Annotated in this window: 40 protein-coding genes and 1 pseudogene (1 of these 41 cut by a window edge); 27 read left to right on the forward strand and 14 right to left on the reverse strand. The window is 42.7% G+C overall.

Features of this window, described 5'->3' with window-relative positions; all coding sequences use genetic code 11:
- Positions 1 to 566, reverse strand: partial view of a response regulator transcription factor gene (locus V7K31_RS26170; RefSeq protein WP_335098172.1) — the 5' portion only. It extends 103 nt beyond the left edge of the window; 566 of the gene's 669 nt are visible here — the first part of the coding sequence; its start codon is at positions 564 to 566; the stop codon falls past the left edge of the window.
- Between the two features lie 262 nt (positions 567 to 828).
- Between V7K31_RS26170 and V7K31_RS26175 the strand changes: the two genes are divergently transcribed.
- From V7K31_RS26175 to V7K31_RS26205, 7 genes are all read left to right on the forward strand, one after another.
- Complete coding sequence (locus tag V7K31_RS26175) at positions 829 to 3,936, forward strand: two-partner secretion domain-containing protein (protein ID WP_335098175.1); 3,108 nt, start codon at positions 829 to 831, stop codon at positions 3,934 to 3,936.
- Between the two features lie 537 nt (positions 3,937 to 4,473).
- On the forward strand, positions 4,474 to 4,806 hold the full coding sequence (locus V7K31_RS26180; RefSeq protein ID WP_335098177.1) for a hypothetical protein: 333 nt from the start codon (positions 4,474 to 4,476) through the stop codon (positions 4,804 to 4,806).
- A gap of 350 nt (positions 4,807 to 5,156) precedes the next feature.
- Positions 5,157 to 5,501 (forward strand): beta/gamma crystallin-related protein, encoded by a 345-nt coding sequence (locus tag V7K31_RS26185; protein WP_335098180.1) that lies wholly within the window; start codon positions 5,157 to 5,159, stop codon positions 5,499 to 5,501.
- A gap of 318 nt (positions 5,502 to 5,819) precedes the next feature.
- Entirely contained in the window at positions 5,820 to 8,039 is a 2,220-nt protein-coding gene (locus V7K31_RS26190) for a peptidase domain-containing ABC transporter (protein WP_335098183.1), read from the forward strand.
- A 41-nt stretch (positions 8,040 to 8,080) separates the two neighbouring features.
- Positions 8,081 to 9,454, forward strand: coding sequence for an HlyD family secretion protein (locus tag V7K31_RS26195; protein WP_335098185.1), 1,374 nt, complete (start codon positions 8,081 to 8,083; stop codon positions 9,452 to 9,454).
- A gap of 292 nt (positions 9,455 to 9,746) precedes the next feature.
- On the forward strand, positions 9,747 to 15,083 hold the full coding sequence (locus tag V7K31_RS26200; protein WP_335098187.1) for a trifunctional serine/threonine-protein kinase/ATP-binding protein/sensor histidine kinase: 5,337 nt from the start codon (positions 9,747 to 9,749) through the stop codon (positions 15,081 to 15,083).
- A gap of 34 nt (positions 15,084 to 15,117) precedes the next feature.
- Positions 15,118 to 16,572, forward strand: a complete 1,455-nt coding sequence (locus tag V7K31_RS26205; protein ID WP_335098189.1) for a hybrid sensor histidine kinase/response regulator — start codon at positions 15,118 to 15,120, stop codon at positions 16,570 to 16,572.
- A gap of 75 nt (positions 16,573 to 16,647) precedes the next feature.
- On the opposite strand, the gene V7K31_RS26210 is transcribed toward V7K31_RS26205, so the two are convergent.
- Positions 16,648 to 16,944 carry a DUF3288 family protein gene (locus V7K31_RS26210; protein WP_335098191.1) on the reverse strand — a complete coding sequence of 99 codons (297 nt, stop codon included), beginning with the start codon at positions 16,942 to 16,944 and terminating at the stop codon, positions 16,648 to 16,650.
- A gap of 384 nt (positions 16,945 to 17,328) precedes the next feature.
- Here V7K31_RS26210 and V7K31_RS26215 point away from each other — a divergent pair, with 384 nt between their 5' ends.
- A complete protein-coding gene (locus V7K31_RS26215; protein WP_335098315.1) occupies positions 17,329 to 19,782 on the forward strand; it encodes an ATP-dependent Clp protease ATP-binding subunit in 2,454 nt (817 codons plus the stop codon).
- A gap of 156 nt (positions 19,783 to 19,938) precedes the next feature.
- Here the strand turns inward: V7K31_RS26215 and V7K31_RS26220 are convergent, their stop codons facing one another.
- The 3 genes from V7K31_RS26220 to V7K31_RS26230 all read right to left on the reverse strand — a co-directional run bounded on the left by V7K31_RS26220 (position 19,939) and on the right by V7K31_RS26230 (position 23,322).
- The gene (locus V7K31_RS26220) at positions 19,939 to 21,039 is read right to left on the reverse strand and encodes an AI-2E family transporter (protein ID WP_335098194.1); all 1,101 of its coding nucleotides are present in this window, start codon (positions 21,037 to 21,039) and stop codon (positions 19,939 to 19,941) included.
- 113 nt (positions 21,040 to 21,152) lie between these two features.
- Positions 21,153 to 22,586 (reverse strand): bifunctional orotidine-5'-phosphate decarboxylase/orotate phosphoribosyltransferase, encoded by a 1,434-nt coding sequence (locus V7K31_RS26225; RefSeq protein ID WP_335098196.1) that lies wholly within the window; start codon positions 22,584 to 22,586, stop codon positions 21,153 to 21,155.
- A gap of 136 nt (positions 22,587 to 22,722) precedes the next feature.
- Positions 22,723 to 23,322 (reverse strand): cytochrome b/b6 domain-containing protein, encoded by a 600-nt coding sequence (locus tag V7K31_RS26230; protein ID WP_335098198.1) that lies wholly within the window; start codon positions 23,320 to 23,322, stop codon positions 22,723 to 22,725.
- Between the two features lie 454 nt (positions 23,323 to 23,776).
- Between V7K31_RS26230 and V7K31_RS26235 the strand changes: the two genes are divergently transcribed.
- From V7K31_RS26235 to V7K31_RS26270, 8 genes and pseudogenes are all read left to right on the forward strand, one after another.
- On the forward strand, positions 23,777 to 25,135 hold the full coding sequence (locus tag V7K31_RS26235) for a pentapeptide repeat-containing protein (RefSeq protein WP_335098201.1): 1,359 nt from the start codon (positions 23,777 to 23,779) through the stop codon (positions 25,133 to 25,135).
- Between the two features lie 293 nt (positions 25,136 to 25,428).
- Complete coding sequence (gene purN, locus V7K31_RS26240; protein WP_335098203.1) at positions 25,429 to 26,091, forward strand: phosphoribosylglycinamide formyltransferase; 663 nt, start codon at positions 25,429 to 25,431, stop codon at positions 26,089 to 26,091.
- Positions 26,092 to 26,348: 257 nt separating this feature from the next.
- Positions 26,349 to 27,692, forward strand: a complete 1,344-nt coding sequence (locus V7K31_RS26245) for an adenylosuccinate synthase (protein ID WP_335098205.1) — start codon at positions 26,349 to 26,351, stop codon at positions 27,690 to 27,692.
- Positions 27,693 to 27,792: 100 nt separating this feature from the next.
- Positions 27,793 to 28,392 carry a 50S ribosomal protein L25/general stress protein Ctc gene (locus V7K31_RS26250; protein ID WP_335098207.1) on the forward strand — a complete coding sequence of 200 codons (600 nt, stop codon included), beginning with the start codon at positions 27,793 to 27,795 and terminating at the stop codon, positions 28,390 to 28,392.
- An 82-nt stretch (positions 28,393 to 28,474) separates the two neighbouring features.
- The gene (locus V7K31_RS26255; RefSeq protein WP_335098209.1) at positions 28,475 to 30,004 is read left to right on the forward strand and encodes a bifunctional aminoglycoside phosphotransferase/ATP-binding protein; all 1,530 of its coding nucleotides are present in this window, start codon (positions 28,475 to 28,477) and stop codon (positions 30,002 to 30,004) included.
- 85 nt (positions 30,005 to 30,089) lie between these two features.
- Positions 30,090 to 30,596: a hypothetical protein gene (locus V7K31_RS26260; protein WP_335098211.1), complete on the forward strand. Its 507-nt coding sequence runs from the start codon at positions 30,090 to 30,092 to the stop codon at positions 30,594 to 30,596.
- 113 nt (positions 30,597 to 30,709) lie between these two features.
- Positions 30,710 to 31,522: pseudogene (locus V7K31_RS26265) on the forward strand (YdcF family protein).
- 53 nt (positions 31,523 to 31,575) lie between these two features.
- Positions 31,576 to 31,797, forward strand: coding sequence for a hypothetical protein (locus V7K31_RS26270; RefSeq protein ID WP_335098213.1), 222 nt, complete (start codon positions 31,576 to 31,578; stop codon positions 31,795 to 31,797).
- Between the two features lie 5 nt (positions 31,798 to 31,802).
- Here the strand turns inward: V7K31_RS26270 and V7K31_RS26275 are convergent, their stop codons facing one another.
- Entirely contained in the window at positions 31,803 to 32,024 is a 222-nt protein-coding gene (locus V7K31_RS26275) for a ferredoxin-thioredoxin reductase variable chain (protein WP_442941385.1), read from the reverse strand.
- A gap of 805 nt (positions 32,025 to 32,829) precedes the next feature.
- Positions 32,830 to 34,644: a hypothetical protein gene (locus V7K31_RS26280; protein ID WP_335098215.1), complete on the reverse strand. Its 1,815-nt coding sequence runs from the start codon at positions 34,642 to 34,644 to the stop codon at positions 32,830 to 32,832.
- A gap of 649 nt (positions 34,645 to 35,293) precedes the next feature.
- Between V7K31_RS26280 and V7K31_RS26285 the strand changes: the two genes are divergently transcribed.
- Together V7K31_RS26285 and V7K31_RS26290 are read left to right on the forward strand one after the other, a co-directional pair.
- Positions 35,294 to 36,520: a succinate--CoA ligase subunit beta gene (locus V7K31_RS26285; protein ID WP_335098217.1), complete on the forward strand. Its 1,227-nt coding sequence runs from the start codon at positions 35,294 to 35,296 to the stop codon at positions 36,518 to 36,520.
- A 37-nt stretch (positions 36,521 to 36,557) separates the two neighbouring features.
- The gene (locus V7K31_RS26290; RefSeq protein ID WP_335098219.1) at positions 36,558 to 37,442 is read left to right on the forward strand and encodes a succinate--CoA ligase subunit alpha; all 885 of its coding nucleotides are present in this window, start codon (positions 36,558 to 36,560) and stop codon (positions 37,440 to 37,442) included.
- A 289-nt stretch (positions 37,443 to 37,731) separates the two neighbouring features.
- On the opposite strand, the gene V7K31_RS26295 is transcribed toward V7K31_RS26290, so the two are convergent.
- Complete coding sequence (locus V7K31_RS26295) at positions 37,732 to 39,105, reverse strand: DUF2252 domain-containing protein (protein WP_335098221.1); 1,374 nt, start codon at positions 39,103 to 39,105, stop codon at positions 37,732 to 37,734.
- Between the two features lie 184 nt (positions 39,106 to 39,289).
- Here V7K31_RS26295 and V7K31_RS26300 point away from each other — a divergent pair, with 184 nt between their 5' ends.
- Positions 39,290 to 39,970, forward strand: coding sequence for a RibD family protein (locus V7K31_RS26300; protein WP_335098223.1), 681 nt, complete (start codon positions 39,290 to 39,292; stop codon positions 39,968 to 39,970).
- Between the two features lie 96 nt (positions 39,971 to 40,066).
- Here V7K31_RS26300 and psbA read toward each other — a convergent pair whose 3' ends face one another.
- The 4 genes from psbA to V7K31_RS26320 form a co-directional block, all read right to left on the reverse strand.
- A complete protein-coding gene (gene psbA / locus V7K31_RS26305) occupies positions 40,067 to 41,149 on the reverse strand; it encodes a photosystem II q(b) protein (protein ID WP_334781095.1) in 1,083 nt (360 codons plus the stop codon).
- A 439-nt stretch (positions 41,150 to 41,588) separates the two neighbouring features.
- The gene (gene pgmB / locus V7K31_RS26310) at positions 41,589 to 44,633 is read right to left on the reverse strand and encodes a beta-phosphoglucomutase (protein WP_335098226.1); all 3,045 of its coding nucleotides are present in this window, start codon (positions 44,631 to 44,633) and stop codon (positions 41,589 to 41,591) included.
- Positions 44,634 to 44,661: 28 nt separating this feature from the next.
- Positions 44,662 to 47,082, reverse strand: a complete 2,421-nt coding sequence (locus V7K31_RS26315) for a sucrose synthase (protein ID WP_335098229.1) — start codon at positions 47,080 to 47,082, stop codon at positions 44,662 to 44,664.
- Between the two features lie 1,340 nt (positions 47,083 to 48,422).
- Positions 48,423 to 48,644 (reverse strand): DUF4327 family protein, encoded by a 222-nt coding sequence (locus tag V7K31_RS26320; RefSeq protein WP_335098232.1) that lies wholly within the window; start codon positions 48,642 to 48,644, stop codon positions 48,423 to 48,425.
- A gap of 307 nt (positions 48,645 to 48,951) precedes the next feature.
- On the opposite strand from V7K31_RS26320, the gene V7K31_RS26325 reads away from it, so the two are divergent.
- Complete coding sequence (locus V7K31_RS26325) at positions 48,952 to 50,184, forward strand: cysteine desulfurase-like protein (protein WP_335098236.1); 1,233 nt, start codon at positions 48,952 to 48,954, stop codon at positions 50,182 to 50,184.
- 220 nt (positions 50,185 to 50,404) lie between these two features.
- Here V7K31_RS26325 and V7K31_RS26330 read toward each other — a convergent pair whose 3' ends face one another.
- Both V7K31_RS26330 and V7K31_RS26335 read right to left on the reverse strand, forming a co-directional pair.
- A complete protein-coding gene (locus tag V7K31_RS26330; RefSeq protein ID WP_335098239.1) occupies positions 50,405 to 51,670 on the reverse strand; it encodes a molybdopterin molybdotransferase MoeA in 1,266 nt (421 codons plus the stop codon).
- 47 nt (positions 51,671 to 51,717) lie between these two features.
- Positions 51,718 to 52,479 carry a class I SAM-dependent methyltransferase gene (locus V7K31_RS26335; protein ID WP_335098242.1) on the reverse strand — a complete coding sequence of 254 codons (762 nt, stop codon included), beginning with the start codon at positions 52,477 to 52,479 and terminating at the stop codon, positions 51,718 to 51,720.
- Between the two features lie 162 nt (positions 52,480 to 52,641).
- Here V7K31_RS26335 and V7K31_RS26340 point away from each other — a divergent pair, with 162 nt between their 5' ends.
- The 7 genes from V7K31_RS26340 (at position 52,642) to V7K31_RS26370 (ending at position 57,392) form a co-directional block, all read left to right on the forward strand.
- Positions 52,642 to 53,199: an RDD family protein gene (locus tag V7K31_RS26340; RefSeq protein WP_335098244.1), complete on the forward strand. Its 558-nt coding sequence runs from the start codon at positions 52,642 to 52,644 to the stop codon at positions 53,197 to 53,199.
- Between the two features lie 43 nt (positions 53,200 to 53,242).
- Positions 53,243 to 53,437 carry a 50S ribosomal protein L33 gene (gene rpmG / locus V7K31_RS26345; protein WP_196524501.1) on the forward strand — a complete coding sequence of 65 codons (195 nt, stop codon included), beginning with the start codon at positions 53,243 to 53,245 and terminating at the stop codon, positions 53,435 to 53,437.
- 2 nt (positions 53,438 to 53,439) lie between these two features.
- On the forward strand, positions 53,440 to 53,655 hold the full coding sequence (rpsR, locus tag V7K31_RS26350) for a 30S ribosomal protein S18 (RefSeq protein ID WP_012411240.1): 216 nt from the start codon (positions 53,440 to 53,442) through the stop codon (positions 53,653 to 53,655).
- A gap of 149 nt (positions 53,656 to 53,804) precedes the next feature.
- Positions 53,805 to 55,865 carry a ribonuclease catalytic domain-containing protein gene (locus V7K31_RS26355; protein ID WP_335098247.1) on the forward strand — a complete coding sequence of 687 codons (2,061 nt, stop codon included), beginning with the start codon at positions 53,805 to 53,807 and terminating at the stop codon, positions 55,863 to 55,865.
- A gap of 56 nt (positions 55,866 to 55,921) precedes the next feature.
- Positions 55,922 to 56,206 (forward strand): type II toxin-antitoxin system ParD family antitoxin, encoded by a 285-nt coding sequence (locus V7K31_RS26360; RefSeq protein WP_335098250.1) that lies wholly within the window; start codon positions 55,922 to 55,924, stop codon positions 56,204 to 56,206.
- The gene (locus V7K31_RS26365; protein ID WP_335098253.1) at positions 56,206 to 56,493 is read left to right on the forward strand and encodes a type II toxin-antitoxin system RelE/ParE family toxin; all 288 of its coding nucleotides are present in this window, start codon (positions 56,206 to 56,208) and stop codon (positions 56,491 to 56,493) included. Before V7K31_RS26360 ends, V7K31_RS26365 begins: the two co-directional genes overlap by 1 nt.
- 56 nt (positions 56,494 to 56,549) lie before the next feature.
- The gene (locus V7K31_RS26370; protein WP_335098256.1) at positions 56,550 to 57,392 is read left to right on the forward strand and encodes a 2-isopropylmalate synthase; all 843 of its coding nucleotides are present in this window, start codon (positions 56,550 to 56,552) and stop codon (positions 57,390 to 57,392) included.
- Positions 57,393 to 57,671 lie beyond the last annotated feature (279 nt).

The raw sequence follows: 57,671 nt of genomic DNA on the forward strand, positions 1-57,671 counted from the left end.
TAGTTTCTGACAGTGCGATCGCTTACTAGCATTTTTTGAGCGATCGCTTTATCTGTTAAGCCTTCTTCATATTTCAGCATCAATACCTCGATCCATTTTCGGTCAAATTCGGGGCGCGATCGCAGTTCTGAAGATAAATAAATAGAGCCGCGCAATGCCAAGTCAACTAACTTCAACATTTCGCGGATCGGCAAAGACTTATCCATAGCGGCAAAGCCACCTTCATAAGCATTAATTATCGGTTTGAGACGTACCAACGGTTTGACATTGGTACTCACCACCATTAAATTAGGGGCGAGAGGGCTTGACATCAAAGTTTTGACCAGTTGCATACCAACTTCAATCTGAGCTATAGCTTGAGGCTTTTCTGGCAGACATAAGTCCACAATTAATAAATCTGGGTGGTGGCGTTCAAATTGCTGATACGCAGTTTGGGCATCCTGAGCTGCGAGGACTTCTACTTCTGGGTATTTCTCTTTTAGTGCTGGAATTGTACCTTGAAGAATTGCTTCGTGGTCGTCAACAACTAAAAACTTTTGCAAAGTTTGCTTTGGCTCTCGGTTCATAACTGGTTTACTTTTTAATATATTTATTCAACCTACGAGAACTAGAGGAGGTATAAGTTTTTGTGGCTAGAGATTAACTTGCCATTTAAGTAAAACTTATCCTTCAACACTAGGATACAAATAATCAACTGACTCCGTGTTGCAGTTTGAGGAATTTAGTTTTCCAAAATTGGAAAATCAGCATCTTAGTTAAGGAATATGACAACTTTTTAAAGTTCATGACATAGTATGAATAGCTGGTTATGAGGAGTCTAGAAGTCTTGTGAAAGCTAAATTAAGGTGTTATCAAAGCTGGGAATCGCTGCTATTTGGTTCTGGGGCGATCGCTATAACGGGATGCTGTGCTTTTGTAATGACTAGCCCCGTCAACGCTCAAATTATTCCTGATAATACACTTGAGGTCAATTCCAGCGTCGCACCAGGATGCACAGCTTGCACGATTGAAGGTGGAACAGTTCGAGGTAGCAACCTGTTCCACAGCTTTAGCAAGTTTTCCGTACCTAGAGGCGGGGAAGCGTTTTTCAATAATGCGACGCAGATTCAGAACATCTTCACTCGCGTTACAGGTAACTCAGGCTCAAATATTGATGGGATGATTCGGGCAAATAGCCCTGTAAATTTATTTTTAATCAATCCGAATGGAATTGTCTTTAACTCCAATGCCTCCCTGAATATTGGCGGTTCGTTTATTGCCAGTACAGCTAATAGTCTTAATTTTATTGATGGTATAAAATTCAGTGCTATAAATTCTCAAACCCCACCTTTGCTGACGATCAGTGTACCCATTGGCTTACAATTTGGAACGAATCCGGCAAAAATTCAGGTACAGGGTTCTAAATTAGGAGTTAATCCTGGTCAGACCTTAGCACTTGTAGGCGGTAATGTGCAGCTTAACGGTGGTGAACTCATAGCTTCGGGTGGAAATGTGGAGTTGGGAGGTATAGCAGACACTGGTACAGTTGGTTTGAGTATTAATGGCTCATACCTTGATTTAAGTTTTCCTGATGGCGTTGAACGAGCTGATGTATCTCTGGGCAATGGCACTGATGTCAATGTACTCGCTGGTGGTAGAGGTAGTATTGCGATCAATGCCCGTTTCTTAGATATGAATGGAGAAAATACACAGCTACAGTCAGGGATAGGACCAAAGTTGGGTTCTGTTGACTCACAGGCGGGAGATATTGAAATTAATGCAACAGAGGCAATAAACCTGAATGGAAGTGGTATCTCTAATACGGTGCAATCAACAGCTGTAGGTAAGAGTGGCGACATCAATATTACGACCGGATCGCTTTATGTAATAAATGGCGGTGTACTGAATACCGAAACCTCTGGACAAGGGGATGCTGGCAGTATAAAGATACTTGCCCGTGATACCGTTTCCTTTGATGCCAGTCAGGCATCCAGTGCTTTACAACCAACAGGCGTAGGCAAAGGTGGCAACATCAACATTAGAACTGGGTCACTCTCTGTTACAAATGGTGGTGAGCTGGTTGCTACCAACTATGGTGGAAAGGGGGATGCGGGTAGTGTGAATATTACTGCCGGGGATACCGTTACCTTTGATGGGATAGGTAGCAATGGATTTCCGAGTGGAGCATTCAGCAATGTGTTCCCAAAGGGGGTGGGCAATGGTGCCAGCATCAACATCACATCTGGGTCACTTGATCTGAAAAATGGCGCTGTATTGAATGTCACAACCAAAGGAAAAGGAAATGCAGGCAACATCAACATCAGGGCGGAGTCGCTTAGAGTGAGCAATGGCGCTGGACTCAGTGCTGACACCTATGGACTAGGGGATGCGGGCAGTATAGACATACTTGCCCCTGATACCGTTTCCTTTGATGGGGCGAGTACAACGAGTAGACGCAATAGATTCACTTGGGCATCCAGCGCTGTAAAACAAACAGGCGTAGGCAAAGGTGGCAACATCAACATCACAACTGGGTCACTCTCTGTTACGAATGGTGGCGAGCTGATTGCTACCAACTATGGTGGACAGGGAAATGCGGGTAAGGTAGATATCGTTGCCCGCGATACCGTTGTCTTTGATAAAGGACTTAGTAATCTCGCTACTGGAGCATTTAGCAATGTGTTGCCAAACGGGGTGGGCAACGGTGCCGACATCAATATTACCACTGGGTCATTTGATCTAAGGAATGGCGCTGTATTGAATGTCACAACGCAAGGAAAAGGAAATGCAGGCAATGTGAATATATTTGCCCGCGATACAGTCTCCTTGGATGGGGTCAGCTCGGTAGGCAGCTCATTATCCAACAAAGCCGAAGGTGAGGGAGGCAACATCAACATCAGAACTGGGTCACTCTCTGTTACGAATGGTAGTGAGCTGGTTGCTACCAACTATGGTGGAAGGGGGGATGCAGGTACGATAGATATCGTTGCCCGCGATCGCATTATCTTTGATAAAGGACTTGGTAATATCCCTACTGGAGCATTCAGCAATGTGTTCGCAAACGGGGTGGGCAACGGTGCCGACATCAATATTACCACTGGGTCACTTGATCTGAAAAATGGCGCTGTATTGAATGTCATAAACCAAGGAAAAGGAAATGCAGGCAATGTGAATGCTGAAGCTAACTCTATCTATCTTGACAACAAAGCAACAATCAGTGCTGACACAAATGGAGGACAGGGAAATATTAATTTGCGATCGCGCGACTTGTTGCTACTACGCCGAGGTAGTAGCATTACTACCAACGCTACTGGTAATGCCACTGGTGGCAATATTACGATTGATACTAACAACCTAGTCGCTGTTCCAAAAGAAGATAGCGACATCAGCGCCAATGCTGAAGATAGCTTTGGTGGTCGAGTAATTGTCAATGCTTCTGGCATCTTTGGCACACAGTTTCGTCTACAACCCACGCCATTAAGTGACATTACAGCTCGTTCAGATCGTGGTTCCCAATTCAATGGCGTAGTGCAACTCAACACGCCTGATGTTAACCCTAGTCAAGGCTTAACTGCTCTGCCCACAAACATCATCGATACTTCCCAATTGATTGCTAATAGTTGCATTGCCCGAAATAAACGGCCACAAGGAAAATTCATCATCACGGGGAACGGAGGTTTGCCAGTGATGCCAGATGACCCCTCAATTGCACCTTATCAAACTTATCAGATACCGACTGTCCAGAGCGTAAGTATCTCAAGGAGACAAGAAAACACTCTCGACCCAGAAGACTCGATTACTAGCAACAAACCTCACAATCCTCCTAAATCTGCGCCACTGATTGAAGCTCAGGGATGGATTTACGGAGCTAATGGTGAGGTGATTCTCACTGCCTCTACACCTACTGTCCCTCCTCACGGTTCTTGGTTAAAACTCCCTACCTGTTCGGGTTCCTAAGAAGTTAGGACTTATGCACTGAAGCCTGAAACTTTACAACCCACAAATTAAAACCTCACCCTTGCTTTACCCAAGGGTAAATCTTTCCCTCTCCTTGCTAAGGGTGCGGTGTACACACAAGTCTTTGGTGAGGCCATTTAAGATTTATCGCGCAGCCCCTGAGATACCTCACCCTGATTTTGCTATGCAAAAGCTGTCCCTCTCCTTATTAAGGAGAGGGATGTCCGATAGGACAGGGTGAGGTTTTTCTTTGTTTTGGGTAATTCGATAACTTGTGTGTACACCGTAGCCTTAAAAAGGGGGAATTTCTAAAGCTTTTTAAGGGGTTGGGGGATTCTGAGTGCGTAAGTCCTGGAAGTTTTAGTTATCTTAGGAAATTGACTTTCCAATTTTGGAAAGTCAATTTCCTAACTTGACAATGCGCGTCTAATTAAATTTATCTATTGTAAAGGAGTGCAGTGAAGGCGAACACCTAAAACGCCAGCGCCGCACAGACTCAACTTAGTAAACTCCCTCAATTAACTAAGGAGAAAAACAATGTCTAATATCAACAACCAAACCCAAGACCTCTATAGCATCGAATTGGTGCAAGACCTTGACCACGAAGCCGCTGCTACTGTTACTGGTGGTGCTTTAGTCCTTACCACCGATGCTGATGGTGAAGGAACACGGAGAACTTTTACCGGCAATAACAGGACTTTAGGCAGCTTTAACAATGAAACATCTTGGTTCGACTTAGAGGGTAACAGAGATTGGTTTGTCTACACTGGTCAGAATTTCACCGGTAGAAGAGGATTTGTGAAAGCAGGTACATCAAATAACTTCAATCGTACCTTTAACGACAACATCGAGTCTGCCAGACCTGTCTAATCAGCTCGGTTCTATTTCATACCGCAGACTAGAATCCTGAAAAACCTAAAACAGAAAAGAATGCTCTCACCTTTGCTTTTAGCTGAATAACATCCTTTTCTCCCAGTTTATAGGGGCGAACTCGTTTTCGCTCCTACTTTTTCATTTCAATGAAGATAACACAAATAAACATAATTAGTTATCTTCAGAAATTGACTTTCCAATACTGGAAAGTCAATTTCCGAACTTGACGATGCGCGTCTAATTAAATTTATCTATTGTAAAGGAGTGCAGTGAAGGCGAACACCTAAAACGCCAGCGCCGCACAGACTCAACTTACTAAACTCTCTCAATTAAATAAGGAAAAAACAATGTCTAATATCAACAACCAAACCCTAGACCTCAACAGCATCGAATTGGTGCAAGACCTTGACCACGAAGCCGCTGCTACTGTTAGTGGTGGTGCCGCATTAGAACTTTATAAGGATAGCAATTTTCAGAACCCAATCTTTTTTACAGATAGTGGCTACTCTTATATAGGTGACGCGAGTAATGATCAAGTATCCTCAATTCGTGTTAACGAGGGAACTTGGGCATTCTATGCAGATGCCAACGGGCAGGGCACGAGAAGTACTCTCGGACCTGGAGAATATCCTTATACTGGATCCCTTGATGTTGGTAACGATACAATCTCATCTTTCTACCGTCTATCGTAAAGTTAGATTTTCTGCAACTTTTCTAGGCATTTTGTATAGATAGCAAAACTGCCTCAAAGTATGAATTTTTGAGGCAGTCTTAGCACTATTCACTTATCAGTTAATCGTTATAACATGCATAGGTAGGGATTTAAACAATAATAGTTTTAATTTTTTCACGAATTAGTACGTTTGAGTAATAACAGTTTGCTGTTCACTAATTTTTATCATAACAGCAGGAAGTGCTGTTATGAAGTACAGTATCTCCCTCCGTACTCTTCTCCTCCACCCTCTCAGGACTAAGCATATACCTCACAATAGCGGAAACTGCTGTAAACAATGAAATACCAAAGCATATTGCAACACAGTGAAGAAGATTGCGGCGCTGCTTGCCTTGCAACTGTTGCCAAACATTACGGACGCACTTTGACTCTGAGCCGGGTACGAGAAGCCGTAGGCACGGGATCGCGAGGTACTACTCTGCTTGGTTTGAATCGGGGTGCAGAAGCTTTGGGATTTAATGTTCGCCAAGTCAAAGCTTCTCCTCAATTGATCGACAGTTTAAATAAAGCTCCAATGCCCGCAATTATACATTGGAAAGGCTACCACTGGGTAGTTTTATACGGACAAAAGGGGAAAAAATATGTAATTTCTGATCCTGGCTTTGGTATCCGCTACCTCAGCCGTAAGGAATTAGTTGAGGGTTGGAGCAATGGGATTATGCTGCTATTAGTGCCAGACGACACCCGTTTTTCTGAGCAGCCGGATGACAAAATGACTGGCTTTGGACGCTATCTGGTGCGTGTTTGGCCTTATCGCTTCCTTCTGGGTCAGGCGATCGCAATTAATATTGTAATCGGACTTTTGTCTCTCGCCTATCCTTTGATGATGCAACTCCTCACCGATGATGTGCTAGTGCGGGGAGATACTCAACTATTAACTACCGTGGCAATTGGGGTAATTGCCATGAACTTGTTTAAAAGTGCGATTGGTTTGGTACAGTCTCACCTGATCGGTCACTTCGGTCAACGGTTGCAATTAGGACTGCTGCTGGACTACGGTCGAAAACTTTTACACTTGCCCTTATCTTACTTTGAAGGACATCGTAGTGGGGAAGTCGTCAGCCGAATTGCCGATATTCATGCGATCAATGATTTAGTTTCGCAGATTGTTCTTGGTTTACCTAGCCAATTTTTTATTGCTGTAGTTTCTTTGGGCTTTATGCTCTTTTTGAGTTGGCAACTAACTCTGGCTTCGGTATTGGCCTTTGTCGTCGTCACCTTAGTTAACCTGCTTTTCCTACCCGCCTTGCGCCAGAAAACCCGTAAGCTGATCGTTTTAGGCACTGAAAACCAAGGTTTTTTGGTGGAAACCTTTCGTGGCGTCCAAGTACTCAAAACGACACAAGCAACTCCGCAAGCTTGGCAAGAATATCAAACCAATTATGGTCGCATCGCTAACTTGGGTTGGAGTACGATGAAGTTGGAGCTATACAGCAGCACATTCACTAATATTCTTTCAACTATAACTAATATAGGCTTACTCTGGTTAGGCAGCTATTTAGTAATTAATCACACATTATCTATTGGTCAGCTACTAGCCTTTAACGGCATGAGTGGCAACTTTCTCGGTTTTCTGAGTTCAGTGATTGGGTTAGCTGATAAGTTTATTACTGCCCAAATTGTCATCCAACGGATGGCAGAAGTGATTGACGCTACTCCAGAAGACTCGAATCAAGAGAAAAAGCCTTGGGCAAAAATTTCTACTGATGCAAATATTATCTGCACTAAAGTTAACTTTCACCATGCTGGTAGAGTTGACCTCTTGCAAGATTTTACGTTGACTATGCCTGGTGGTAAAGTGATTGCTTTAATTGGTAAATCTGGTTGTGGTAAAAGTAGCCTAGCTAAACTGATTGCTGGTTTATATTCCCTCCAGTCAGGCAATATCCGTTATGGCATCTATAACAAACAAGACTTATCTTTAGAATGTCTGCGACAGCAGGTAGTCTTAGTCCCGCAAGACCCGCACTTTTGGAGTCGCTCAATTTTTGATAACTTCCACTTCAGCTATCCTGACCTGACTTTTGAAGAAATTGTCACAGCTTGCCAGATTGCAGGAGCTGATGAATTTATTAGCGAATTACCTGATAAGTATCATACCGTCTTAGGAGAATTTGGAGCTAATCTTTCTGGTGGACAACGACAGAGATTAGCGATCGCCAGAGCAATAATTACTAACCCGCCGATACTGATTTTAGATGAATCTACTGGCGCTCTCGATCCGGCCAGTGAAGTTGAAGTACTAGATCGATTGCTTACCCATCGCCAAGGCAAAACCACAATTTTAATTAGTCACCGTCCTAGAGTCATTGGGCGAGCCGATTGGATTGTATTACTAGAGAAAGGACGTTTGCAAATTCAAGGTTCTCCAGAAGAATTGCGCCAAATTGCTGGTGATCACTTGGACTTCCTAGAGAATGTTCGACCATCAACTCCGAGTTTACTAGCGAAATCTTCCGGCTCTCCTACTAATGGCAAATATGTCACCATCAATTAACTAATTCGTAATTCGTAATTAATTCTGTTTAGGTACTTGTTATGGTTAGTCAATCTAATTCTGTCGTACTACCCCAAGCTGAAGAAAACGATTTTCTGCCACCACTTGGTAGTTGGACTACTATTGGTGGCGCGATCGCATTGGTTACTGTGACAATAGCAGTTGCCGTCGCCTCTGTAACTGAATACAAAACCACCGTTCAAGCACAGGCAAGTCTGCGTCCGGCTGGTGAGTTGCGGCTGGTTCAGGCTGTTACAGAAGGCCCAGTTATGCGGATTTTTGTGAAAGAGAATCAGATTGTTAAAACAGGAGATGCGATCGCATCTATTGACGACTCCCGCCTCCAAACCAAAAAGAGCCAACTAGAAAGTAGCATTGGGCAAACAAAATTACAACTGGTGCAAATCAACGCTCAGATTCATGCTCTTAATAACCAAATTGCAGCCCAAACTGACAGCAGTAAGCGTGCAGTTGCGGGGGCTGAAGCTGAATTGAGCAGTCGTAAGCGGGACTATCGAGACAAGCGAATTACTACTGTTAGTGATGTCCAAGAAGCCTCTGCAAACGTGAGAGCAGCAACTGCTGGCTTAACAGCAGCCGAGACAAAGCGAAACCGATATGAGAGCGTAGCCAAAATTGGAGCTTTGTCACAAGATCAATTCGAGGAAGCACAACTAGCTGTTCGCCAGCAAGAACAAGTACTTGAGGGTGCCAAAGCCAAATTGCGAAGCCTCCAAGCTGCCCTGAATCCAACTCCGGCAGAAATTGCGATCGCTCAAGAACGCATTGCTCAAGAAAAAGCTACCGGACAAGCTAGCATCGCCACATTAGACAAAGAACGCAACGCCCTTATTCAGCAACGGATTGAAACGCAAAAACAGTTCGAGCATGATGAACGCGAACTTAAACAAGCGAATATCGAACTTAAGGAGACGCTCATTTCTGCAACAGCAGACGGTATTATTTCCAAGCTAAACCTACGTAATCCTGGCCAAACGTTGCGTCCTGGAGAAGAAATCGCCCAAATTGTTCCTACTTCTGCCCCCTTGGTGATTAAGGCAGTGGTAGGAACTGAGGATAAAAGCAAGTTGAAGCCAGGACAAAATGTGCAAATGCGAGTTTCTGCTTGTCCTTATCCAGATTACGGTACTCTCCAAGGTAAAGTGAAATCAATTTCTCCAGATGCATTTTTCCCACCAGCGAATAATGATCCTGCTACAAGTGCTACTACAACTACTCCCAAAGGTGCTGCCTTCTATGAGGTAACAATTGAACCTCAAAGCCTGTCTTTAGGTCGAGGAAACAAACAATGTTCTATTCAAATGGGAATGGAAGGCAGAGCCGATATTATTTCTAAACAAGAGACTGTACTCCAATTCTTTTTGAGAAAAGCAAGGCTAATTGTAGATGTATAAGGAATATAGGAATCCTATTTGATTTGCTCTCCACTGAGACGCTCAGATCCCCGACTTCTTTAAGAAGTCGGGGATCTTTTTGTTCGTAATATCATGTCCGCTTGATTGCTTATTAAACCCGAAGAACCTCAAAGAGCCAAAGCTATGCTTTGTCTCCCCTCCTGAAGAGCGGGGTGGGGTTCTTTTATTATGGGTAATCTGGCGGACATGATATAAAGTCTCCAAATGGGTACACTAACTCCAACAAAGTAACTGGGACAGCATTAACCCACTTTTAAGGAGTACCCAAACTATGCTCACGCTTTCCGGCTATAAAATTATTGACCAAATCTACGACAGCAGCAACTCTCTGATCTATCGAGGCTACCGGGAAGCCGATGAGCAACCTGTAATTCTCAAAACCCTGCGAGATGCTTATCCTTCGCCAGAACGCATTGCTTGTTACCAGCGTGAATATGACATTATCCACAATCTCCATCTCGCAGGAGTTGTCCAAGTTTACGCTTTGGAAACTCACCAACAACGACCAGTCTTAGTGTTAGAAGATTTCGGCGGTAGTTCTTTAGCTCAATTGCAGCTAGCTGGAAAAATAGAGTTAGAAGAGTTTCTCCAGTTGAGTATTTCTATCGTCGAAAGCCTTAGACAAATCCACGTTGCTAATATCATTCACAAAGATATTAACCCCTCAAATATTGTTTTTAACCCCGACACCAAACAACTTAAAATCATCGATTTTGGTATTTCTACTGTTCTGTCACGAGAAACCCAATCATTCAAAAATCCCAATGTTCTAGAAGGCACTATTGCTTACATTTCTCCTGAGCAAACAGGTCGAATGAATCGGGCGATTGACTATCGCAGCGATTTCTATTCTTTAGGAGTGACCTTTTATGAGTTACTAACAACAGAAGTGCCGTTTGAAGGCGATGATGCTCTAGCGTTGATTCATTGCCATATTGCTAAACAACCACCAAATATGAATAAATCTCACCCCAACCCTCTCCTTGGTAAGGAGAGGGTGCCCAAAGTGGGTGAGGCTTCTTTTCCCATTCCCCAAGTCCTCTGTGATATTGTGATCAAGCTGATGGCGAAAAATGCCGAAGACCGCTATCAGTCCGCTTATGGTATTCAGGCAGATTTAGAAGAATCTTTGCGTCAACTGCAAACCAATGGGAAAATTGAGGTGTTTCCATTGGGTAGTCAGGATGTCTCTGATCGGTTTATAATTCCGCAAAAACTCTATGGACGGGAACCAGAATTAGAGACGCTATTGGCGGCTTTCGTTCGCGTAGCGTGTCCAGAGGACGATCGCATTACCAATGGTACAACTGAACTAATGCTGGTTGCAGGCTATTCGGGAGTGGGTAAATCAGCTTTAGTCAATGAGGTTCATAAACCCATAACAGCGAAACGCGGCAATTTTATTACTGGTAAATATGACCAGTACCAAAAAAATATTCCCTACTACGCGATTTCTCAAGGATTCAATGACCTGTGTAATCAATTATTGACCGAAAGCGAATCCATTTTAAAACAATGGCAAGAAAAAATATTAACTGCTGTTGGCAATAATGGACAGGTTTTAATTGATGTCATTCCTAATTTAAAATTAGTGATTGGCGAACAACCTCCTGTAGCTCAGGTGGCTGGACAAGAAGCCCAAAACCGTTTTAATTTAGTCTTCCAAAACTTTATCAAGGCTATTTGTCAGGCTGAACATCCCCTAGTTTTCTTCATTGATGATTTGCAATGGGCTGATAGTGCTTCGCTAAAACTGCTCAAGATTATTTTAGGCGATCGCAACATTCAAAATTTACTCATCGTCGGAGCCTATCGAGATAATGAAGTAGATTCTATCCATCCATTGATGACTACTTTGGACGAGATTGAGAAAGAGGGAGGATCTGTATCCAAGATTCATTTAGAAAACCTCACTCCAAAAGATGTAAATGCTTTAATTGCGGAAGCATTGGGCTGTTCAACTATCTTTAGTCAGCCATTAACTAATTTGGTTTTTGAAAAAACTCAGGGGAATGCTTTCTTTATCACTGAATTTTTGAAATCTCTCTATACAGATATGTTACTCAGTTTTGATTATCCAACAAAGCAGTGGTGCTGGGATTTAGAGCAGATTCAAGCCAAGGACATTACTGATAATGTTGTGGAATTAATGACAAAAAAAATTGTCAATTTGCCAGAACGCACTCAGAGAAATTTGCAGTTAGCGGCTTGTATTGGTAATAATTTTGATTTGTCTAACTTGGCAGTTATTTCTGAGGAATCAGCCAAGCAAGTATTAGACCACTTATTACCAGCACTACAAGAAGGTTTAATTGTTTTCTCAAATAATCAATATTACCTAAGAAATGTTGGGGATGAGAAAAAAGCTAGTTGTAAATTCCAGCACGATCGCGTCCAACAATCTGCCTATTCTCTGATTCCAGAAGCGCAAAAGCAAGCAACCCACCTGAAAATTGGGCGACTGATATTGAGCAATACATCAACAGCAGAGCAAGAAGAGAAAATTTTTGAAATTGTTAACCACTTAAATATTGGTGCAGAGTTAATTAACACTCAAAGCGAACAGAACGAATTACTCAAGTTAAATTTATTAGCAGGACGTAAAGCCAAAGCATCTGCTGCTTATGAAGCTGCTATGGGATATTTTTTAATCGGCATTAAATTACTAGCAGCAGATTCTTGGCAAACAAACTATGACCTGAGCTTGGCATTATTTGAGTCAGCAGCAGAAGCAGCAGTTGTGTGTGGTGACTTCACACAGATGAATAGATGTGTAGAAGAGGTACTAGAAAATACTCAAGTTTTATTAGACAAGGTGAAAGTTTATGAAATTCAAATCCAAGGCTTTTCAATGCAGAATAAATTCCTAGCAGCGATCGCAACCGGTCTAGAAGTTCTGCAAGCCTTGGGAATTAATTTTCCCTCTCCTCTAAATCACTCAGAACTGAGCAAAGTGTTACAGCAAACAGCAGATCATCTGGCGGGAAGGAAAGTCGAAGACCTAATCAACCTGCCCGAAATGCGGGAAGCCCACCAACTAGCAGCGATGCAAATTCTTTCCAGCGTCATGTCACCTGCCTTTCGGGGAGCGCCTGAGATATTCCCATTCTTTGGTTTAGAGATGGTGAATTTATCTCTGGAACATGGCAATACAGAACTATCAACGGTTGCCTATGTGACGTACGGTTTAATTCTCTGTGGAGTCTTGGAAGAGATTACATTGGGCTATCAATTTGGTAAACTTGCTTTGAGTTTGTTAGAACGCTACGATGCTCAACATCTCAAATGTTACATCAGCTTTGTATTTAATACTTCCATCCGCCATTGGCAAGAACCACTCCAGCAAACGATCAAGTCCTTAAGGGAAGCTTATCAAATTGGTAGAGACACAGGAGATATAGAATTTTCAGATAGTTGTGCGATCATTAATAGCATGCATTTATGGGCGATTGGCCAAGACTTGGTGGAAGTTCAACGGCAAATTGCTAACTACAGTCATTCCCTCGGTCAAGTCCAAAACAAAGCGGTTTTTGAGTATCTAGCTATTTATTGGCAGTTAATCTTAAATCTGCTAGAAACAACTGAAAACCCTTGTCTTTTAAGTGGGGCAGCTTATCGGGAGGAGCAAATGTTACCCTGGCATCAGCAAGCTAATGATGGCATTGGACTGGCGTACCTATATTTCTCTAAGTTGTTTCTCTGCTATCTTTTCCAAGATTTCCCGCAGGCGGCAGCCAATGTCCAAGAGTTAGAAAAGTGTCTAAATGCACTAACAGGAAACATAATCGTACCACTTTACAATTTTTATGATTCTCTGACGGCGTTAGCTTTATATGCTGATGCACTGCCGTCAGCACAAGCAGGCTTATTAGAAAAAGTCACAGCAAATCAAGTGAAAATGCAGAATTGGGCGAACTACACGCCGACAAATTTCTTGCACAAATTTTATTTAGTGGAAGCTGAACGGCATCGAGTTTTAGGACAAAAAGCTGAGGCTATTGAGATGTACGATCGCGCGATCGCTAAAGCTACAGTTCATGAATATCTCAACGAACAAGCGATCGCTAATGAACTTGCTGCCAGATTTTATCTCCAATGGGGTAAAGACAAAATTGCCCAAGATTATCTACTCAATGCTTATTATGCCTACACTCGCTGGGGAGCTAAAGCCAAAGTAGCAGATTTAGAAAAACGCTATTCCCAATTTTTCAACCAAGCCGAAAGAAAGTCTCAACTTCCAACCTCTAAAACCATCTCCACCAGTAGTACCAGCATATCATTTTCCTTAGACTTAAAAAGCATCCTCAAAGCCTCCCAAATTCTGGGGCGAGAAATTAAGCTCGATACTTTGTTGACTAAACTGATGACAATTGTCATCGAAAATGCTGGGGCAGAAAAGGGTTATTTACTTCTGAAGCAACAGGGAGAATGGCAGATTGCAGCATCAGGAACAATTGACTCAGATGCAGTTAAAGTCATCGAAACCTTCAGTAAACCAATATTATCTAATGCTATTATCGATTACGTTGTTCGTACCAAAGATAGTATTGTATTAAGCGACGCTGCTAATGAAGGTAATTTCACTCGTGATTCTTACATTCATCAACAGCAACCTAAATCTATCTTGAGTTTTCCCCTCCTCAATCAAGGCAATTTGATCGGGATTGTCTATTTAGAAAATAATCTCACAACTGGAGTCTTTACACCAGAACGGGTGGAAGTTCTGAATTTGCTTTCGTCTCAAGCTGCTATCTCCATTGAAAATGCTACCCTCTACAACACCTTGGAACAAAAGGTAACTGAACGAACTCAAGAACTGTCTCAAGCTCTAAAAGACCTGAAAGTTACCCAGAAGCAACTGGTGGAATCTGAGAAAATGGCGGCTTTGGGTGGTCTTGTGGCTGGGGTTGCTCATGAAATTAATACACCTGTGGGCACTAGTATCACCGTTGCTTCTACTTTAGCTGACGAAACGCGATCGTTTATTAGGGCTGTCGAACAAGGTCAATTAAAGCGTTCAGTCTTAAACAACTATCTGGAGATTGCGAAAGAAAGTACTGACTTGATTCTCAGCAACCTAAATCGTGCCGGAGAACTCGTGCAAAGTTTCAAGCAAGTAGCGGTGGATCAAACCAGTTTGGAACACCGGACATTTTTCGTCAAGCAGTATTTGGAAGAAATTGTCATCAGCTTAAATCCCAAACTCAAACAAGCTTGCCATACCCTGATTGTGACAGGAGATGAAACTCTCACCATCAACAGCTATCCTGGGGCTTTAGCGCAAATTTTCACCAACTTAGTGATGAATTCCTTAACTCATGCCTATCAACTTCATGAATCAGGGCAGTTGCGGATTCAGGTGAAGCCAGAAGGTGAGGCTATTGTGATTCAATATAGTGATGATGGTTGCGGCATTCCGCCAGAAAACTTAAACAAAATTTTTGAGCCTTTCTTCACCACTGCTAGGCAAAAAGGAGGCAGTGGTTTAGGTCTGCATATTGTCTACAACTTAATTACTCAAAAGCTGCAAGGGACAATTAATGTTCATAGTGAAGTAGAAAAGGGAACGCTATTTACAGTGACACTACCTCTGACCACAAACTATTAAGTTTTCTTGTTCCTTTTAACAAAGTTGGTTAGCAATGCTTAACGATACCGATATGTTTCTCTCACCGACAGATGATGAAGTTTTCATATTTGAAGATGATCAAGAGCAGATAAGTGAGAAAACTCACTTAACTCCGTTGGAGGTAGAGAGTCAGAGACAAGAGACTTCTGAACCTTGGAAAATGATGATTGTGGATGATGATGTTGAAGTCCACCAAGCAACCAAGCTGGCTTTGAGAAGTTTTACCTTTGAGGGCAAACCTTTAAATTTTCTCTCTGCTTTTTCGGGAACAGAAGCCAAAAAACTGATTGCAGTTCACCCAGATACCGCGTTTATTTTATTAGATGTGGTGATGGAAACTAATGATGCTGGGTTAAGGGTGGTTAAGTATATTCGGGAAGAATTGAAAAATCAGATTGTGCGGGTGATTTTACGCACAGGACAACCGGGAGATGCGCCTGAAGAATCAGTGATTTTTAACTATGACATCAATGATTATAAGTTGAAGGTGGAACTGACTCGCCAAAAGTTAATTACAAGTGCGATCACTGCTTTAAGGTCATACCGCGATTTAATCATCATAGAAAAACAAACAGTACAATTAACCCAAGCATTGCACGACCTGCAACAGTCACAATACAACAGTTTCGTGGAAAAGGAAAAAATGTCGGCACTGGGCAAGCTCGTTACAGGGATCGCCCACGAGATTAATAATCCAATTAATTTTATTGCAGGCAACTTGAAACCTGCTCAGGAATATATTCACGACTTATTAGTACTAATCGACCTTTATCGGCAAACCTTTCCTGATCCGGGAGCAGAAATTGAAGAAGCGATCGCCAGAATTGATTTAGACTATCTCCAAGAAGATTTACCTAAACTCATCTGTTCCCTGAAAGAAGGTAGCGATCGCATCCGTGGCATCAGCGCCAGTCTCCGCACCTTCTCTAGAGGAGATAGCGATCGCAAGGTTCCTTTTAATATTCATGAAGGCATTGAAAGTACATTACTCATCCTGAACCATCGATTAAAAGCCAATGAGCATCATCCTGACATTGAAGTAGTCAAAGATTATGGGCAAATACCTCAATTAGAATGCTTTCCTGGGCAACTCAACCAAGTGTTTATGAATCTTATTGCCAACGCTATTGATGCTTTGGAAGAATCTAACAAAGGGTGTAGTTTCCAACAAATCAAAGACAATCCCAATCGCATCACAATTAAAACCAGTTTGTCTGAAGATCGGCATCACGTCTTGATCCGAGTTCAAGACAATGGCCAGGGAATGTCGGAAAATGTCAAGCAAAAAGTGTTTGATTACTTATTTACCACCAAGGCAGTAGGAAAAGGTACAGGTTTGGGATTGTCAATTTCCCGGCAGATTGTAGAAGAAAAACATGGTGGACAACTCACAGTGACATCTGAGTTAGGCAAAGGTACAGAATTAGCGATCGTCATTCCAGTGGGGAGTGGGGAGAGACGCGATTAATCGCGTCTGTACAGGAGAGACGCGATTAATCGCGTCTGTTAGCAGTCTAGTGATTAATGCTTAATGCCCAATCCCCTAATTCCAATCCTGTTCTTCTTTCTTGCCGCGACTTTTGTAAATTCCCCCCAAATCGTGAATTTTGCGAGTTTTCTCAAAAAGCTCGGCTTCGGTCAAACCCCACTGCTGCAAGACTTTATCGAGGTCTTTTTGGATGTCTCTCGCCCCTGGAAACCCTTGATAACGCATTCGCAGTCTAGCCAATTCTGCTAAATTATAGTCTGTCGCCTCTTGAAGGAGTAAAATATCAATAACAGGGCGATCGCGATTATAAAGAGGATGTTGTTGGTCTTTCCCTGCGGGTGCATCAGTCATTGTCAGTCCTGAGTCAAAAGTTAGGAGTTAGGAGTGAGAAGTTAAGAGTGAGAAGTTAGGAGTTATAGAATGCTGAGTCTTAGTCTTAAAGTTTAGCCGAAAGCAGAGGAGCAGAAAAGGCAAAAGAAAATCATCTTCTACACTGAAAAAGTCATTGTAAAATTGATAACTCCTTACCTACTTATAACTCCTCACTGATAACTCCTAACTCCTAACTCCTCACTCATAGCAGACGGCAACTACACCTGAGGTCTTACGGCTCTCACCACTGCCACCTAACTTTAAATAAAGTTACATTAGTCCTTAAGAAAATACAAAAAACTTTAGATGAGGGTGAATTTTATCTCACCCAAAGTCCAAGCAGCGAGGGAGCAAGAACCCATTATGTTTGAACACTTCACTTCCGAAGCCATTAGAGTAATTATGCTAGCTCAGGAGGAAGCACGTCGCCTGGGACACAACTTTGTAGGAACTGAACAAATTCTCCTGGGTTTGATGGGAGAAGGAACTGGGGTTGCTGCCAAAGTGCTGGCCGAATTAGGCGTTACCCTCAAAGATGCCCGCCGTGAGGTAGAAAAAATTATTGGTAGGGGTTCTGGCTTTGTACCACCGGAAATTCCTTTTACACCCAAGGTGAAAAGTCTCTTTGAGCAATCCTTTAAAGAAGCTCATAGTCTGGGACAGAATTACATTAACACTGAACACTTACTCTTAGGATTGACCGAGGCTGGTGAAGGTGTCGCCGCCAAAGTACTGCAAAATCTAGGGGTTGACTTCAAGAGTGTCCGCAGTGCCATAGTTCGCCGTTTGGGTGAAAATTCACCAGCTTTCGCTGGTAGTGGTAGTCAAAAGCGCACCCAACCGCTAACGATGGAAGAGTATGGCCGGAATTTGACCAAATTAGCACAAGAAGGCAGACTCGACCCCGTAGTTGGTCGCCAGAAGGAAATTGAGCGGACTATCCAAATTCTCGGTCGCCGCACTAAGAATAACCCAGTGTTGATTGGAGAACCAGGAGTTGGTAAAACTGCGATCGCTGAAGGTCTAGCTCAACGTATTATCAATCAGGATGTTCCCGAAAGCTTACAGGGCAAACAAGTTATCAGCCTCGATATGGGGTCATTGGTAGCTGGGACTCGCTTCCGTGGCGATTTTGAAGAACGCATCAAAAAAGTCGTGGAAGAAGTCCGCACTGTCGGCAATATCATCCTGGTGATTGACGAAATTCACACCTTGGTTGGGGCTGGTGGTACAGAAGGTGGCTTGGATGCAGCCAACATCCTCAAACCTGCCTTAGCACGAGGTGAACTCCAGTGCATCGGCGCAACTACCCTTGATGAGTATCGTAAGCATATTGAGCGCGATGCCGCCCTAGAGCGTCGTTTCCAACCGATTATGGTCGGGGAACCCTCAGTAGAGGAAACCGTACAAATTCTCTACGGCTTGCGCGGTGCTTATGAACAACACCACAAAGTCACAATTTCGGATGCGGCACTTGTAGCAGCAGCAGAATTATCAGATCGCTATATTAGCGATCGCTTCTTGCCCGATAAGGCAATAGACTTGATTGATGAAGCAGGTTCTCGCGTTCATCTACGGAACTCTCAGAGTTCTCCGAATAAAGAACTCAAGCGTGAACTTGCTGGCGTTACCAAATCTAAAGAAGCAGCAGTCAGAGTCCAAGATTTTGACAAAGCTGGAAGTCTCCGCGACCAAGAGTTAGAACTCGCAGAACAACTGCAAGCAACATTTGCACAAAATGGTCAACCTGTCAACTCTAATGTCGTTGACGAAGAAGACATCGCCCAAATCGTTGCCTCTTGGACTGGCGTACCAGTCAACAAGTTAACTGAATCTGAGTCAGAGTTGCTCCTGCACCTCGAAGACACTTTGCACCAGAGGCTGATCGGACAAGAGCAAGCAGTCTCAGCTGTATCTCGCGGTATCCGTCGCGCCCGCGTCGGACTAAAAAATCCCAATCGTCCCATTGCTAGCTTTATCTTCTCTGGTCCGACTGGAGTCGGTAAAACAGAATTGGCGAAGGCACTAGCTGGCTACTTCTTCGGTTCGGAAGACTCGATGATTCGCCTAGATATGTCCGAATACATGGAAAGCCACACCGTCGCCAAGCTGATTGGTTCGCCTCCTGGTTATGTGGGATACGACGAAGGCGGACAACTTACAGAAGCTGTGCGGCGGAAACCCTACACGGTACTGCTATTCGACGAAATCGAAAAAGCACACCCCGATGTATTCAATATGCTGCTGCAACTCTTGGATGACGGTCATCTTACCGATGCTAAAGGTCGGAAAGTTGACTTCAAGAACACGCTGATCATTTTGACTTCCAACATCGGCTCCAAAGTGATTGAAAAAGGTGGTAGTGGCTTAGGCTTTGACTTCGACACTCAAGCCGACGCTAGTTATAACCGCATCCGCACCTTGGTAAATGAGGAATTGAAAGCTTACTTCCGTCCTGAATTCCTCAACCGTCTCGATGAAATTATCGTCTTCACCCAGCTTTCCAAGGATGAAGTTAAGCAAATCGCTGAGATTATGCTCCGTGATGTTGCTAGCCGCTTGACGGAAAGGGGAATTATCCTAGAAGTTAGCGATCGCTTCAAAGAGCGTGTAATCCAAGAAGGCTACAACCCTAGTTATGGTGCTAGGCCATTACGTCGAGCAATTATGCGCCTCCTAGAAGATTCTCTCGCCGAAGCAATGCTGTCTGGTGAAATTACAGATGGAGACACAGCAATTATCGATGTTGATGATGACTCTCAGATAAGAGTCAAAAAATCAGAAAAACGAGAATTGCTCTTGGCAAATGTTGGCTAATTTTATACCTGATCACTTTTTGCTGTAATATTTGAGAAATACTCTAGCCTCTCGTCTAACTAGAGGCACTAACAGGGGCATCTCCGACAAACATCAAGTGAAATGGTATTATATCTCACCCCTAGTAGAAATACTGGGGGCTTTTTTATCCACAACTTATTGCGATATTGATTCCTCTGCCAGCAATTCTGATCCTGCTTCACCATCAACAGCATTATCAAAATCACCAGATTTAGAAAAACCATCTACTACATCTTTGATAAAACCAGCTACAGGTACTGCGACTAGCAAACCCAAAACTCCACCAACATTGGTTCCTACAAGCAAAGCAATTAATACCCATATTGGTCTAAGTCCAGTAAATTTACCTAATAATCGTGGTGCGATCGCCTGATCAATTAACTGGTCAATGACAGCAGCTACCGCCAGAACCTTCACTGCTAGCCAAAAGTCATGTGTAGCTATTATGAAAGTGATTACAATCAGACTGACGACATCACCAAAGGGAATTAAGCTCAAAAGCCCAACTCCCAAACCAAAGAGTAAACCAAACTGGACTTGAAAAACTAAAAACAATAATGTTATTGAAACTCCCATCAGCAAAGCCAAACTTCCCTGACCAATTAGGTAATTTTGGAAGTTTTGCTGAATAGACTGGCTAATCTCCTGGGCAAAATTTCCAGGTAACTTCTTAAATATCGCCTCCCAAATTCTTGGCCCATCTAACAAAAGATAAAAAGTAAATACTACTGTGATTAATGACTCAGAAATACTATCAATAGTATCTATAATAATGCTTAAAAGTTTATCGGAAACAAACTCTAATTCATTGGGCAATTTGTTGGTTATTTGTGCTAATAACTGACTTAGATTCACATTTAATTTGTGCCTAAAAAACCAATCATTTAAAATCTGAAGTTTTTCTTCGCTAGAATCAATCCATTGGGGAAGGACTTTAACCATCTCATTAAATTGCTCTAAAACAATGGGCAATAAAGTGATACCCAGAGCAACAACAATTACCAATGCTAATATAAAAACTAATGCTACTGCATAGCCTCGTTTAACTCCCCGCTTTTGGAGAATCGAAACAGGATAGTTTAAAACGAATGCAAGCAAAGTAGCCAAAACAAGAATTGTTACGACAGGTTGAAGATTTTTAACAAGTAAAAATGCTAGCCAACCATTGAGAAAGACTAGAGGAAATAGCAGCGTAAAAATTAACCATCTAAGTAGTTGATTCAGTGAAAAATTCATAATTAATTTAAAAATCCAAATTATTCTAGTTACTAGATTGATCCTGAGAATTAAATATGCTCAATGGTAAGTAGATAAGAGAAATCTTTCTCCACTACCCATTATTTCGATTACTAACTTTCAGCAAAAGCTAAAAATTGCTCCTCACTTATTCGCCCTGCTTGATACAGAGTATTAGTAATTTCTGAAATAGTTAAAACTGCATAACTGCAATAACCATTTTGCTTTAATCTGTCTTTTACTCCTTGTTCATGATCGATAAATACCACAATATCATTAACATTTAATCCTGCTGATTTCAACTTTTCTGCCCCTTCCATAACACTTTTGCCACTGATGAGAATATCATCAACCACCACAACCGTTTCACCAGGATGAAAGTTACCTTCAATTACTCTCCGAGTTCCGTGTGCCTTCACCTCTTTACGAGGGAAAATCATTGGACAATGAAGGCGCAAAGCTAAACCAGTGGCAGTAGGTAAAGAACCATAGGGAATACCTGCTAATCTATCAAAAGTAAGGGTTTTCAAAATATCCTGATATGCAGTGAGAACTTGATTAAAAACTTGGGGATTGGAAATAATTTTGCGTAAGTCGATGTAATAAGGAAATATCGCTCCTGATGCTTGTACAAAGCTGCCAAACATAATACAGTCAATGTCATAAAGTTGCAAAATTAAATCTTGTTGGGGGTGCTGATTTAGCAAACAAACATCAGGAAACCACACAGAACAAGTTGAATTTTCGTGAATAATTTCAGCTTTAATTTGATTAATTTCTGCGCGTAGAGATTGGACTTGCTCAGATAGTTGTGTATTTCCCAACATATCTTGAGGAACAGGAATCAGCAAGCCATCACCGTTAGCATTCAAGCCTGCTTCTAAAATTTTCTTCAGATTTTGACCCTCCGCCCAGATGCTACGCGCCATAATAATTCGTTCGGGAGCAATTGCTCGAATAAGTGCTAAAATTTCGGGATTTGTAGTTCCCACTTCCAAACCTAATTGTTCTGGAGTCCCCCAAGTTTTTGATTCTTTTACTACCTGTAAATAAAGGGGTGATTCCTTTGTAGGATATTGTTGTAAAGTTTCTGCACCGGGATTAGAAGTACAGCATAAAATAAACACCGCTTTATCAGGATAGACCAAAAAAGGTGCTACATGATCTTGTCCTGTATAGGGGCTGAGAGTAATTGCATCTACCTGCCATTCTGTAAACACAGTCCGGGCAAAAATGGTACTAGTATTTAAGTCACTGTGTTTGGCATCTAAAATAACTGGGATGTGGCCTGGAATCGCTGCTAAAGTTTTGTACAGCAGTTCTAAACCGGGAATACCTAGCGCTTCATAAAAGCCAAGTGTCGGTTTATAGGCACAAACAAAATCAGAAGTTTCAGCAATAATGAATTGTAACCACTTCCACAAACCAGCGATGAGTTCTTCAGATTCATAACGCACAGGCATCATCTCTGGATTTGGATCAAGTCCTACAAATAGTAAGCTTTGATTTTGCAATATATTCCGATTCAATTTATCAAAAAAGTTCATAATTTTCGGTAAAAAAAGAGTCAATTGTTTATCGTAAATTAAAGGGTTTAAATCCCGTCTTAAATTCTCTTGAATTTTGAATTATTATTGGTTCTTTATATCGCCGCGTCTCCCTATCTCCCTTGCCATAGTTCGTTTACCAAAACATCGATTCTGTTAGTTGAGTGCCTCCAGCTTTTTGCCCTAATCGAGAGTGAATCACTACAAATAAGACAACCATCGGCACTGACGCAAAGTGAACGATTCGCAATGCTTGCCAACTGCCAAACAGATCCACAATCCAGGGAAATTCAGCAGGTTTATACATTCCTATTCCTGTAAATAACGCCAGCAGCAAGATAGGAAGAATTGCTGTATAGACAATACGATGCCAAGCATAAATTAGGCGCTGGGAATTTTGAGTTTTTTGTAATGCTTTGAGGTCATTGGCACCTAGAAACCGATGTCGCCAGCGCCGGGTAATTAAAACGTAAATTCCATACCACAAGAGATTCAACGAGAATAGCCACATTGCTGCAAAATGCCAGTTTCTACCTCCTGCAAGCCAACCTCCTAAAGTAAATATCCCAGGAATGTGAAAACCTGCACGTCCACCAAAAACAGGGTTGGCGTTGTAAATTTGTAGTCCACTGGTGAGCATGATAAACAGACTAATGATGTTACAGGAGTGGAAAATTTTGCCTCCTATTGCTTGAGTGGGCAGCTTCCGACTTTCAGGGAGAACGGTCGAAGTCATAGATTTTGAGTGATAAAATTTGCTGTTTATCTGTCTTGGGTAAATAGTCCAGCAACTTTGAGGATTATTACTTACCCTTATTTTCTCATTCTATGATTCAACAGAACAACTTTTGAGATGATGGAATAGCCTTTAAAGTTTGCTAACTCTACCAGTAATTGATCTAGTTTAGTGAGGTTTAGGTGTGCGATCGCTAATAATTCTACATTTTAAGTGCGGCGATGTCTCCGATGGTACAGCTTAACCTCACCCCGATAAAGCTGTGCTTTATCTCCCCTCTCCTTACTAAGGAGAGGGGTTGGAGGTGAGGTTTATTTTGGTGGTGAGTACTAAAAGCTCTGCCATAAGTGGCTGTTACTATCGGCTTGATCTTGGGCAATTTATACATAGGGTTGGACAAATAGAGTTTTTGCTAACTCACTATGATCAGCGCACCTTATTTTGCTAGAAATCTGTGAATATCTCTGACTCAGAACTAGATTTAGTATCTTTAGCTTCCAGAATCGAACAGATAGAAGAGGAGCAAAATCTCCGTAGGCAAAATATTGCATGGCTAAAACGCTATTTGGATGAAATCAAACAAGAATTTAATAATCGGACTGAACTACAGCAGTTTCAAAGTATGCAAGAGGCGATCGCGCTTCTAACTGCACAAGTCGCCGAGTTGCAACAGCACCTCAATCTTTCGTCTAATTTGAGTAATGGCTTGAATAATAACGGTACTACTGACGCATCTACTCAAGAGACGAATATTGATGATGTGGAGATTATCAAGCAGTTTTTTGAACGTGTTGAAAAGCCTGAAAAACAACTAGCGTGTGTAGATGTAATTGCTATTTCTGAAAATCTAGATATTGCTAAAACTGAGCCAGATGAGCAAATTAATGTAGCTGAGGAGCAGCCGCTATTTATCAGAGCTTTCAGCGCTCAACAATTCCAGATTGAGAGAATAATGTGGTTAGTCAACAGAATTTATGCAGCAGAGGAACCTAGCCATGAAATACCTGTTGATGTTGAAGAATTTTGGAGGCGGTATAACGGAGGAGAACGGGATTTTACAGGGATTAATCTGGCTGGGGTAAATTTGAGTGGAAAAATACTGGAGAAAATCAATCTGAGCAATGCAAACCTGTCTCGTTCAAATCTCAGTGGATCTCAACTATATGGAGGGGTTGACCTCAGCATGGCAAACCTAAGTGGAGCGAATTTGATCGGGGCAAACATGAGACATTCAAAGCTGATAAAGGCGAACTTCAGTAATGCTAACCTGAGTCAAGTAAAGCTTATAGAGGCAAATCTGGAAGGAGCTAATCTTGAGGGAACCAATCTCCAGCATAGCTATTACGACCCATCGACTATCTTTCCTACAGGGTTTGATCCGGTAAAAGCTGGAGCCTATTTGATTACTCCTAGTGGATCACTGCAAAATGCTAATTTAGCTGGTGCTATCCTCAATCAAATAAACCTGACTGACGCAGATTTACAAGGAGTAAATCTCAACTCTGCAAACCTGGAAGGTGCAAACCTAAGCGAATCTAATTTGAATGGAGCAAACTTGTCTAAGGCAAATTTAAAAAACGCGATACTTATTCAATCAAATCTGGTTCAAATTGACTTAAGCGAGGCAAACCTCAGTGGTGCAGATTTAAGTGTGGCAAATCTAAGTGAAGCAAACTTAAGTAAGGCAAACCTTAGTAGCGCAAAATTAAGAGCGGCAGATTTGAAAGGTTCAAACTTAATTCAGGTCAATCTAGAGAGTGCCGTCCTAATTGCGGCAGACTTGAGTATTTTTTTATTTGGAAGTCCCTTGTAGCGATTTAAGCAGGGAAGTGCAGATTTTTCTGATTATTTAATTGGTGCGATCGCTCTTTCTAGCTTGGAACACTAGTAGTCCACCAAGCTAACTTTGCCAGGTACTAGGCGATGCTGGTAAGCTACCAAGTATGCGAGGAATCAGGGTGGTATCATGGCAAAAAAATACATTGTAGATTTAAAGGAAGCGGAGTTATCTTAACTGCGTAGGCGTAGCCCGTCGTAGACATCGCTAACTAAAACCTGTTTGCACAAAGCACGAACCATTACCCGCGCAAATATTCTTATAATGTTATGACTCTCCGCCTTGATTCTACCCTTAGCTTAGTTTTTCCCAGCATTAGCGATGTTTGCCGACAAGTCGCTCCTTTAAAACTGGGAATTATGGCTTCTGGGAATGGCAGCAATTTTGATGTAGTTGCCCAAGCTATCCAAGATGGGCAGCTAAATGCTCAAATTCAAGTTTTAATTTACAATAACCCCTCGGCTAAAGTAGCCGTCAGAGCAGCCAATAGAGGTGTAGATGCTGTTCTATTAAATCACCGCAACTATAAAAGTCGAGAAGAGTTTGATCAGAAAATTGTGCAGACATTGCGGCACTACGATGTAGAATGGGTAGTTTTAGCAGGTTGGATGCGATTATTAACATCAGTTTTCATTGATGCTTTTCCTGACAATATTATTAATATCCATCCTAGTTTATTACCTAGTTTCAAGGGAATTCATGCTGTAGAACAAGCCTTGGCATCTGGAGTAAAAATCACTGGTTGTACAGCGCATATAGCTTGTTTAGAAATGGACAGTGGCCCAATATTGATGCAAGCCGCAGTACCAGTACTGCCGGATGATACAGCAGAAACACTCCACGCCAGGATTCAAATTCAGGAACATCGGATTTTGCCACTAGCGATCGCTCTAGCAGCTTCTTCGTCAAAATTTACACGTAATATTACGTAATAATACATACAGAGGTTCTCGTGTCAACTTAGTCCTTGGCTTACCTCACCCTCAATCCCTCTCCTTATAAAGGAGAGGGAAGCTAGAAACAGGGTGAGGTTTTATATTTAATTACGCCTACCTACTTAACCGCCCTTTTAACTGTACGCCCCTACGGAATTGGAAACAGCTAAATTGTTCTAGAAGAAGCTTGACATAATTAAAATAATATGTTATTAATTATAGTTTGTGGAAACTTTACTTCTTAATATAAGCTCTTGGCTAACGTCATTGTCATAGGTGCCCAATGGGGCGATGAAGGAAAAGGTAAAATAACTGACTTACTCAGCCGTTCGGCAGATGTTGTGGTACGTTACCAAGGGGGTGTAAATGCTGGACACACAATTGTAGTCAAAGGTCAGACCTTTAAGCTGCACTTGATTCCCTCTGGTATTTTGTATCCAAATACCGATTGCATAATCGGCTGTGGAACAGTCATCGATCCACAGATTTTGATTGCAGAACTCGACCAACTAAAAAAATTAAATATTTCCACTGACCACCTGCTGATATCTGAGACAGCCCACGTAACGATGCCTTATCATCGATTGATTGACCAGGCATCTGAAGAACGACGGGGAAGCCATAAGATCGGCACAACAGGTCGGGGCATTGGGCCGACTTATGCTGACAAATCTGAACGTATAGGCATTCGGGTTTTAGACTTAATGGATCCCGATGGGCTACGTGAGCAGTTGGAGTGGACGATTAATTATAAAAACGTCATTTTAGAAAAGCTTTACAACTTGCCGCCTCTAGATCCAAAAGAGGTGATTGAACAGTATTTGGGGTATGCAGAACGCTTGCGGCCTTACGTTGTTGATACATCGTTCAAAATATCCGATGCGATTGTGCGACGGCGCAATATTTTGTTTGAAGGCGCACAAGGTACGCTCCTTGACCTAGATCACGGAACTTATCCCTACGTCACCTCCTCTAACCCTGTGGCGGGGGGGGCTTGCGTTGGTACAGGGGTAGGTCCGACAATGATTGACCGGGTAATTGGGGTGTCGAAAGCCTATACAACCCGTGTGGGAGAGGGGCCATTTCCCACCGAACTGCATGGAGAATTGGGAGAATTGTTGTGCGATCGCGGTGCCGAATTTGGCACAACCACCGGACGCAAACGGCGCTGTGGGTGGTTTGATGCTGTCATTGGTCGCTATGCCGTGCGGATTAACGGTATGGATTGTATGGCGCTGACCAAACTGGATGTCCTTGATGAATTAGAGTCAATCCAAGTTTGTGTCGCCTATGACATAGATGGCGAGCGCAGCGAATACTTCCCCACTAGTTCCCGTAAATTTGCCAGATGTCGTCCCATCTACAAAACCTTACCAGGATGGCAAGTGTCAACAACCGACTGCCGCACCCTAGAAGAGTTACCACAGCAAGCACTGGACTATCTAAAATTCTTAGCCGAATTAATGGAAGTCCCGATCGCGATCGTTTCACTAGGAGCTAGCCGCGATCAAACCATAATTGTCGAAGACCCCATCCACGGGCCTAAACGTGCTTTATTGCACCCCGACGGCACACCTGCTACCCTGCTAAGTGCTTAGTTAAAAGTTAAGAGTTAAGAGTGAGTAATTAACTCCTAACTCCTGTACAGACGCGATTAATCGCGTCTCTCCTAACTCTAATTAACAACTAACAACTTCTATGGCTATTACAGTCGAATCTCAAAAACGTCCAGAAGGCAGCAAGCCCAGAGCTTTGCGCCGTTCAGGACTGATACCTGCCAATTTGTATGGTCATAAAGGTACAGAGTCAATTTCTTTGACCATTGAGGCCAAAACTGTTGAGCGCTTGCTCAAAAGGGCTTCAGTCAACAACACCTTGATTGATTTAAACGTTACTGATATACCTTGGCGCGGCAAAGCCCTGCTGCGGGAACTTCAGATCCATCCAGCAAAAGGTACCCCTTACCACCTCAGCTTTTTCGCGGTTGCAGGCCACGGCGACACCACTGTAGAAGTTCGGTTCCGTTTTGTGGGAACTGCTATTGGTGTTAAACAAGATGGTGGTGTGTTAGACACCGTAATCACTGAATTGCAAGTGAGTTGTGCGCCAGAAAACATCCCAGATGTAATTGAAATCGATGTCTCTAACCTGCAAATGGGAGACAGCTTGAGTATTGGTGATATAGTCTTTCCTGAAGGTGTAACACCTCTAGCTGAATCAGAGCGGCTTGTTGTCAGCGTTTTGCCACCGCAAATTAACGCTGAGGATGTTGAGGCAGAAGCTGAAGCAGTTTCTTAACCTAGGTAAACTGTGTAATAATTCTTGATGATGCCAGGAGGGAACTCCTGGTTTTTTTGTATTTGAACCGCAGAGGCCAGAGATGACAGAAGTGACTCTTCCAGCTTTAATTCAGCAAATGTTGCAGCCTGGATTTTATCCCCATACGGTGACAGAACCCATTCAACTAATTCAAACCCACATTTCTTATGTGCTGTTAACTGGAGATTACGCCTATAAGCTGAAAAAACCTGTGAATTTCGGCTTTTTAGACTTTTCCACCTTGGATAAGCGGCAGCATTTTTGTCAGGAAGAGTTACGGTTAAATCAACGGGGTGCTGGTGAACTGTATTTAGAAGTTTTGCCCATAACTCAGGTAGGGGAGCAATATCAGCTAGGGGGAACGGTTGAGGCTGTAGAATACGTGCTGAAGATGCGCCAGTTTCCTCAAGAGTCGCTATTAAGTTCACTTTTTGAACAGGGTAACTTAAATGAGACACTCTTAGAAGAGTTGGGACGGGTAGTGGCTCAATACCATGCTGAATCACAGACGAATGATTATATTCGCAGTTTTGGTGAAGTACCAAAAGTTCGGGCTGCAATTGATGAGAATTATCAGCAAACTGAGAAGTATATTGGTGGTCCCCAGACTCAGGCGCAATTTACAGAAACAAAGCAATATACAGATAACTTTTTTGCAGAATGTCCAGAATTATTCGCTAGCAGAATTCACAACGAGTATATTCGTGAATGTCACGGGGATTTACACCTGAGAAATATTGCGCTGTGGCACGATAAAATTCTGCTGTTCGATTGCATTGAGTTTAATGAGCCGTTTCGCTTTGTCGATGTGATGTACGATGTGGCGTTTACGGTGATGGATTTGGAAGCGCGGCAGCGCAAAGACTTGGGTAATGCTTTTTTGAATGCCTATGTGGAGCAAACTGGAGACTGGGAAGGCATACAGGTGCTGCCTTTGTACTTAAGTCGTCAGGCTTATGTCCGGGCAAAGGTAAATTCATTTTTGCTAGACGATCCGAATGTACCTGCGACGGTAAAGGAAGAGGCGACAAAAACCGCCGGTGAGTATTACAAACAGGCTTGGGACTACACTAAACCAAAGCTGGGAGAACTAATTTTGATGTCGGGGTTGTCGGGTTCTGGTAAAAGTACCACAGCAAAGTATTTAGCCCGTCAACTGGGAGCAATTCACCTTCGTTCCGACGCGGTGCGGAAACATTTAGGGGGAATTTCCTTGTGGGAAAAGGGTGGCGATGATTTGTATACACCTGAGATGACCGAGAAAACTTACACACGGCTGTTGTCATTGGGGATTATACTGGCTAAACAAGGATTTTCGGTGATTTTGGATGCCAAGTATGATAGACAGCAGTTACGGCAAGAAGCGATCGCTCAAGCTACAAAACACCAACTTTCTATTCAGATTATCCAATGCACAGCACCGCAAGAAGTTCTAAAAGAGCGTTTGAACAATCGCACTGGTGATATTGCTGATGCTACCGCCGATTTATTAGCCTCACAAATCAAACAAGCTGAACCTTTCACTGAAGAAGAACTAGCCTACGTAAAGATTTTGGATACAACTCAACCACAACAGGCACAATTAAAATAATTCGTAATTCGTAATTCGTAATTCGTAATTGAATCGAAAATTAAGAATTACGAGTTAGTAATTAGTTAATAGCTTTTTTTACTCTATGGCAGACAAAAAGACCGACTTTTTCAGTATTTCTCCCAGCTTCTTTTCTCAGTTGTTATTTGGGGCATTTTTAACATTTATATTAATAATGACCGGCTCCGCACCAGCCCTGAGCATATTCTTAGGTATCATGGGCGGTTTCATCTTAAGCTGGATCACAAATGTAACCAGTAATAGCGCCCAGGCACCAACTGTAGCATCCTCTGATGGTGTCGATACAGGACTGAAATACTGGTTATTTTTCATGCTTGGCTTTGTATATTTAGGGTATCCAGCACCTATGAGTATCTTACTAGGTGGAATAGGCGCTTTCGCTGGAGGCTGGATTACTGCTTGGTGGGGAAGCAAGGAAACAACTAGAACTCAGTTGCAAGTTGAAGAGTCAGAAGAGGGCGAAGTTGAACCAACGAACGAGAGGATAAACAAACGCCAAACAAGAAGAACCGCCCGGCGTTACCGTCGCACTCCTGGTAGTAGTTTCAATTTCAGGTTTTGGGAAAAGTAATAATTTGGGCATTGGGCAATTCAATTTTGGATTTTGGATTTTAGATTTTAGATTGAAATTTAATCCAAAATCTAAAATCTAAAATTTAAAATTCTCACTCCCTACTCCCCACTATGTTTTTATATCTATCCAAATTACTGCCACTATTTTTTTATCCACTAGGACTAGCCTGTGTAAGCTTGGTAATAGCATTAGTGACGTTGTGGAAACGACCGCGTACTGCGGCGATCGCAATTGCTTTTGCTCTAACTTTATTGCTATTTTGTAGTAATACTTGGATCGCTAAATCATTAGTGCGATCGCTAGAATGGCAAAATCTTCCACTCGCTCAAATACCAGTTGCAGAAGCGATTGTGGTTTTGGGTGGCGCAACCAAATCAGCTTTTTTCCCAAGACCTACTGTAGATTTGAGTGAATCAGGCGATGCCTAGGTTGGGCTACACCTACGGGTCATTTATGCTGCACAACTATATCGCCAGAAAAGAGCGCCTATAATCATTCTGAGCGGGGGTCGCATTGATTGGCGTGGAGGTAGTTCACCAGAGTCGGCAGATATGGCAACAATACTTACATCTATTGGTATTCCATCTGAGGCGATTGTTCAGGAACCTGAATCTCTGAATACTTACGAAAATGCTGTAAATGTCCGAAAAATTTTGTCATCTCGTGGTATTCGTCAGGTATTATTAGTTACTTCGGCAATGCACATGCCGCGATCGCTAAGAATTTTCCAGCGTCAAGGAATCAATGCCATTCCTACACCCACTGACTTTCTGATGAGTGAGGGTGAGTTGCAAGAACTCGGCAGCACTCCTAAAGCCGCTATACTGAATTTATTACCTGATACCGACAACTTGCACCAATTTACCAGCGCTTTAAAAGAGTACATTGGTTCTTTAGTTTATCGCTTACGCGGTTGGCTTTAATCAAATTATGAATTATGAATTTTTAACTTCTAACTCCTAACTTTATTAACATTATGTCTAAAAATTTACCTTATATCATGCCATCTCCTCAAATCCAAGTTGAGGAAGCTTTTGGCGTTTACCAAACAACCCACCAGTTTTACGACGAAATTAGGTCACGGTCAGAGTTTCAGCGTTATTGTGAATGGTATTATACAACAGCAGAACAGCACCGCCAAGAGCTTAAAAGAATGCGCGGCGAACTGAATATTTTCCAGTGGTTTCGCCGGCGATAAGTGATTTAGATGACTTCTAACTCATTTTCACGTAAATGGGCTTTAAACTTTTTACTAAACTGGACTACAATCGGCAAATTAGCGCTTACTGGTCTGTCTCGCCATTGGGTGGCAATACCTATAACATCGCCTTCTGTGCCTTTGATGTCAAAAGGCTGATTGCGATGTTCAGGATGATGATACACTACTACCGAATCTTTAACGCGGATGCGATCGCCAACTTTCATAACAACATTTACACCTAGCATTTGCTTTTCCACAAGTATCTGGTACAAAATATATAATTAAATCGCTTTAAATTTGATTTAATCAGCTATTTCTTGACGCTTCATCGGGGTAAGACGGCGGATTTAACCTATGCGTCCACGCAAGGCAGCACGTTACAGAGAGTCCAGCGCTGTAGGCGGGTTTCCCCCGTTGTAGCGACTGCCCCACGTCTTAGCAATCCGTGCGTACTTTTTTAAGTTTTTTTACAACTTAATTTCTCCCCACTTCTATCCATAATTTACTGTTTGTCCATATCATTAATCAATTCGTCCAGAAAATATCTTAGCCGTTCCTGCCAGCCAAGGACGGTTTTTAATTTTTCTAACTGACCTTTGCAACATTCCTGCTAGCGAGGAAGTACCACACGACTAGCCCCACTCACTCCTCTAAACACTGTTTAACTCTGTCCTTGCCCATGAGAATCGCTAATATAGCGTTGTGCAGTTGAATCCAAGACAAATCTAACCCCCAACCCCTTACGTCAGCCAGGTGCAACAAGAGTGGCGGGAAGGGGGTTAGGTGTTTCGTGGGCTTTTCCAGATGACGTGAAATCTTGGTTTCGTAAAAAGCCTTGTAAAACCTCACCCCAACCCTCTGGGATGCTTTGGAGAGGGAGCAAGAATCTTGTTTCTCATCTGGTATATTTACAAAACTGAGATGCTCCCATAGGACACTCTGTTGTAGTGAATAAAGGAAGAAACGACAGATTGCTATTAATCTTTTGCGCTACTCATATACCTTATATATTCCGAACTCCTAACTTTTCTACCCGCCTAAAGTCCGCGTATAAATTACCTGACCTTGGGAATCATAGAGGAAAAGGGACAGGTTGGCATTGTCACTAATTACAGCTAAAGCTTCGCGTAAGATTTGCAAGTGATTGGTGACATCAACAGCAGTATCTGAGTTCTTAGAATAAGGATTAGCTAAGTTATTTTGCCTTACTTGGTCATACTCAGGGGTTAGCCGGACAATAATTCTTGTGTTGTCTATGGTAAATGTGCAAATCCGAATTCCATTAATACAGGTTTTATCTAAGTCGCTGCGGGTTTGTTGCAAACTACTAACAACTTGGAGTTTTTCTTGTGCTTGTTTGAGGGCTACTGAATAGGGTTCAATGAGAGACTGAGCCTGAGTGTAGTACAAACTATCTTGGGAAACCTTTTTAGCAGTTTGCAAAGCCTGATCCCAGTATGTCGCTGCTGCTTGCCATTGCTTTTGTTGCTCATAAACTTTGGCTTGTTTGGCAGTGCTAACGGCTTGTTGGTAGGTTTTAACAGCAAATCCTTCTTTTGTAGCGCGATCGCGTGCTGCGACTAGTTTAGGTTTATAATCTATCAGCAGCTTTTGGGCTTCTTGGTATTCAGCGCTAGTCTGGGGAATGGTATTTAAGGCATTAACTACCACCAGCCAAGTAGACTGCACCTTTTGCCATTCATTCAAAGATTTCGCAGTAGTTTCCCGGTTCTCGGCTGCGTTGGCTACAGCTTTTGCTGCTGTGAGTTTTTTCAGCCATTTTTCCTCAGTAAATATCTGTTGATTTACAGCGTGTAAACGGACACGATAATTAAGTAATTGACCTTGCACCAATCCATAGAGTTCACTACTGGAACTTATAGTTTCTAGTGGCGCTATAGCCTGTCGCCATAAGTGTTGCCTAGCTTGTAATTCCTCTAGGCTATATCCAACTTTTTGTGCCGCTAAGGATGCCGTCTGCAAAGCCTTGACCACCTGATTGATTTTTTCTGCTCGTCCAGACAAACTTGCTTTTAGTTCTTCTGACACCTGGTAACGGGGCGACCAACTAGGAATTACATTCAGGGCTGCACTGGCTGCTGCAAGTTGCTCTTGTACAGCAACTAATTCTTTTTCAGACTTGGCGCGGCGCATCAGTTGGGGAGATTTTGTTTTTAATTCCTCGGCAGTTTGTATTTCTTTACACTCAGACATCACACAAGGGCGAGTCAATAAGTAAGTACCACCTCCTAAGACTACAATTCCCATTAATGCTGCACTCAGTAGGATAGGCTTGACTTGGAATGCTGGCTTTGAAGCCGACAAATTCGGCGCATCTGCAAACGGGTCAAACGGTTCCTCCTCTCTAGTCTCATCGATTGATGGAAAATATGTCAGAGATGATGAGGACGATGAGGGGGATGAGGAAGATGAGTAGGATATTGCTTCCTCATCTCCCCCTGCCCCCCTGCTCCCCTGCTCCCCTGCTCCCCTGCTCTCCCTGCTCTCCCTGCTCCCCATCTCCTCATCCCCCCATCCCCCCGTCTGCTTCAACGCTAAGAAACATTTGGCATAAGGGAGTTGTTCACCAAAAACTCTGAGGAAACATTGCACCCTCTGCTCTTTGTGGGGTGCTAAAGACTGAAGTACTTCCTCAATTACTGCAAAAATTAGTTGAGCATCAACTATTACATCTGATGTGTGTTGCGTTAAAATCATTAACTCATCTTTCTTCACGGCACACTTAACCTCGAAGACTTCAGACGTTGAGACTTCTACAAGTAATTGTTCCTGCAAAGTTTTGGCTAAAAGCTGTAAATCTTCCTGCTGGACTGCTACTTTCATAGAGCTTTCCCGCTAAATTTTTATATTGTTTTGATTATCTTTAAAGGAATGAAATCAACTTTTTAGGTTTGTTGAATGCAAATCCACGGTTTAACCAACCACAGTCTGAAAATCTGAACGACCAACTTTCTAACACAAATTCTGACTTTTCACCAAAAATTAAAAAAGCAGTTATTGTTCGTGCCGCTACATTTTCAGAGTATTAAATGCAAAAATAAATAATCTATCTTCAGATATAAATTAAAAATAAAAAATGGGAATAATAGAGTTTTTGGGTATTTTCACTGGATTATGTTGCGACAATTAAATTCACAGGAGCTACTGCCCGACAAAATTGTGGTTGCAGAGCAGTTGTGACAAAATTATCCAAGGGTTAAGAAAAGGATGGTGTGTCAGAGGGTTTTGACAGAAATGCTAGTTATCTTCTATGCTGGGAAACTTACTAGGGAGATTAATTACGTGTTGTGGCTCTGGCACAAACAGGTTGACTATCAAAATTAATGTGCCGCATTTGCTGAATTCGATAAAATTGATCCGTGAAAAATAAATTTTTATAGCTGCCAAAAGCTTAATTCTGCAATAAAGGTGCTGCAAAATATTAAGACAGCACTAAGCAAAGGCTGGGAAAGTGTCAATACAAGGTGTATCAATGGATTTATTAGAGTACCAAGTTAAAGAATGGTTTGGGAAGATAGGCATTCCTGTATTGCCCTCGCAACGAATTGACCATCCTACAGATTTGAAACGTTTAAAAATTCGTTTTCCAATTGTACTGAAATCTCAAGTACATGGAGCCGAACGGGCTAAAGCTGGTGGCGTCAGGTTTGCAGAGACGACAATCGATGCGATAGCAGCTGCTCAAAATATCTTTAGTTTACCAATATGGGGCGAATTACCGGAAGTTGTGCTGGCAGAATCCCAATACGATGCCAACCAGGAATTTTATCTGGCGGTGGTTTTAGACACAGCTGTTTGCCGACCAGTACTTTTAGGTTGCAAAGAAGCAGACATCGATTGGGAATCGGCTGGGGAAAAAATGCACTATGTCGTTGTAGATCAGGAATTCTCGCCATTTTATGCCCGACGACTGGCTTTGAAAATGGGTTTGCAAGGGACGCTGATGCAGTCGGTAAGTAGCGTTGTCCAGAAGATGTATCAGTTATTTGTGCAAAAAGACTTGGATTTAGTCGAAATAAATCCCTTGGCAGTCAGTGCGACTAGTCAAGTTATGGCTCTTAATGGTAAAGTCAGAGTCAACGAACGGGCGATCAAGCGTCATCCCGATCTTGCCGAGATGGCGGCAAAAATTATCAGCCGTCATACCAGTACTGAAATCAACGGTATTTTGGGCGACTGGGATGGTGTCCAAATGCATGGGAAAATTGGTATTTTAGGTAATGGTACTGGTTCAGTGATGGCAACTTTGGATTTAGTCGCTAATGCTGGTGGCAAACCAGGTGTTTGTTTGAATCTACGTCATGCTTTCCTCACAGATACTACACCAACTACCTTCCGCGATCGCCTAAAGACAGGTCTGAAAATCCTGGAGGCTGACAAAAGCATTCAAGTAATATTAATTAACTTTATGGGTACCATTCCTCAAACTGAGGAAGTGACCGAAGTTATAGCCAGAGTTGTGCAGCAAGACAACAGCGAACTTAAATCAGAGGTTGGACATTCTAATGGTAATAAAAGTCGGCAAGAGCGGAATTTTTCACCCTTAGTTGTCCGCCTTGCTGGTTCTGAATTTAATGCTGCTAGAAAATATTTAGCAACACTAAAAACCCAGAGCGATGCGCTCCTGGTGGTAGAAGATTTAGATGAGGCAGTGGCGGCAGCAGTTCGTCTTGCTAAACCAACTGCTAATAAGAAGTAGTCAAGGCACTGGGTTGCCAAACTTACGGTAATTTTTTATGAACCTAACGCCAGACAGCAAAGTATTAATTCAAGGCTTTTGTGAATTTATATCAGGCACTAATGTTGCTCAAATGAAAGCTTATGGCACGAATTTAGTAGCCGGTGTCAATCCTGGATGCGGCGGACAGGAACTGCATGGACTACCAGTATTTGACTTAGTAGAGGAAGTAATAGAACAATTTGGGACAATTGACACGACAATTATCTGTGTAGATCCTTACGACGTTTTGGATGCGGCATTAGAAGCGATCGCATCTTATATTAGCCAAATCATTATTATTACTGCTGGCGTACCACCTTTGGATATGGTGCAATTACTCCGCAAAGCCGAAGCCTGTGAAACTTTGGTAGTTGGGCCAAATAGTCCGGGGATCATTGTGCCGGGAAAAATTCTTTTAGGTACTCAACCTAGCGAGTTTTATACCCCTGGTTCAGTGGGGATCGTTAGTCGTAGCAGCACCCTCACCTACGAAGTTGCTTACGAATTGACAAAAGCAGGATTGGGGCAGTCGATTAGTGTCAGTATTGGTAGTGATCCGATCGTTGGTTCCTCCTTTCTCCAATGGCTGCAAATTCTCGATGAGGATGAAACTACACAGGCAATCGTTTTAGTCGGTCAACCTGGTGGTGGTAGTGAAGAAGCAGCAGCCCGGTACATTGCTGAGGCAATTGATAAACCAGTAATTGCCTACATTGCAGGTAGACAAGCGCCACCAGGAAAAACTTGGCGTCAAACTGGGACTTTAGCAACGGTTATCGGACGCGATCCTAACTTTGGCACAGCCCAAAGTAAATTAGCTGCTTTCAAAGAAGCGCAAGTTTTAGTAGCTGAACGTCCTTCTCAGATTCCAGAATTATTGAGAAAGGAGATTAACTTATAAATATAGGCGTGAAAAAGAATGTAGAAACGTAGCAGTACTACGTCTCTACCGATTTTTAATGAATAGATGTTACAAAAAGCTTCTGTGCGTTTAATCTTAAAAATCTTACAGGTATTTTCAGGTAAATAAACCACGCGGTAGGGGCACAGCAATGCTGTGCCCTTACGACAGATGTGGTTCAAATACTTGAATTCTGCTGTAAATGAGAAAAGGGACAAGGAAGAATTGTTGAGCAAGTTTCTCCCTTGTCTCACCCATGAAGACAATCTCTGAATACTGAATCGGTGTTCTAGTAGAGTGTCACCCCTTGATTATAAGCATCTACAAAACTCCTGTGGTCATACTCGACTTGAGTTGCATAGTCCACCGCAAAATTAACGATCTCATCTTTGAATGCAGCCTTATTACCGCTAACGATGTCAGTCACTTCTTTGTCAACGCTTACGGGAATAATCGCAGCATCATAGTCCTTATCAGAGATTGCATGGTTCTTGGCAACGACTTTGCCTACATACCCCATCGCATCCATGAATTTTGACTTAGTGGTTAGCAAAGTATAGTCAAAGTCCACTTGGTAGGGTGATTTTTCATGTAGCATAAAGGTGATGCTACTGACCGTAGTGTAGCCAACCAAGGGATCAGTATTGGAGAGCATCGCCTTCATGGCGATTGTCACTCTCGACCCCTCTTGGTTCCCGTAAACTGAAGTTGGCAGCAGACCTGGAACTGCGATCGCCACGGCGCTACTGCCTTCCTGCTTCATCTCCAAAATGCGATCGTCGTCGGCTGCTAAACTTGGTCCCTCAATCAGCAAGTAATATCGGTACTTACCAAGATTACCAGTGCCTGAACCTAATTTCAGCCGAATGTCCTTGAGGGTGTAGTAACTATCGTTATAGCGCTTATTGCTAGGAATTGAGGTGATGTAGCTGCTCATCGCCCCAGCAATGTCGGAATAGGTGCTGTTGGATACAGGCTGGAGTTCCGAGGTTGTCTGGAAGACTCGATTGTTACTCTTATTTAACTGTGTGTAATTACTTAGCAAGCTAGAACGGCTATTGTTTGATGCCTTTTGAATCAAATCTTTGACCACACCGTTCGTATTACTGGATTCCAAACGGTATGACAGTTCATCATTGGTTCCCTTAAAGTCACTCATCTTATTCAGATAAGCATCCAAGAAATTTCGGAGAATATCTTGAGCATCACTTGAGCTAAGACCGTTCTCTTTAGCTGTCAATAGAATGGAGACTGCCATCCGTCGCAAGTCCCAAACGTAGGGGCCAAGATAGGCTTCATCAAAGTCAGTGGTGTCAAAAACGTTGTTGTCGTTGCTATCTCTCATCCCCCCAAGATTTTGCAGATGCATATCTCCCTCTAACCAAATGGCTGAGGTTGAAGAATTTACAAATCCTGAATTTGGCAAGGTATGCATATCACGATAAAAAATGTGAGCCGTCCCTCGATAAAAGGCAAAGGGGCTAACTGTCATCTTTTGCATCTTCGTTGCCAGTTCTTGAGGCAATTGAGAAGCAAAGGGATGGTTATATTGGTAAATTTCATTCTCCACCCAAGTTGAACGGGGAGTTGCAGCTTGAACTGGAGATGCAAACACTAAAATTAAAATTAAGATAAATGCGATCGCAGATATGTATTTGAGCATGACAGTCTCTTAGGTGTAAAAAAGTTGACTGTTATTAGACTCTTGTGTAAAGGCAATCATCCAACAACAATTCTTTTACCACTTTGAACCATAACTTAGAAAGTGATTTAAAGCACAATGCAACAACTATTAATGGCAAAGAATTCAAAAAGGTAAAATTATAAAGAACCATCAGAACGTAATCATGTCAGCTATTCAAACAACTGTGGTTCTTGCCATGACGGCCGATGGAAAGATTAGCGCCGTAGATCCGAAAGCACCCCGTGATTCCGATGTAGCTGATCAAGCACACCTGGAGTATCAAGTCTCCCTTGCCGATCTAATCTTGGTAGGAGCAGGGACGATTCGGGCTGAAGGGGTAAGCTTTACAATTCGTAATCCCGAACTGTTGGCAGCACGTAACGTTCGGGGTCAGCCTCCCCAGCCCATTACCTGCGTTGTCTCAGGTTCTCTTGACCTATCGCTGGACTTGCCTTTTTTAAGCCAGGATCTTCAGCGATGGATATTTACCACACGGACTGGTTTGGAGCGCAATTCTGATGCAACAACCTTGCAAAAACTGGCTGAATTAATTGATTTGGGAGATACAGACCTGGACTGGGATCGGGCCTACAGCTTGATGGCAGAGCGGGGTATTCACAAAGTCGTGGCTTTGGGAGGCGGCTCTTTAACAGCTGCTCTAGTAGAGGCTGGGCGAATTGACGATTGGTGGTTGACAATTTGGCCTGTCATTTATGGAGGAAAGCACGCCCCTACCCCAGTGGAGGGAGAGGGTTTTGTTCCCAATGCTGCTCCTCATCTCCAACTCATCGAAACTCGTCAGGTTGGAAGTGAGTTGTTTTTACACTACCGTACACTCAACTGAGAAGGGGCTGCTAAAATTAAGCGCTATTATACGTTGATACTAAAAAGCGCCCTCCCAATCTGGGAGAGCGCTTTATTATTTAGCTAAACTTCAGAATTAACCGTTGATAGCAGGAGCGGTAAGAGCTACAGGAGCAAAATCACCAGCAGCCAAATCTAGGGGGAAGTTGTGAGCATTGCGCTCGTGCATTACTTCCATACCCAGGTTAGCCCGGTTGATTACATCTGCCCAAGTCGCAATCACACGACCTTCAGAGTCAATGATTGATTGGTTGAAGTTGAAACCGTTCAAGTTGAACGCCATCGTGCTTACACCCAAGGAGGTAAACCAGATGCCGATTACAGGCCATGCTGCTAAGAAGAAGTGCAAGCTGCGGCTGTTGTTGAAGGAAGCGTATTGGAAGATTAGACGACCGAAGTAGCCGTGGGCTGCAACGATGTTGTAGGTTTCTTCTTCTTGACCGAACTTGTAACCGTAGTTCTGTGATTCGGTTTCGGTTGTTTCACGAACTAAGGAAGAAGTTACCAGACTTCCGTGCATTGCAGAGAACAAACTTCCGCCGAATACACCTGCTACACCTAATTGGTGGAAGGGGTGCATTAAGATGTTGTGTTCTGCTTGGAACACGATCATGAAGTTGAATGTTCCGCTTATACCCAAAGGCATACCATCAGAGAAGGAACCTTGTCCGATGGGGTATACCAAGAATACTGCGGATGCTGCTGCAACCGGAGCTGAATATGCGATCGCAATCCAAGGACGCATTCCTAAGCGGTAGGATAGTTCCCATTCACGACCCATGTAGCAGAATATGCCAATCAGGAAGTGGAAGATTACCAATTGGTAAGGACCGCCGTTGTACAACCACTCATCTAGAGAAGCTGCTTCCCAAATTGGGTAGAAGTGCAAGCCGATAGCGTTGGAGGAAGGTACTACTGCACCAGAGATGATGTTGTTTCCGTAAATTAAGGAACCTGCAACGGGTTCACGGATACCATCGATGTCTACTGGAGGTGCGGCGATGAAAGCGATTACGAAGCAGGCGGTGGCTGCTAGCAAGGTGGGGATCATTACTACGCCGAACCAACCGATGTAGATACGGTTGTTTGTGCTGGTGATCCATTCGCAGAATCGATCCCATACGTTGGCGCTTTCGCGACGTTGTAAGGTTGTTGTCATGGTTTTATGATTGCGGTTATTTATGAATCAGGCGGTTTTGTTTTCGCCTGTGAAAATACTCTACACCGCTTTACAATTTTTAATCAAGTTTTATTACTTCAGTAAAGCTGATACAAACTATTAATTTTACTTATCAAAGACTTATATTTAGTGTTTGCGGGTGTTCCAAATACATTGAACACCAGTAAACCAAAAAGTTTTTCCCAAAGTGCGATGCCTGGGGCGAGCTGCGCCTACGCTAGAGCTTTTGTAGCTTATGATACTTTTAAACACAGAAACTTCTAACCAGCAGACATAGTGTGGTTCAAATACTTGAATTCTACTGTAATGGCTTGTTTACGACTATATAGATAGAGCAGAAAGCCCATGAGGATGTGACCGACGCAGCAGGGCACATCCGTCCTTTAGGCATGGGGATGCCAATATAGTGGTAGGTACTTCACTGTTTTTGTCTGGGAATGTTGCTTAATTTGCCTCTTAAATCTGCCCATTTGATGCCTTCTAGGCTGGGCAAAACAACATGAGCGGCTCCAACTCGTTCAGCAGGTCCCAGTCCTACTGCCCACATACCAGCAGCTAGAGCTGCATCAACACCTGCTGCGGCATCTTCAACAACTACACATTGCCCTGGTTCGACTCCTAGCTGCTTGGCTGCGTACAGAAATAGGTCGGGTGCTGGCTTGGGTTGCTCTACACTATAACCGTCAGCGATCGCATCTACTTTGTCGGCAATGCCCAATCGCTCGATCACTGTCTGGGCATTTTTGCTAGCTGAACCAATACCAATCTTAATCCCAGCTTGCCGCAGTTCATCCAAGAGGGCGATCGCGCCTGGTAACAAATCCTTGGCTGTCATGTTTTGCATCAATTCCACATAATAGCGATTCTTCCGCTCCATCATCTCCTGGATTTGTGCTTCAGAATACCGTCTATCCCCAAGAATCAGCATCAGGGAAGCACGACGGGATACACCCCGCAGCGCGTCGTTAGCCTCTCGATTAAACGGTATACCCTCTTCATCTGCTAGCTTATTCCAAGCTAGATAGTGAAGTTCTGCTGTATCTGTTAGGACACCATCTAGGTCGAAGATGAATCCTTGGATGTTGGGGTTGTGGGGAAGGTGGGGTTCCCTCTGGGGATAAGGGGTAATGGGGACTAGGGGGGATGAGAAAGCAGGCAAACCAGAGGGATCAGAAACTTCTGAGTCGAAATTTGGGGGATTTGCAGAAAGAGAAAGTTGGAGATATTCTAGTTGACGAGTGATATCTTGGGCGACTTGTCCCTGATGCAGATCGAAATCGTGCCATTTCCCGCGCCAGTGCAGTTTAAACTTCAGGCGCGTCCAGCCCGGTGGGAGGTGGGGGTTGGCTACAGGGCCATTTTCGGTAAGTTGGATGCCGCCGAACCCAAAAATTACAGCTTGCCAAATGCCACCAGCACTAGCGCCGTGAATTCCATCGCTGGTGTTACCTCGGTTATCTTCAAGATCCACCATTAACGCCCGCATAAACAGTTCATAAGCTTCGGTTGATTTACCCAAATCTGAAGCTAAAATGGCTTCAACTGCTGGTCCAAGGGACGAACCATAGGTAATATCGGTGCGGGGTGCGTAGTAGTCCCAGCTTGTCTGCAATGTTTTTTCGTTGTAGGGAAAATCTGCTGATTCTCGCATTAAATATAAGAGCATTAATACGTCTGGCTGCTTGAGTACTTGACATTTGTTGATTTTCTCAATACCCAAGAGCGGTTGCATGGAGCGATCGCGTGGTTCATAGTCTGCTAAGTTAATATCTTCTAATTGGAAAAATCCCTCGAACTGCTCAATTAGTTCTGTTGATGGGTCATAGAGAAACAATATTTTGGCGATGATATCTTGCCAGTGCGATCGCTCTTCGGGGGTCAGCTTTAGTTTCTCTTCTAGTTCGGTGGCTTGTTCGGGGAAATTGTCAACCAACCAATCATAAACTGCGATCGCTTTCTCTAAATGCCATTGCGCCATGCGGTTTGTAAAAGCGTTGTTGTGGACGAATTCATGGTATTCATCCGCTCCGATCACTCCCCGAATTTCATACTTTTGGCGCTGCGGATTGAATTCAACCCGGCTACCCCAAAAGATCGCGGCATCCAAGATCACCTCTGCGCCACGCTTTTGCATCCAGTCATCATCACCAGTGGCTTGCCAGTAGTTCCAAATGGCGTAGGGGATATCTGCATTGATATGGATTTCTTGATCGCGGCACCAAATCCGCACGTCTTCACCATAAAAATCACTGCCGATAGCCCAACGTGGTGTAACTTCATCTCCGGTAACAGCACTTTCCCAGGCAAACATTGCCCCTTTATACCCATAATGAGCTGCCTTGCGTCTAGCTCCATTCAAAGTGTGCCAACGGTAACTGAGTAAGTTACGGGCGATCGCTGGTTGGGTAAACAGAAACAGGGGTTGCATAAAAATTTCTGTATCCCAAAAGATATGACCGCGATAGCCAAACCCCGAAAGAGTTTTCGCCGGAATGCTCACCTTGTCATCATGGTGTGGAGCAGCAATCAGCAGCTGAAACAGATTGTAGCGAACAGCAAAAGCAGCTGTGCTATCCCCTTCAATGAGGATGTCACTTTGCTGCCAAACCTCATGCCATGCGTGTTCATTGGCTTTTAGTAATGTTGCGTAGTCTGACAAGTCGGCGAGTTTTTCTTGAGCTGCTGAAACTGGTGTTTCAATCTCCCGCGAGGTAAAAACTGTCACGATTTTTTCCACAGTTACGGTCTGTTGAGCTTTCGCCAAGAAGGTTGTATTCAAGCTCGGATAACCAGGGGCGGTATTGACTTGCAAAGATGCTTCAGTTTCAGTGCCTAATATTCTCACCTTAGCCGCCATACCGAGTTCAATTCGGGAACTCCGGGTGGAGCGTTGTAACCAGATTCCTTGGTCAGTCTTGCCCTGGTCTAGTCCTTCCCAGTGATTGAAACCCTGATTTTCTGGATAGCCGTTGATACTAGCTTGAACTTCGATTAACCCATCAAAATCTACTGGCGTTAAATGGCAGCGTAGCGCCAACACATGGGGATCTGCAAGACTAGCAAAGCGTTCAAAGCTGATGTCTATGGTGTTTCCACTGGGAGAGCGCCAACGCAAGGAACGGCTGATAAGTCCGTAGCGTAAATCAAGCTGCCGATCATAGCGCAATATCTCACCTTGATCGAGACGGAAGCGATCGCCATTCACAATTACTACCAAGGATAGCCAGTCAGGGCAATTTACCAGTTCAGTGTATACCACTGGTACATCGTCGTAGACACCGTGGATAAAAGTAGCTGGCGATGCATGAGGATAACCTTCCTCAAAACTCCCCCTTGTTCCTAGGTATCCATTGCCGATTGTAAAAACTGTTTCTTTGGAGTGTAATTGCTCAGGGTCAAACTGGGTTTCGATTAATATCCAGTCTGTGTAGATAAAATGGCGAGAACGACCTTTTGTTTGCATAAAGTGGAGAGTGGCGAGTGGGGACAGACTAATTACGAATTACGTTCATGTGCTTTTCCAAAATCTTTTCGGATCTGGGTTTATAAATGAGATGAAATAAGGCTTCCATATAGCGATCTCTGGCTTCGTTATTTTCTGGAGCAACAAAGTTCCAAAAACTAAACATTTTAGCAAGTAGTAGTAATTGATTACTATGTAAACGCCAATTGTATCTATTATGAATTCGCTGACTCATCCATTCTGATACTTCCTGCCAGTGTTCAGGATGAGTATCGCATTGTTTAAGGAAGTCTAAAATTTTATTTGCTGTTCCTTCTAAGTCTGTAGGATTAACATTAAATCCATTTTCTTGGTTCTCAATAATTTCCAAAGAACCGCCAAATTTAGTAGTAAAAGTAGGCAAGCCGGAAATCATCGCTTCCAAAATACTCCGTCCGAAGGATTCAAAGCGGGCAAAATGGACATAAATTCCCTGGGAATCTGCAACTACCCGGTAGGCTTCGCCGAGTTCACTGCTAGAGATACGCATTCCCACCCAGCGAATCTTGCCATAAAGATGATATTGATCAATAATGTCGTATAGTTTTTGAATTTCTTCTGCTTCTTCTCGGTTTATAGCTTCATCTGGATGCAGTTTACTACTTAAGATAATCAGGTTACAACGCTCTTGCAACGCTTGACTTTTACCAAAGCATTCAGCTAAACCAGTGAGATTGTTGATTGAAGTGATGGTATCAACGGCAAAGATTGGTCGCTTATTAGGGTGATCTAAGTTACCAAAGATTTGGGGGTCTTCGCGGACAAAGAGTAGTTCGTGGACTTGTGTGCGAAAGTCAGAATCTCGGTCTTCTTTTTGGCTATAGGGAAAGAAAATATCCTCATTTACTCCTGGCGGCACTAAATTGAATTTAGGACTAAACAAATCAATGCCATCAACCACATGATACAACTGCGGCATCGTAAAGCATTTATACGACTCATATTGACCTGTGCTGTCGGGTGTACCGACAATTTCTTGATAGGACGATGTGATGATGAAGTCGGCTGCATTCATGCTAATCAAATCGGCGGTAAATTGTACCGAGAAGTGATATTGGTCTTCTAAATCTTGCCAATATAAATTGCTAAATAGATATTTAGGCTTTTCCAAAGAATGGGCAATGTTGCACTGGGTGACTTTCATCCGGCGAGATAAGATAAAGGCTACTAAGTTACCGTCGCTATAATTGCCAACGATCAGATTAGGTTTGCCCTGGAATTGAGCTAGTAATTCTCTTTGTGCATCTAGAGCAAATTGTTCTAAATAAGGCCAAATCTCAACTTTAGAAATCCAATTGTTAGTAACTTCCCGATTAAATTCACCAAAAGGAACCCGCAATATCCAAGCATTTTCAGTATCTTGGACTTTTTCTAACCGCAGGTTGCAAAATGTCCCTTCACAGTTAGGGATTAGCCGAGTCAGAATAATTACATGGGGTTTAATGCCTAGCTGGTCGAGGCCAGCGAGTTTGATTTGTTCACGCAGCTCGTTTTCTAAGCTGCGAGCTTGTTCGAGGACGTAGATAACTTGACCAAATGTTTCATCTTTTCCCAAAACATCTTCCTGTCCAACCCAACCGTGGACGGAAATGAGGACGACGCGAAAAACAGCAGGGACGCGGGCCACAAATGCTTCTAAGATGCCAGGTTCTGGGGAGTAAATGAGTCTGTCCAGGAGTTCTAGGGTTCCCCTGACTCGCGCCGCAGTGTTACCCCAACCCGGTTCAAAGCCTAGTTCTCGGAAGTCAAAGCTAAATTTTTCATAGGGTTCATCAGGCTCAAGCTCACTCAGGAATTTCAGCGCTTGCTTAATTTGTTTGGCTAACTGAATACCGGAGTCAATGCGATCGCTAAATAAGAGGCGAATACCATCGTATTGCAGCCCATGTAATGCTTGAAATAACTTTTCTAACCAATATTCGGGGTCAGTCAACAATTGATTGCACAGGTAACGGTTGAGGAAGGCTAAACCTTGACCGATATTTCTAGCATCGTCGATTCTTAGGGAACTCTCATAGAAGGGGTGGAGGTCGATTTCGAGGATGTGGGGTTGGTAACGGTTCACGAGGCGATCTCTCACATCTAGCAGCGCTTGAGGTGTCATCTGCTCGAACTTGCTCAAGTCGGCTGTCAGCTGCCAAACTTCTTGGTTAGCAATTCTAGTCCGAACCACCAACCAAAGACTTTCCTCTTCAAGAATTATTTCGTGAGTATAATGTATCAGTTTGCCAACAGAAGAAGAGTGATAAAAATAGGCTGGCTTTTGGGATTGATGACAGTAGTCGCCAAAAGCTTGCAAAATCTCATTTCTCAGGAAGTAACGCTTACCTGAAGCCCTCAACGCATAAAGCAACTGATGCAAATCAGTTTTTTCATCAGTGTTGAAGACACCTTGAACTAATTCATACATGATGACCAATTCCACAAATTTAGCTAGGTCACGACCTCATTTTTCTCTCCGATCTCCAGTTCTGTGAGGTACATTTCCCCCACAATAGTAAATAACCATAACAACCGATGCAAAAACACTAACAATTATTAACAATTACCAGTTTTTTTTCTGTTTATTCCTGCGAGTGTCGGTACTATCCAGTCCACAGGCTAATACGACTAATCTAGCCACATATGATATGAACTTAAATTAATCGCAGCATTCAAACCTCTGCCAGACTTAAAACTGTAATGTTCACAGTTGAATATTCGTTGTGAGAGTGATAGAGATAATTTTTTCTCACTACCCTTGGACCCTTCGGGAAGTGTTACCCTGAGCTTGCCGAAGGACTCAGGGTAACGCAAGCTTAGGCATCGCAGCAAGAGCAAGTTTTACTACTGGGATAAAATCTATCCACAATTATTAACTTGTTACCATATATAGGAATCCGGTTTGATTTATGAAAAGATATGTAGCGTGTGTTAGCAAGGAGAGTACGGCACCAAACCCTTGATAATGGTGCGTTACGAACTTCGTTCTAACACACCCTACAATACCTAATTTTGTTCAAAAATCAAGTAGGAGTCCTATAGTTGAGTTTTATATGCTAACTATCTACAAAATTCATAAAAGCCCATATCAGCTATAGCTTTAGCTAAGCTACTGTTGGCTAACATTTGGTAGTAATTGTTAACTTTTAGCCTAGTGTTAATTCAATACGCTTGGGTTAGCCTCAAAAATCTGAAACTGCGTAGGTTGGGGAGCCACTGCGCCCTTGCGGTTTCCCGACTTGTCACTTGCGCGTCTGTCCACAGGAGTTGCAAGTGGCGTTCGAGGAACGAAACCCAACATTTTCGAGGGTTTGTTGGGTAACACGAATGTTCAACCCAACCTCCGATTATCCTTAACCCAAGTGTATTTAGTGTTAATTAACCTTCGCATCTAACTATAGGATGAAACGCTGTGAAGTCTGGGAATAAGCAAAGCCTGATTAAGCTGGGTTTTTAGGACTTACAGCGTTTTTCAGGTAAATGAGGCACAACATTTTTGTGCCCTGACAATAATCTGTACAGAGGCGCTTGTTGCAATCTGCTGTATGTGTACACCGTAGCCTCTTTAACAGAGAAGTATTGCTACGCTAGCGGTGGTTCTCTCCTCTTTTCAAGTACCTAACGCATCCATCAAGATTTATTACTTACTTTAATAATCTCTTGTTTCTAAACCCCGACTTAACTTGAGGGTTTTAGTGCGGAAAAATTTATTTGTAATTTTGATTTTATTGGGATGCTGCTAATGAGGTTCAGCTTATAAATGCAGCCTCAATCGTCTTCCCACGATTCGTGATTCAGTAGGTCGATAATTCTATCTCTGAGTAGAAATTCGTTTTTTTCTAATTCAAGTTCAAAATTAACCCAGTCATCATGAGGAATATATTTACAGAGGGTATAAATTGGCTGTTGACGGTTAACAAGTCTCTTTTTAACAAGTTGAAGTGCTTCTTCCTTGATAACCTCAATGTCGTATTTAACCGTAGTGTTCATAGGTCGTTCCTTTGTTTTCAATCAAGGAATTAAGAATCCAAAGAATAGTTGCTTTGACTCTCCCTTAAACTTATCAAATAAAATTGGGGATAATTGTGAAGAATCAAGACATTAACCCTTATTGAAAGTTATATCTGTCAGTAAACTACTCTTTGAGTCTCCAAGTATACCCCCTTTAGAGAGATTCTTGCAGAGCCAGAAGGCTGGCAGAATAAGCTGTAAACACCAAAAGAGGATGTAGATGCTCTGTGGGCTACTTGCCAAAAGGTAAGCTAGGGTAAAGAACATTCTCTAGAAAACTTATATTATGCTCCTGAATCTTGATAAAGTTCGTCAATATTTTCCCGCCCTAGCTGGTGAATGGACTTTTTTTGATAATGCTGGCGGGTCACAAACCCTGAAAAAAGTAGTAGATAGAATTAGCGAATATCTCCTGAGTTCTGATGTCCAGTTAGGAGCTTCTTATGCAGTTTCTCAACTTGCAGGAGAAAGATTGGCTCTAGCAACTAGGGGAATGGCTACTTTCATTAATGCCAATTCTTCTAAAGAAGTGGTCATGGGGCCATCTACTACAATGATGTTGAAAGTTCTCTCAATTTGTCTGGGTCAAACCTTTACGCCTGGTGATGAGATTATTGTTACTAATTGTGACCATGAGACCAATATTGGTGCTTGGATCGCTCTTGAAAAACAAGGAATGAAGGTTAAAGTGTGGCAAATTCGTCCAGATACCTTGGAACTTCATTTAGCAGATTTAGAAGCATTAATGAGTCAGCACACCAAATTAGTAACCTTGACTCATGCTTCTAATGTTCTAGGAACCATCAACCCGATCAAAGAAATTGCCGCATTTGTACACGATCGCGGCGCGATGATTTGTGTCGATGGTGTAGCTTATGCACCTCACAGATTAGTTGATGTGCAAGATTTGGATGTTGATTTTTATGCTTTGAGTTATTATAAAGTCTATGGGTCACACCATGCCTTACTTTATGGTAAAGAAGAACATTTATTAAGATTGCCTGGTCTGAACCATTATTTTATTGAACAGACAGATATACCTTATAAATTTCAGTTAGGGAATGTCAATTTTGAATTAAGTTATGGAATGTTGGGTTTATGTGATTATCTAAGTGAGTTAGCACAACTGCACTACGGAAATGAAACTGCACCTGATTTGAGAAATCAAATGGTACAAGCATTTGATTTAATTAGCATACATGAAGAAAAGATTAGCGATCGCCTCCTAAATTATCTCAACAGCAAATCTAATGTGCGCGTGATTGGTCAATCAAAGGCTGACCGTCAATGCCGTGTGCCAACTATATCTTTTGTGGTAGATGGAATCAATAGCTCGACCATTCCGGCAAAAATTGATCAACATTACATTGGAATTCGCTACGGGGACTTTTATGCTAAACGACTGATTGAATACCTGGGGTTAGCGTCGCAAGGCGGAATAGTCCGGGTGAGTATGGTACATTACAACACCCTTGAGGAAGTTAACAGTTTGATTGAGGCTTTTGAGCAGATATTTTAAGACTGGGCATTGGGCATTGGGCATTGGGCATTGGGCATTGGGCATAAGGAAGAGATTTGTTCAATAATTCTCCCTTGTCTCCCTCATCTCCCCCACTCCCTATTAAGTAAGTGGGTCAAATTAAATATAAAACCTCACCCTGCCTCCGGCTTCCCTCTGGGATGCTTTGGAGAGGGATTGAGGGTGAGGTTTGATCTTATATTTAATTACGCCTACCTACTTACCCATTAAAAAGCTGCAAAACTAATACTTCTTCTTGTGGCGAAATGAATGTTTTACCCATAGGTAGAACAGCTAAGACATTGGTTTGAGCTAAATTAATTAAATTGCCGGAACTGTGACTACCACCAGCTTTGTGAAATTCGTAAACACCATCAATTAAATGCAATTTACCCCAAAGGTAAGTTTCGCGCTTGCCGTCCGATCGCAATTCATCATGCGATCGCACTTTCAAAAACACTGGTTGCCAACCTTCAGTAATTCCCGAAAGTTTCTTGATTGCTGGTAGCACAAACCGCCAAAATGTCACCAATACAGCACCAGGGTTTCCTGGTAAACCAAAATAGAGTGGGGAGTGGGTAGAGACGCGATTAATCGCGTCTCTACTGGGGAAGGTAGCGACGGTGAGGGGTTTTCCGGGCTTTATTTGTACAGCCCGAATGTGGATTTTTCCTCTTAGTGACTCGATAATTTTGTCAACATAATCATAATCTCCCACTGAGACACCACCAGAAGAGATAACTATATCAGCGATCGCAACGGCGTGGGTAATGACTTTCTCCAGAGCAACTGGATCATCCTTAACAATACCTAAAATTAACGGTTCTGCCCCACTTTGCTTTACCAACGCTGCGATCGCATACTGATTAGAATCTACAATTTGCCCTGGTTGCAGCAGTTTATCAACTGATACCAACTCATCACCAGTGGAAAAAATTGCCACACGCGGACGACGATAAACACTTAATTGCGGACATTGTGCTGCTGCCAATACGGCAATTTCCGGGGCATTTAACTTAATTCCTGCTGGTAATAGTTGTGTTCCAGCTTGATAAAAAGATGCTTTATGTCTGACAAATTCTTGCGGCTTTGACGCATCCAGGATAAATACGCGGTTCTCCTCCCGACGTGTCTTCTCTTGCATGACTACAGTATCCGCACCTGCTGGGATCACCGCACCTGTGAAAATCCGTGCGGCTTGCCCCGGTTGAATTGTAGACTTGGGCTGATACCCAGCCGGAATCTCTTCAACAATTTCTAAAACAGACGGTTGTTCGGCGCTGGAGTGCTGGACATCTTCGTAGCGAACTGCATAACCATCCATTGCCGAATTATCCCAATGAGGAAAATCTAGCGGACTGGTGACAGGCGTTGCTAAAATGCGACTATCGGCTGCCAATAAATCTACAACTTCTGTATCCCGTTGATGATCCAACGGCTGCACCAAATTTAAAATAATTGCTTGTGCATCGCTGACTGATAACATAGCGATCGCCTCCGACTTTTTACCTCATATCTCGCTCATTGTTTTATTCAGGCTACATTTGAAGCAACAACAAGCATTTCATAATCTTCAGTGGTTAGTTTATGATTACGGCTGAAAGCCCCTAAATGGCAGCCAAAAATTTCTGTTCTGGTAAAACCAATAGATTTAAGCAGCCAGTTAATTTCCGGGGGAGTATAATATCTTTCATTACATTTCAGAACTCTTTTATTATCTGAATCATCAATTGTTTCATAAACTGAATGATCACGGAAAGTCATCAAATCAAAAGAATTTTCCAGGCTTTTAGTTACATCTGGATTGGAGCTAAGAAAATCCTTAACAGAATGAAACAGAGGATATAAACCATTATAGGTAGTCAATATCAGCTTACCTGGAGATTTTAAAGAGCCATAAATATTTTTTAAAATAGAAAAATTCATTTCATCTGTTTCCATTAAAGGAAAAGCTCCCTCACAAATCATAATTGAAAGATCAAATTTTGTTTCCAAATAAAAATTCCGGGCATCTTTTTTAATAAAATCAATTTTTAGTTTTTCAACAGCCGCAGTTTTTCTGGCTTTTTCGAGCATAGATTCTGATAAATCGATCCCTGTAACACTGTAACCACGCCTGGCCAGTTCTAGTGAATGTCTGCCGGTTCCACAGCCAACATCAAGGATTAACTTATTTTTATCATAGTCAAGTTCTTTTTCAATAAAATCAACTTCACCCAAGGTTCCAGAGGTATAACCCTCCTGATCATACTTATCTGCATAATTCTCAAATAATTCTTCATACCACTGTTTCATTATCTTCTTACCAGTTTGAATTGATACTATATTGATCGTATATATCTATAGTCTATAGTATCTCCGAAAGTAACACTGACCACTCAATTAAGAAAGTATATAATGTTGGAAATTATAAGCAATGATTATTTCCCAACCCCTAAATAAAAACACCTATTTTGTATGACAATCGAACGAGTTCCCCAAAAACACTATCCTAAGGCTGATATTGGGCGGCGAAGTATGGCATTGGGGCTTGATTTCCTTGGTGTCTGGTTAGTCAGTTCCCTACTGGGAAGCGGCAATATCGGTATTCAATTTGTTGAAATCTTAGTTTTCGTAATACTTTGGCTAGTTTTGCGGGTACTGGTGCCATATAACAATCAAGGGCAAAGTTTAGGGCGTTGGGCGTTCGATTTAAAGGTGTTAGAAGTCGAAGATGGGCAAGTAATGGGCAGAATTCCAGATTTGCTCTCACTAATGAAGCGAGAGGCGATCGTCGGATTGGGTGCCCTTTTCGTGTCAATTGCCCTAAGCAATATTAGCGCCAATCCCACTGCTATACTGCTAATACTTCCCTTAGCAATTGATTGTGGCACTGCCTTCTCTGATGCCCAGATGCGGCAGGCTTTACACGATCGCTATTGCGGAACTTTCATCGTTTCGTCGCGTCGTGGCTACTCGCTCGATATAAAAATCAAAAGGTTAGTTGATAATATGCGGCGGAATGTGAGAAGATAGTGATTTGTGTTAATTCTCTTCAGGCTTCACTGTTTGTAAGATTATGGCTAAGAGTAAAGGTGCCCGTATAATTGTGACACTAGAGTGTACCGAGTGTCGGACAAATTCAAATAAGCGTTCTGCTGGTGTTTCACGTTATACCAGTACTAAGAATCGCCGCAACACCACTAACCGGCTAGAACTGAAAAAGTTCTGCACCCACTGCAATAAACATACCGTTCACAAGGAAATTAAGTAAAGATGAGTTATTTCCGTCGTCGCCTTTCTCCGATCAAGCCCGGAGAACCAATCGATTATAAAGATGTTGATTTATTGCGTAAGTTTGTCACTGAGCGGGGTAAAATACTCCCACGTCGTATTACTGGGCTGACATCTCAGCAACAGCGAGAGTTGACATTAGCAATTAAACGTTCGCGGATTGTGGCTTTGTTGCCATTCATCAACGCGGAAGGCTAAAAAAAGTGATGAGTTATGAGTAGAGACGCGATTAATCGCGTCTGTACAGGAGTTAAGAATCAAAACTCCTAACCGGAGGCGGAGCGTCTCCGGCTCGGCTCCTAACTTAAAACTATTTAAACTGTTCACCAAATTAAAGTGCGAGAGTTGTGGAGAAGGGGACGCTAGTTGAATTTAGGGTTCAAGGCGATCGCCGTCTTGGGATCGTAGAACGTCCAGACGGTAAAACCCGCTGGTTTGTGGTAGACGAACGTGGTCAATCCCACAGCCTCGCGCCCAGACAAATAACTTATATAGTTAACGGACAGACTTACAAGCCGTCTGAGATTGCCAGCTTTTTGGAGCAAGTCAAGCCTTATTTAGATCCATCTAGCTTAGAAGTAGCTTGGGAATTACTGGTTGAAGATGGGGAAACAGTCACGCCAGACCAAATGGCGAATCTGCTATTTTCGGAATCAGCCGCGCCTCATTGTTACGCCGCTTATTGCTTGTTGTCAGACGACAAACTCTATTTCAAGCAAAAAGGAGATGCTTACGAACCGCGAACTGCTGCTCAAGTGGCAGAACGCAAGCACCAACTGGAAGTAGAGGCACTAAAAGCTAAGGGACAGCAGGAATTTTTAATTCGCGTAGAGCAGGCGCTCAAAGGTGAAGTCATAGAGTGGGGGCGCCACGATCGCCAGCGCTTAGAAGGACTAGAAAAATACGCAGCGCTGCTTGCGGATACGGTGCGGACGGGGGTCAATTATGACTCCTTGGCTCGCGCTTATCCGCCAAGCGCTCCAGTATTAGAAACTATGACCATGCTGGGACGACCCACAACACCCCAAGGGGCCTTTCAACTGTTAGTAGATTTGGGTTGCTGGAGTCCTTACGAAAACTTGTTCCTGCGTCGTTCTTCAATTCCAATTCAATTTCCTCATAAGGTATTAGAAGTGGCGCAACAGCGTTTGGATTTCCCGCCAATTGACTCAGATACAAACCGCCTGGATCTGACTCACCTGAAGGTGTACACCATTGACGATGAAACTACCACAGAGATCGACGATGGTCTGAGTTGGGAAGTACTCCCCGATGGACGGGAACGCCTGTGGGTACATATCGCCGACCCCACTAGATGGTTAGTACCAGAAGATGAATTAGATTTGGAAGCCAGAAAGCGGGGTAGTACAGTCTATTTACCTACGGGGATGATTCCCATGTTCCCAGAGGTATTAGCAACTGGGCCAATGAGTCTGATACAGGGACGGGTTTGTTGCGCTCTCAGTTTCGGGATTATTTTAGGTACAACTGGGGTAGTAGAAGATTACAGCATTCATACCAGCTTGATTAAGCCAACTTATCGCCTCACCTACGAAGATGTAGATGAAATGCTGCAATTACGGGTACAAGCAGAACCAGAAATTGCCGCGATCGCCACTTGGGCAAAGAAGCGCAAAGCTTGGCGTTACGATCAAGGGGCAATTAGCATCACTATGCCCGAAGCGATGATCAAAGTCAAAGGTGATGAGATCAACATTGACATTTTGGACGATTCCCCATCGCGGCAAGTGGTAGCAGAAATGATGATTCTTGCCGGTGAAGTTGCGGCTCGTTATGGTAAAGCTAATAACATACCTTTGCCGTTTCGCGGTCAGCCGCAACCAGAATTACCTCCAGATGAAGAATTGCTCCTACTTCCGGCTGGATTCGTTCGCGCTTGCGCCATGCGTCGTTGTATGCCCAAGAGTGAAATGAGTATTACGCCTTTGCGTCATGCTGGTTTAGGTTTGGATACTTATACCCAAGCAACCTCTCCCATCCGCCGCTACAGTGACTTGCTTACTCACTTCCAGTTAAAAGCCCATTTGCGGGGTGAAGTTTTACCATTTTCCGCAGATCAACTTAAAGAAGTGATGATAACTGTCACCAGCATCACCCAAGAGGTGACAATGGTAGAACGGCAAACTAATAGATATTATGCTCTAGAGTATTTACGCCGTCATCCAGAGGAAACTTGGGATGTGACAGTGTTGATGTGGCTGCGCGAAGACAGCAACTTGGCACTAATTTTGTTAGAAGATTTGGGCTTGCAGTTACCAATGGTTTTCAAACGTTCTGTGAATTTGGGTGAACAGATATTGGTGAAAGTTAGCCACGCCGATCCCCAAAAAGATATGATCCAGTTTCAAGAAATAATTTATCAAGAAGCCCAAACAGCCGCGAATTAACCTTGCTCCAACCCCTTTCAGTTAGCATATAAAATAAATGGAATGAGGTAATAGTTATGAATATATCTTTGACTCCAGAACTAGAGCAGTTGGTTAAGGATAAGGTTAATACTGGTCGATACCACTCAGTTACTGAGGTGATGGGTGAAGCATTGAGATTGCTAGATGAACGCGATCGCGTTCGAGAGCAGCGTCTAGCAGAATTGAAAGCTAAAATCCAAGAAGGAATAGAAGCCTCAGAGCGTGGTGAAGTAGTCGATGGCGAAGAGGTGTTTGCAGAAATTGAAGAAGATATCCGACGCGCTGAAGCTCAAATGCAAGAAGCAGAGGCCGCTAAATAATGAGTCGGTACGTTTTAACAATTCCAGCCAAGCAAGACCTCAAAGAGATTAATCGCTATATTCTCCGCTTTAATTCTGGTGCGGCTCGAAGATTCAACGAAAAAATTAAACAGCAGTGTAAACTGTTGGCTGATTTTCCTAAGATGGGGCAAAGTTGCGATAATTTTGGCAACGGTTTACGGAGTTTCCCGGTAGAAGATTACTTGATATTTTATCGTCCCATTGATGGCGGTGTCGAAGTTGTACGTGTTGTCAGTGGTTATCGGGATTTAGAAACAGTTTTCTGAAGTGAGGATATTCCTTAAAATTGTATTTGATGTAAGCGATCGCTTGATCTCGGAATATGTTAACAAATAATAACAAAGTAATTATTTTTGATACCACCATGCGTGATGGAGAATTGACACCTGGTGTAAAGATGAATTTGCAACAAAAAACTACTATATCCCAATTGCTCGAAGAAATGGGAGTAGATATTATTGAAGTTGGTTATCCAGGAAGTTCTCAAAAAGATTTTGATGAAGTCTTTAATATTTCTAAAATAATTAAAAAATCTACTATTTGTGGGCTAGCAAGTTCCAATCCCAGTGAGATAAAGACTCTAGCTGAAGCAATTAAACCAGCTATAAGAGGTAGAATTCATACTTATACTTCGGTAAATATTAAAAATCAATCTCAACTCAGCAAAGAAGAAGTATTAGCAACAATCAAAGAGAGTGTTTCTCTAGCACGCAATTACTGTGATGATGTAGAATGGAGTGCTTTTGACGCTCCCAGAAGTGAACCAGATTTTTTGTGTAAATCTATTGAAACTGCAATTAATAGTGGTGCTAATACTATTAGTATTCCTGATAGCTTAGGTTTGGCATCGCCAGAATATTTTTCGCAACTTCTGCAAATGATTTTTAATCGAGTCCCAAATATTGATCAAGCTGTCGTTTCAGTACACTGTCATGATGATTTGGGCATGGCTATAGATAATTCAATCATTGCTTTAAGTTGTGGCGTGAGGCAAATTGAATGTACAATTAATGGTTTGGGTGCGAGAAAAGGTAATGCAGATTTCAGCAAAGTTGTGATGGAGGTTTTAAAACAAGGGAATTATCAAATTGATATTGACACTTCGTTAATGAGTAAAGCAGCAGACTTTATTTTTCAAATAACTGCAATTGGAAAGGGAAAATAGTTAAGAGTAAGTCTTGAACTGTTTGCTAAAATCCTATCCGTAGTGATTTAACTCGCTCACTCTTTTTTCGCCATCTCCTCGCACCGTGATTTTGACATTATAGCCCGGATATAGTCATTTTTCTCATTGTTACAAGCTTCGCGATCGCTCCGAAAACTTGCCGCCAAATCGCGTTTTAAAGCTTTAATATCGTTTCGCCTCCTCAGATAGTCGCAAAATACCTTGCCTTGTCAAAATTCGCTGTTAACCTCGACTAGATAAAATATTAGACTATTTAGT

It is taken from the genome of Nostoc sp., assembly GCF_036917675.1.
Taxonomy (GTDB): domain Bacteria; phylum Cyanobacteriota; class Cyanobacteriia; order Cyanobacteriales; family Nostocaceae; genus Nostoc.

Excerpts from the sequence above, each read along its gene's own strand:
- pgmB (WP_335098226.1), bottom strand. The coding sequence starts at position 44,633 with ATGCAAACAAAAGGTCGTTCTCGCCATTTTATCTACACAGACTGGATA.
- V7K31_RS26180 (WP_335098177.1), top strand. The coding sequence starts at position 4,474 with ATGTCTAATATCAACAACCAAACCCAAGACCTCTATAGCATCGAATTG.
- V7K31_RS26330 (WP_335098239.1), bottom strand. The coding sequence starts at position 51,670 with ATGTTATCAGTCAGCGATGCACAAGCAATTATTTTAAATTTGGTGCAG.
- V7K31_RS26340 (WP_335098244.1), top strand. The coding sequence starts at position 52,642 with ATGACAATCGAACGAGTTCCCCAAAAACACTATCCTAAGGCTGATATT.
- V7K31_RS26200 (WP_335098187.1), top strand. The coding sequence starts at position 9,747 with ATGCTCACGCTTTCCGGCTATAAAATTATTGACCAAATCTACGACAGC.
- V7K31_RS26370 (WP_335098256.1), top strand. The coding sequence starts at position 56,550 with ATGTTAACAAATAATAACAAAGTAATTATTTTTGATACCACCATGCGT.
- V7K31_RS26300 (WP_335098223.1), top strand. The coding sequence starts at position 39,290 with ATGTCAGCTATTCAAACAACTGTGGTTCTTGCCATGACGGCCGATGGA.
- V7K31_RS26205 (WP_335098189.1), top strand. The coding sequence starts at position 15,118 with ATGCTTAACGATACCGATATGTTTCTCTCACCGACAGATGATGAAGTT.
- V7K31_RS26250 (WP_335098207.1), top strand. The coding sequence starts at position 27,793 with ATGGCTATTACAGTCGAATCTCAAAAACGTCCAGAAGGCAGCAAGCCC.
- V7K31_RS26230 (WP_335098198.1), bottom strand. The coding sequence starts at position 23,322 with ATGACTTCGACCGTTCTCCCTGAAAGTCGGAAGCTGCCCACTCAAGCA.
- V7K31_RS26280 (WP_335098215.1), bottom strand. The coding sequence starts at position 34,644 with ATGAAAGTAGCAGTCCAGCAGGAAGATTTACAGCTTTTAGCCAAAACT.
- V7K31_RS26195 (WP_335098185.1), top strand. The coding sequence starts at position 8,081 with ATGGTTAGTCAATCTAATTCTGTCGTACTACCCCAAGCTGAAGAAAAC.
- rpmG (WP_196524501.1), top strand. The coding sequence starts at position 53,243 with ATGGCTAAGAGTAAAGGTGCCCGTATAATTGTGACACTAGAGTGTACC.
- V7K31_RS26290 (WP_335098219.1), top strand. The coding sequence starts at position 36,558 with ATGAACCTAACGCCAGACAGCAAAGTATTAATTCAAGGCTTTTGTGAA.
- V7K31_RS26315 (WP_335098229.1), bottom strand. The coding sequence starts at position 47,082 with ATGTATGAATTAGTTCAAGGTGTCTTCAACACTGATGAAAAAACTGAT.
- V7K31_RS26285 (WP_335098217.1), top strand. The coding sequence starts at position 35,294 with ATGGATTTATTAGAGTACCAAGTTAAAGAATGGTTTGGGAAGATAGGC.
- V7K31_RS26360 (WP_335098250.1), top strand. The coding sequence starts at position 55,922 with ATGAATATATCTTTGACTCCAGAACTAGAGCAGTTGGTTAAGGATAAG.
- V7K31_RS26190 (WP_335098183.1), top strand. The coding sequence starts at position 5,820 with ATGAAATACCAAAGCATATTGCAACACAGTGAAGAAGATTGCGGCGCT.
- V7K31_RS26255 (WP_335098209.1), top strand. The coding sequence starts at position 28,475 with ATGACAGAAGTGACTCTTCCAGCTTTAATTCAGCAAATGTTGCAGCCT.
- V7K31_RS26295 (WP_335098221.1), bottom strand. The coding sequence starts at position 39,105 with ATGCTCAAATACATATCTGCGATCGCATTTATCTTAATTTTAATTTTA.
- psbA (WP_334781095.1), bottom strand. The coding sequence starts at position 41,149 with ATGACAACAACCTTACAACGTCGCGAAAGCGCCAACGTATGGGATCGA.
- rpsR (WP_012411240.1), top strand. The coding sequence starts at position 53,440 with ATGAGTTATTTCCGTCGTCGCCTTTCTCCGATCAAGCCCGGAGAACCA.
- V7K31_RS26320 (WP_335098232.1), bottom strand. The coding sequence starts at position 48,644 with ATGAACACTACGGTTAAATACGACATTGAGGTTATCAAGGAAGAAGCA.
- V7K31_RS26275 (WP_442941385.1), bottom strand. The coding sequence starts at position 32,024 with ATGAAAGTTGGCGATCGCATCCGCGTTAAAGATTCGGTAGTAGTGTAT.
- V7K31_RS26260 (WP_335098211.1), top strand. The coding sequence starts at position 30,090 with ATGGCAGACAAAAAGACCGACTTTTTCAGTATTTCTCCCAGCTTCTTT.
- V7K31_RS26215 (WP_335098315.1), top strand. The coding sequence starts at position 17,329 with ATGTTTGAACACTTCACTTCCGAAGCCATTAGAGTAATTATGCTAGCT.
- V7K31_RS26185 (WP_335098180.1), top strand. The coding sequence starts at position 5,157 with ATGTCTAATATCAACAACCAAACCCTAGACCTCAACAGCATCGAATTG.
- V7K31_RS26220 (WP_335098194.1), bottom strand. The coding sequence starts at position 21,039 with ATGAATTTTTCACTGAATCAACTACTTAGATGGTTAATTTTTACGCTG.
- V7K31_RS26325 (WP_335098236.1), top strand. The coding sequence starts at position 48,952 with ATGCTCCTGAATCTTGATAAAGTTCGTCAATATTTTCCCGCCCTAGCT.
- V7K31_RS26270 (WP_335098213.1), top strand. The coding sequence starts at position 31,576 with ATGTCTAAAAATTTACCTTATATCATGCCATCTCCTCAAATCCAAGTT.
- purN (WP_335098203.1), top strand. The coding sequence starts at position 25,429 with ATGACTCTCCGCCTTGATTCTACCCTTAGCTTAGTTTTTCCCAGCATT.
- V7K31_RS26365 (WP_335098253.1), top strand. The coding sequence starts at position 56,206 with ATGAGTCGGTACGTTTTAACAATTCCAGCCAAGCAAGACCTCAAAGAG.
- V7K31_RS26210 (WP_335098191.1), bottom strand. The coding sequence starts at position 16,944 with ATGACTGATGCACCCGCAGGGAAAGACCAACAACATCCTCTTTATAAT.
- V7K31_RS26335 (WP_335098242.1), bottom strand. The coding sequence starts at position 52,479 with ATGAAACAGTGGTATGAAGAATTATTTGAGAATTATGCAGATAAGTAT.
- V7K31_RS26225 (WP_335098196.1), bottom strand. The coding sequence starts at position 22,586 with ATGAACTTTTTTGATAAATTGAATCGGAATATATTGCAAAATCAAAGC.